Source organism: Pedococcus sp. P5_B7, assembly GCF_054049895.1.
On sequence record NZ_JBFULM010000008.1, the window covers coordinates 57672 to 115342 of the forward strand.

The window sequence follows — 57671 nt, forward strand, 5'->3', positions numbered from 1 at the left end:
GGGATCCACGGCAGGGGGCCAGGTCCGGCGTTGCGTAGACCGGTGTCATCCAGGCGCCAGTCCAGCACGGCGGCGCGGTCTGCAGCGCTGTCCAGCTCGCGACCGGCAGCAGCCGCAGCCAGGGCCTGTGCCGGGTCGGGTCCGGTGGCGGCGAGCAGGATGAGGTGGGCGCGCAGCGTGGGCCACGCGGCCTCGGCGGTCAGGCCAGGGGCGACGGTCTCCGCGGCCCGCTCGAGGCCCTGAAGGACGTCCCGGTCGAGCAGCTCCTCGGCGGCGACGTACAGCGCGTCGGTGTACCTGGTGACGGCCCTCCCGAGCTGCACCGAGGGGTCCGCGGCTTGCCTAGCCATGGTGGTTGCGGACAGGGGGGAGTCGTCCCGGGCCAGGACGCGCTCGAGCAGATCGGTCGCGGTGGGAGGGGCGACGCTGTCCGGGCGGATGGCGTTGTGCGGATCCCCGTCGCTGACGACCTCCAGGTACACATGGTTGGCCAGGCGGCCGCGGGTCAGCATCGTGTACAGCTGCTGCCGGGATTCCTGCCCGGTGGCCAGGCCATGCACGGTGTCGACGGACACGCCTTGGGCGGTATGAACGGTGGTGGCGTAGCCCAGTTCGGTCGACGCGGTCACATAGTCGGCAGGGAGCTCGATCACCCGGCCACTGCGGGTGTGCTGGACGGTCAGTGATCCGGCACCGGTGGGGGAGTCGACGTCGAGAACGGTCCACCTGTCGCCGTTCTTGACCCAGTCGGACGCGCTCACCCGCAGGCGCCGGTCGTTGGCGCGGGTGATGACCAGGTCTCCGGCGGAGGCTTGGTTGCCGTCGGCCATCGGCACGCTTCGGGCCGTTGGTTCGGGAGCGCTGGCCTGTACGAGCCGGTGGACCCGGGCGCGCCTGTTCAGGTCCGAGACCAGGTCGCGGGTGGGTGCCAGCATGATCGCGTCGAGTCCGGCGGCGCGGTCGGTTTCCCACGCGTCGAAGACGCCCTCGGTCATGGTGGCCAGGTCCCCGACGTGGACGCGGTGGTTGTCGAGGTAGAACCCGAGAGCGTCAACCAGGCCTTCGCGCAGCGCCAGTGAGGCGGCTCCCTCTGCCGGGTCGGCGAACCGCATGAGCTCGGTGAGCCGCAGCGCACCGTGGGTGGCATCGAGGTCGCGCAGCACCCCGCCGGCGCCGATCGCGGCGAGCTGTTGGTCGTCGCCGATGAGGCGGACGCTGGCTCCCCGTGCGGTGATCCAGTCGACGGCTGCGTCGAGGGAGAGGGTGTCGGCCATGCCTGCCTCGTCGATGACCACCAGCGTGTCGGGTCCGATCTGGGTGGCCCACTCGGGCAGGTCACCGTTGGCGAGGTGGTGGGTGAGCTTGGCGAGGGTGTCGGTCTCAACGGCCCCGTCCGTGGCGACCTGGTCGCGCAGGGCCGCGGCCGCGGCGGCCGACGGGGCGAGGCCGATGAGGGTCCCGCCGCCGTTCTCCCACGCCCTGGCCAGCGCCCGCATCGCTGTGGTCTTGCCTGCCCCGGCGGGGGCGATCGCCAGCTGCAGCCGGGCTCCGGAGGTGGCCATGCCGCGCACGAGGGCGACCTGTCCGGCGTTGAGGGTGACCCCGTTGGCTGCGGTCTCCAGCAGCGCAAGGTCGACTGCCTCGATGCTGACCGTCCGGCCATCCGTGTGTGCCGCCGCGGCGACCAGGCGTTGCTCGGCGGCGAGCACCCGGGCGGAGGTGTAGTGCTCGGCGCCGTGCACGGTGTACACGCTTTCGTCGTCGCGCCGACGCAGCAGTGCAGGCTCGGCGACCCCGTCGTCATCGGGGGAGAGGCGCACGGAGTGCTGGCTGAGTGCCTGGTCGACTAGGAGATCCACCACCCGGTCGACGTCACTGACCGCCAAGTCGGCGGACCGGGCTTGGCGCAGGGCTTCGGCCCGGACGTGCCACGCCTGCCACGTGCTGCGGCGGGCTTCAAGGGTGGTCACGATCCGCTCGGCGGTGTCCGTTATCCACGCAGCGTCGACCCGGGTCGACGCTGCGGTCGGCGGCGCCGTCGCCGCCCGCACCATGGAGGCGACAGCGGCCTCGTCGCCGAGGACCTCAACGGCCTGCTGGCGCCACGACCGCCGCTGCTCGGCGAGGCTGCGCGGTTCGTGCTTCGCCTCGCGGGTCTCCAACGTCGCCTGCTGCGCCAGCTGGATCGACTCGACCTCGGTGGGCGGGCGCCCGTGGGCGCTCTGGAACTGCTGGGCGAGCACGGCCCGGCGCGCCTGGATGCTGGCCCGTCGGGCCGACCAGCGCTCGTTCAGCCGCGGGTCGACCCCGACGACCTCACGCACCGGACGTTTGCGGGCATCGGGGTTGGGCCGCTCCTCGAAACGCAGGCCGAGTGCGGCGCGTAGGTGCTTCTCCAGGGAGGTGTTGTACTGCTCGGATGCCGACACGTTGGCCTTGAACAGCACCCGGCCGTCGATGCTGAGCCACCGGCCGGCGCCTCCTGGTTCGAGGGTCTGTACCTTGTTCGCCACCGCAACGTGGGTGTGCAGATCCGGGTCGCCGGCGCGGGAGTCACGGTGCGTGAAGGCGGTTGCCACCAGGCCCTGGACGTTGACCTGGCGGACCCCGTTGGTTCCCAACCTGGTGTAGAGGGCGTGCCCTTCCAGAAACGACAGCGCGTCCTTCACCGCCGCCTGATGTGCCCGCTCGATGCGTGCCGCCGTGGCCGGATCGGCGATGGCCCACAGGGCGCTGACGCTCTTGACGGGGGAGAAGGTCAGGTCGTACCCGGCGACCGCCGTGGTGCGGGGGCGGGAGTTCTTGGCAATGGTGGCGGCGACCTCCCGCGCCTCGTCGGGGTCCCGACCGTGCTCCCTGCGGAAGAACTCGACCGCGACCTCGGTGCGGATTCGAGCCCTCTCCTCGACCGAGACGGCCACCTCGCGGGCGGCGCTGCCGTTTACTCCTCGGCTGATGTTCAGCTCGGCGATGCGCTGCGCGACCTCGAGCCGGAACGCGGACACATCGCGCGCGTACACCTTGTACGGAACCCCCAGCCGGGTGGCGGCCTGGTAGTCCCGATCCGTCAGTTCGGGGCCCTGCAGCCGGTCGCGGCGCTGCTGGGCGAGCGGGTGGTGACCGGAACCGAACAGGGCCTGCATCTGCTCGGCGGTGACCACGTCGCCGGCCGACAGGCCGGCGATGCCGGCGATGCCGGAGCCGATCCACTGGCCCGGCGCTTCGCCCTTGGCGGCGTAGTAGCTGGCCAGGCCGGTGTGCCCCTTCTCGGTCACGTCCTGAGCGGCCACCTGGCGAGTCAGGTAGTCATACCCGCTGCCGGCCGTCAGCTTGTGGATCGACATGGTCACACCTGTCGGAAGCCCTGCGCGCCGGCGCTGGTGGACTGTGGTTGTGCGTTCAACGACCGGGAATGCATGAGGTGTGTGGGACATGGCGGTGGGCGGTTTTGCCTGGGGTACAAGGTCGCTGAGTCGGGAAGCGAGGCTCGGAGGCTGACGGTGCCGGGTGATGCGGCTTGGTTGTCCACTGGGGGAGGGGGGCGTGGCATACGTGGGGTGGCAGGTCAGTCACGACGAGAGGACGAGTGACATGGGTGAGTCGACGGGCAAGCCGGTGGGCAAGCAGAGTGCGCGGCAGGTGGCGCGTCGGGCGGCGTTGGACGCACAGGCGAAGATGCGGGCCCAGCGTGTCGAGCGGGAGAGGCGGGTGAGCGCGTTGGGGGTGCAGGTGATGGTGGCGCTGGGGGACCGCGACGAGGTGGTTGCTCGGTGCGAGCGGCGGGCCGGGGAGGCGCTGCGGGCCATGACCGAGGACGAGGGGCTTGGTCTGGCCGAGGCGGTGCAGTGGTGCGGCGAGGGGATGACGCGGCGAGAGGCGACCAGGTTGCGCGCTCTGGTGGACGGTGGGAGCAGGTCTGAGCGGGTGACGGCGAGGGGCTCGTCCGCGACGGACGGCGCGTGGCCGGCCGGTTGAGCCGGTGGGCGCTCGACGGCTTGACGAGCAGGGGCTGGCGGTTCTGCGGGCCGCGCTGGCAGACCAGGCGACTGTGGCTCGTCGACGCGCCAAGATCGTTCACGTGCCGGGCAGTGAGTGCTGGTGGTGGACTGGGGCGGTGAGCGGGCGCGGTCACGGGCGGTTCTGGTTCGCGCCCGGCCGGGTGATCATCGCGCACCGTTTCGGGTTCGCGCAGGTGGAAGGCGTGGAGGCGCTGGACGATGTCGAGGTGCTGGGGCATCGTTGCGACAACCCGCTGTGCCAGCGCATCGACCCCCGGCACGTGGTCGCCTCGTCCTACGTCGAGAACCGGCGCGAGTGGGCGATCCGCAAGGCGCTCAGTGGGTCGCCACTTGCAGACCCACGAGGCGCGCGAAGGCGGGCACGGGAGTTGCGCGACAAGGCCCGGCAGGATCCTGCGCTGGTCGCGGCCGACCTGCGCAGGTTGCGCGAGATGTACGGCGAGCAGCTGCCCCTGTGGTGAACGGGGCAGTGCCCGGAGCGTGGCCGAAGGCTCCGGGCACTGTGCCGTGGTGGGAGTGGTGGTCAGGCTGCGGAGGTGTCGTCCGCAGCCCTGGCCTCTGCGTCCTCGTCGTCGGCCTCGGTCGCGATGACGTCCTGGTCGTGCATCTCGCCGGAGGCGGACGGCGCGCACGTGCTCCCCACCGTCGTGGCTCGCGCTCGGCTCGCGGGCTTGGGCTTGCTCAGGCCCGCGGCGCGCTTCTCGACGTCGGACAGGTCGTAACCGTTGGCGGCGATGAACGCGAGGTAGTCGGCGGTCGCGGGCAGCACCCGCCGCCACGACTGGCGGTCGGTGCCCTTCTCGAGGCTGGCCAGCAGGCGACCCAGGGCGATCACCTGGGCGCGCCCGTCGGTGGCCTTGTCGACCAGCGCGGACCAGCCGTTGCCGTACCCGTAGCCGGTGTGCGTGAGACCGAACCACTCGGCAGCCAACTGTGACCCACCGACGCTGGCGACGACCTCGGGGTGCTCGGTGACGACGCGGGCGATGAACGCGGCCGTCCCCTTGGGCGCGGTCTTTCGGGCAGCGAAGGCGGCGAGCCAGTCGCGGCGCACCGGCTCGGCGGCGTCCCAAGCCCTGTTGGACTCGATCACGTCGCGACGGTCGGCCTTGGCCTGCTCGCGCTGCTCGGGCGACATGTCGGCTGCCTTGGGCTTGGATGCGCCGCCGTGGTTCCACAGGTCGACGTGGCCCGACGCGCGCCAGTCGGTGCACACGTAGTGCGGCTCGGCCTTGCGGACCCGGATCTGCTTGCCCTTCTCGTTCTTCTCCCACTCGATGGTGGCCACGAGGTAGGCCGCGTGACCGGCGCAGGTGGCGTGCGTGGCCTTGGTGTACGCCCGCCCGCCCTCCTTCGCTGCGAGCCGGTCGAGCCGCAGAGCCGTCTTGTCGTCGTGGCTGAGGCGCTCGACGACGCGGACCCCGTTGGCGGTCAGCTCCTCGGTCATGGCGGCGCTCGCGGCGGCGTCCTCGCGCGCGTCGCGCAGGCGCTGGGCGGTGTGGTCGAAACCGTGCCCGTCTTTGGCCGCGACCATCAGCGACTTGACGGCCTCTGGGTCGTCCTCGAACTCGGCGAGCGTGGCGGCCTGGTCGAGGGTGAGGAAGTCCCAACGCTGCGCGGCCTTCTCGGCCAACTCACTGCCCGCGACGGTCAGGGCCGCATCGACCTCGGTCCGGGGGCGGGCGGTGCGACGCTTGATCTGCGCGGCGGTCAGCCCGAACGCGGCGAGCTGCTTGACACCCGCGATGCGGTCGGCGGTGGTCATGGCGCTGCGGTGATCGTTCTCGGCCATCTGGTGCACGATGCGGTCGACGTCCTCGGGCCGGTTCACCACGATGGCGGGGATGGTCGCGCGCTTGGCCTCGGTGGCGGCGAGCGTGCGCCGTTGGCCGCGCAGGATCACGAACTGGCCCTGCTCGTCGTAGTGGCCGATCACTGGTTCCAGCACTCCGAGCTCACGGATGCTGGCGACGAACTCGGGGGTCAGCGCCGCCTCGCTGCGCACGTTGAGGCCGACGAACGCCTTGGCTGGGTCGATCTGCACGAGGGTGATCTCGTTGGTGGCCACAGCGGACCTCGGCCTTGGTGGTGAACATGTCAGGAGTCTCCTTCAGTCGAATAGAACGAACTGACATGCGCTAGTCTTCTCCGGTGAGCACGACTGCCACAGGGCACGCAACAGGTCTGTGGATTAACCCGCGCGAGCGACCACGGGTGTGGACACACTCGAAGCCGGGACGGGGGCGAGAGGCTGCGAGCAGCGGGCCACGGCCCAGCCTCCAGGCAGCCGTGCACGCTGTCCGCACAACGAGGCCAGGCAGCAGCGGAACCCGCCGGGAATGACAGCGGGTGGGTGTTAGGCGACGGGGAGGGATGAGGATGGCGGACGCGGTCGAGGAGAGGGTCGCGACCGGGATCTACTGGGACCCAGGAACGTGGCAGGACGCGCGCGCCGCCTACGTCGCCGACCTGGACAACGACCCGGACGGCCCGGACGCCTTCGTCGGGTGGCTGCATCGCGCGATCGAGGACCACATCTCCCGAGGGCCGGCGGGACGAGCCCAGCTGCAGATCCCGATCCCGCAGGGACGGACCGCCGGCCGCGGACTTAACCGGCATCATCCGCTGCGGGCTTCCACCCGCGCCGCGCTCGACGACGCTGTCGTGGCCGACCGCCTGGCCGGACGGCTGCTCAGCCGGTCGACCTTTGTCCACGAGGCCGTCACCGCCGCCGTAGACCAAGCCAGGACACGCGCCGGACGTTCCCTGACGCCGGTGGCGGGCCGGCTGCCGAACCGTCCACCGCGACGGCCCACCTGATCGCCGCATCCTGGCGGTGCCCGAGGACCTGATGATGCTCGCGCAGATGTCGTCCACGGTGGCCCAGGAAGGCCGCCTCGCTGCCGCGAGCATTCGCCGCCCGGCCGGCTGCGTCGCGTCACTTCCGAGTGTCACGTGCGGCTGGCGCGTCTTGCTCAAACTCCCAGGAGGTGGCCACCCGCACCGCGTCATGGGCCTTTCGGAGGCAGGAGGAAGGAGCCTGCCATGAACGATGGTCCGCTGAATGTCGCGGGCGTCGGTGAGGTCGCCGCCGTGGTGCCGTACGTGCTAGGGATCAACCCCCAAGATTCGCTGGTGGTCTTTCCTACCCGTCCAACCACCGTACCGATCGCGCGCATTGACATGCCTCGAAATCCACGGGAGCAGGAGCTCGCCGCTAGCAGCATGGCCCGAGCCTACGCAGGTCGCGGTGGGCAGGTGGTGCTGCTGGCGTATACCGACCGGCTCGACCTGGCTGAGGGTGCGTGCGAGCAACTGCGCGCTCGGCTGGAGCCTGAAACCGCAGTGGTGGCCGCGGCAGCGGTTCAGGGAGACCAGTGGGTGCGGCTGGACTCCGTCGACAGCGGCGCCATCGAACAAGACACCAGAGACCGGTTCGCTGCCGAGTACGCGTTCCGCGGCCACCGCGCCCCATACGCTACTGAGGAAGAACTCAAACGCTCCTTCCAGCCCGCGGCGCCACTGTCGGTCGAGGCGATGCAGACGGCGACAGAGGCCGCCCGCGAAGCCGTCGCCAGCGAATCCGCTGCCCAGACCGAACGGACCTGGATGACTCTTGCGTTCGAACGCTTCACCGCCATCGGCACGCCGCTCAGCGAGGCCGACGCCGCTCGGATGGTTTGCGATGTGCGGCACATCGGGCTGCGCGATCACGCCTGGGCCTCGATGGACACTCACAATGCGGCCACTCACGCGGCGTTCTGGAAGGACCTGCTCACGCGCAGTCCACAGGGGGCGCAGGCACCAACAGCGTCCCTGACTGCGTTCGCTCACTGGCTCAATGGCGACGGCATCCAGGCCCGTGTCGCGCTCGAGCGGGTCCCCGATGAGCCGATCTACACGATGGCCAGACTGGTGAACACGGCCTTGGAGGTCGGCCTGAACCCCAAGACCTGGTCAGTCCCACCCGAACTGCGACCCGACGCGGTCGAGAGCTCGATTGCCACGACGCAGCCAGTGTCCGGCCGCGAGAGGCGCGACCCACCAAACCTTGCACCAAATCGAGAGACCCCTCGCCCGGTCGATGAAGGACACGCGTTGAGCACCCATCACCCCACCACTGGCACGTCGGCCCTCGAGAAGGGGCTGCACGAGAACCTAGATCATTACGACCAAGCCCACTCCTCTGGCGAGGCGACGCAGGTCGACCTGACCTTCAGGGAAACGCAGCTCGAGCACGAATGAGTCAGCCATGGGACGTGGTCTGTTGGGGCTGCGCGCCGCGGCCTCGTCGTCTGACGCCGGCTTCGTCGAGGGCCCGGCGCACCGCCGTCTGGGTGCGGCCGGTGAGCTCGGCAAGCTCTCGCAGCGATCGACCTGCCTCATATTCTCGAGCGATGTATTCCACTAGGGCGCATCGCTGCTCTCGTGTGGGCCGGGTGCCGTTGGTCCCGGCGAACTGCGGCAGGACCGGAAGGGTCGGACGAGACGGGTAGGCCACTCACCCTCCTCATGAGCAGGTATTTCTGGCCAGCGTATCCAGCATCAGTGGCCGGAGGGTTGGGACGGGTCTCCGCGCTGGCGACCACCAACCGCAATGACCTACTTGTCGTGTTCGCGCCCGGACTCCCGCGGTGGCTGCAAGCTGCGATCCCCCGGACGCGGTGTGGACGTATTGTCGACGGTCGTGGCTGGCGCTGGGAATGAAGCCCCTGTCGCATTGGGGGTCCGGAACCCGCGCCGGGCACTCTGCCTGGTCGGGGACTGGCTCTGCGCGCTCATGCGCTCACCTCATCAGGCGCCACGAGGCTCGGGGCAGGGAACGACCGCCGCCGCGGGCACACGCCAGCACAAGAACGACCAGGTCGTCGCTGGGTGCCGGGCTGCGGGCTTGGGTCACGGGGGCCGGCGAACCGGGTGGCCGCCGCACCTTCAATGACGCGAGAGGACTTGCTGGAGTCCGAACTCGCTCAGGCGCCAATAGTCCCAGCGGATGCACCGGGCGCGTGCCCCGTCGCGCGCGCTGCAACCTTCTCAAGCCCTGTGGAACGGCGCAGACGCTCCGACCCGGTCTGGTCGACCGGCAGCAATCGCTCGCGCTCAGCGGAACTTGGTCGCGTGCGCGGGCGACCCTGCGGGATCCCATGCCGGTGACGAAGTCGCAACACCGTGCGGTTCGAGACACCGATCGCCTCCGCGATCTCGCGGTCGCAGGACCCTGCCGTCAAGAGCCCCCGGATAGCTGCGACCCGCTCATCCTGAGTTAGTTGCAGATCGGTATCGCACCGGGTGCCGGCGGACCCGCTGGTCACCACCCGGTCGACCGCGACTGAGTCCAGGGAGGCTTCTCCCGGCTCGTCACGCTGAGGCGTCGCCCGTGGGTCGTCGATCGTCTCGTCGTCCCACGCCAGTGGTGGGTGGTAGCCACGGGCCGCAGCTCGATCGCGAGCGGCCTGGGACGGGCCGAGGGTCATGCTCAGGCGGTCGTAGACGTCCCGCACCTGCCGCCAGCCCTCGACGCTGATCAGGTCGCGCGATCGCGTGACGAGCTGACCGGTGGGGACACCTTCGGCCTCGAGGTCCGCCTTGCGCCAGCCCAGCGCCATCAACGCCTGCACGCGGCGTACGGCGCCGACGCTCGGGACGTTTCCGCAGGCTCGGGCATACACGTCGTTCAGCATCAACGACGCGATCCGGGTCGCGGTCTGCCGCTGTACCTGTACATGGCTGCCGTCGATGATGTGCGCGACGGCGGTGTCGCTCAGGCCGCTGGCTTGCGCGATCGCCCGGATCGGGACGTGCGCGTCGACGAGCTCTTGGAGCGTGGCTCGTGTGTCGGTTGCGGGGACGTACCGGGTGCGGCCTTGGGCCCGGTCACGGGCGTACCCGACTTCCCATGCCTTGTTGTAACTCATCGGTCGGTCCTGACGCGTGGGCCAGCGGGCTATTCCGGGCTCGGCAACCAAAGCCGTGAGGCGGGTCCGGGTGGACAGCGATGAGGCCCGGCGGGGCTGTCCACCCGGGCGCTGCGCGATGTCTTTGGGCAGTGACAGGGCGCCACCGGGACGGGGCTTTCCCTACCCCTTTGCAGGCTGAGAGTCAGGGGCGTCATTTCCCGGCTGAACGGAGAGGAAGCGCGCGATGGTCGCGTTGACGAGCGAATCGGTGCTGGAGCCGAGGGTTTTGGTGCGACTGCGACACCAGCGGGTAGCCTCGCTGGCTTCGGCCGAGGTGCTCCGACGAACCCGGCACCCCCGGGCGGCGCAGCAGCTGCTGGCCGCCGCCGAGGATCTGGCTGCAGAGATCGACTCCGTTGAGGCGGGCGGCGATCCGCGGCGGCGTGCCTGTCTGATGTGCGGCTGTACGCAGGAGCGTGCCTGCCTCGGCGGGTGTGTCTGGGTGGGCGCTCCGACGGGTGTCGACCTGTGCAGCCGGTGCGCGGCGGTGGTGGATCCCAGGAACCCACCGGCAGGCTGTGYCGGCGCCCTGAGCTCCGTCTTGGACCCGGACGAGGCGGGGCAGCGATGAGTAGGATCCGGCCGCCATGGGGGAGCAGTCCCAAGCCGCCTGGCGCGCCCCAAGCCCGCCCGGCACAGCGATGAACAGCGCAGGAACGGGCCGCGCGGCCTGCCAGCCACCCCACTAGGTGACGGGCCGCGGCTCTGAACGGGCCTACGGCCGGGAGGCCACGACGGCGAGCTGGGGCCGATGCGCGGGGCCGGTCAGCGCATGGACGCGTTCGTGCACCTCCGGTGAGTTCGAGCAGCGCAGCAGGAAACAGGACAGGGCCTCCGCGAGCCCGGCCCGGCGCACCTGCTCGTCGCCGAGCTCGCGAATGGTGGCGCCCCAGGCCCGCTCCCAGACGCTCACGAGGTAGGACAGCGCCCCCACGAGGGCGATCACGGCGGCCACGAGCCACTGTCGCGCCGCTCCCGTCTGCACCGCGCCGATCATTGCCACGATGAACCGTGCCTTCCAGGCCCATCGCACCAGCGGCAACCATCGAAAAGTCCGCGACGCGCCGTCGGCGAGTCCACGGATGGCCTGCCACGGCAGCGTCCAGAACTGCAGCGCCGGATCGGAACGCACGGCGCCGCTGAGCACGACGCCGGCACCGTGGCCCACGACCGCAGCCGCCTGCTCGACGGGCAGTTGCCTGTCCCGGATCGCGGCCACCAAGCCGGCTGAGATCACGACGGTCCTGCGGCCTGCTCCCACGGCCGTGATCGGCGTGACACCCTCGCGCACTCGGAACCGAAGCGCTCCCATGTCGACGCCGTGATGGCACAGCAGCGCCACGGCGGGTGCCAGCGCCGCAGCCTCGGCCGAGCTGAGGTCACGGGCACGAAACAGGATCCGGACCGCCGGTCGCTCGCCGGCGCCAAGTAGCAGCGCCACCGTGGTGGCCAGACCTCCCACGAACAACGCCAGCCCCACCGTGGCGGGCAGCGCCGCGCCCACCACGAAGGTCAGCATCATGCTGACCACGACTGCGGGCCCGTACGCGAGGACCTTCCTTATTGTCGTCATCACCACTGTCAACTCCTCCTCGAGCTGACATGCACTAGTGCGAACACCTCTACTGCGGGCGGTGCTGACCTCCAGAGGGGCACCGGTGGCCATTAGGCCTACAAGAGCAGTGTCGTCCCCACCTACGACACCGCGGTGGCGCCGTGCACAGGCTCCGGAGGAGACCTGACGGGCCCCAGGCGGGATCTGAGTGGATCGGGTTGTACCCCTCTTACGAACCAAAGGAGACAGCGATGATGAGCGCCGACCATCGCCCCACCGACCTGGACGCCGCTGACAGCCTGGGCACGGTTGCGCGACTGCTGGCGCGCGCCTCGGACATGGCCTGGGACCACGCCGCTACCAATCCCGACCCGGTCCTGCGCTTCCTGGGACTGGGGCTGGACCTGGCCACGTCCCAAGCACTCGAGCTGCTGCCCGCGGGCGCCGATGCCGACGACCCCGCACCGGTCGAGATCGACCCGCTGGAACTGCTGCGCGCCGCCGAAGAACTCACCCGGTTGCACCCCATCGAGGCCTTCCCTCCCGGAACGTCGCAGCTGATCGCCGCTATCTGCGACCTGCTCAACGAGCACGCCCCATGACGGGCAGGGACAAACGCAGCGTCGGCGAACTCCTCCTCGAGTCCGACCACACCGCCCGAGCAATCCTGATGGACGTCGACGAGATGGACGCGGCCGCGATGCTGCGCACCTGGGGCGAGGTCGTCCAAGCTGCCGGCGAGCTCTGGCAGGTCCTGCCCCCAGCGACTCCTCCGCAGCCGCTCACTGGTGAACACCTTCCCGACTCCGCAGACCTCGCGATCCAACAACTCGCCGCGATGAGCGAAGCTACGCATCGCACCGGACGCGGGCGGGCGTGGCCCGGAGACGGGCCCGCAGACGAGCGCCTTATGCGCATCGCGGAGAGCTTCGCCCGCGCAGCCGACCTGATCAGCAGTCACGCCACTCCTTCGCCACCACTCAGCGAGCCCGAACAGCGCGACCTGCAGGCCGCCAGGACCAGGATCATTCACACCCTCTACATCGGCTCCCACGGGGTTGGCGTCGCCGTCGGCCGGCGGGCGCGCAAACTGGAGATGAAGATGGCCGCCCGAGGCGCTCTGACCAACGGGGACTCGCTCCGGCAAGCCCGCGCCGCGCAAGCGCGGCTGACCGCGTTCGAGCAGCACGCCGGCGCCGTCGTCAAAGGCACCTACCCCCGCGAACTGGCGGGCGAACACCGCGAGCCACCCGCAGCAAGCCGGCTCGCACAAGCTCTGGCCACCTGGGACGTCCAGGCACACCGCACTCTGACTCGCCGGGTCAACGCCGCCGACCTCATGCTCACCGCCCGCACCCAATCCTTGGTGCTCGCCGCCTGCAACACCCTGACGCGCGTCGCCGCAGACTTCGGACAGCTCGACCGGCAGCAGTACATGACCCGTCTCTCCCCGGCTGTGGAGGCAAGCCAAGAACGGTGGGAGACCATGGCCCGCCTCTGGAAAGACCTCACGCCACCGCACTCACGCCGCGTCGACACCCACCTCGCGCGCGCAGCACTGGAGACCCGGGCCGCGGTGCACGAACTCATCAGCGACGGCACGACCATCGCCCACACCTCAGCCATCGCCCAAAGGACCGACTTGAGCCGGATCGGCCGGCTCACCCAGCAGGTCCTGGCTACCAACGTCGACCTGGCGCACGCCACCCATGACGCCGCCACCAACCCAGAACTGACCGGAGCCGCACGTGCCGTCAACGTGCTGGCGATTGCCACGCGGCGGCACGACCCGCGAGACGCCCAGACCATCGACGACAGCCCCCTTGCGGCCTGGGTCAGGCCCCGCGACCTCCTCACCAACAGAGCCGTCCCCCTTCCCGACCACGTCCGCTCCGGCCTCACGGCGGCCGCCGGCAGCCTCGTCGACGCCAACATGACCGCCCTGAGCGCTGCAGCGTCCCTCGACCCTGTGTCCGCGCAGGACAGCCAGACCAGGCAGAACGGTGAACCAATCGCGCGTCGTGGTCGGGCTCAACAAGACCGAACGCTGCACAGCATGTCGAAGAGCCGTCCCGCCTCGCGCTGCGAGAGATGACAGTAGTAGCGGGTCAAGCTGTTTGGTTCCGGGCGACGCGCCAAGTCGGCTGTTGGAATCGTCCTGCCGTGCGGCAAGCGGGGTGCCGTGCACGCCTTTCCAAGAGCCAGATAGCGGTCGTTCGAGACGTCGGCTGGCAAACGAAGCGATGCGCACTACCTGACTTGCGGTGTTCCCGGGCAGGGTCGAACCGCCGACCTTCCGCTTTTCAGGTCTCGGCGGTCGTGGTCGGATGTCTGAAGGGGACTGTCGCGCAGCGCCGTTGGCCCTCCGAGGTCCACCCTCCGCGCTGGTTGTGTCCCGTCGCGTTGCTGTCAGTGCTGCTGTCCCGGCGTTGCGGCGTTGCGTCAACCAACCCGGACCGGCACAAGACCCTTCTCGTACGCCCTGGGGGTTAGTGTGGACAGTCACCGCAAGGTACCGCGGGTTCTGAACAGCTGACGCGACGAAACCATTCGTCGCGAGGGGGACAGCTCATGAACGAACACCTGCACGCGATCGAAGCAAGGAAGCGCAGCCGCCGTCGGCTGAGCGTGGCCGATCTCGCGGCACATCTTGACCATCGGCTTTACCAGCAACGAGCCTTCCCGGGGGCAACCAAGCAGGGGTGCGCGGACGCTGTCCAAGCCGGATTCGCGGCCGTCATCTGCCGCCCGGAACGCGTTGCCGAAGCCGCACGGGAGCTGGCCGGCACTGCGGTGGCTGTCGCCACCGCAGTGTGCTGGGACACCCCGGACACCACCCACCTGGACACGGACAGCATGCTCAGCCAAGCCCTGACGCTGGCCGGCCACGGCGCCAACGAGGTCGCCCTGGTAGCCACCAAAGAGCGGATGGGCGCCAGCGGCGCCGAGTTCGAGCGGCAGACCACCGCTCTGGTGGCCTCCATGGGTGAGCGAGACGTCCGCGTCCGCGTCATCCTGGACACCAAGCACCTGACACCGCACGCCATCGCCACCGCCTGCCATCAGGCCACCGACGCAGGCGTGTGGATGGCCCAAGCCGGCTCGTGGCGCGGACAGCGGACCGGGTTCACCCAGGTCGAGGCGATGAGGGACTCTCTCGGAGCGGACGTCCTGCTGAAATGGACCCAGCCGGTCCGATCGCTGGAGACCCTGCTGCTGTGCATCGCCGAAGGCATCGAGCGCTTCAACGGTGACGTCGACCAGCTCATGGCTGCAGCACGCCGCAGCGCTGCAGCCGGCCCGCTGACCGTGCCACTGCCCGGCACGGACTACTGACCCGCACGCTTCGCCCGTCACACGGCCGCGCTCATCTGATCGTCGCGAGCGGGCCAGCGGTTCTTGGCGCGGGCGGCGACGGTATACGGCCTGCCCCTGACAACGTTCGATAGCTACACATTCCGCGTCGACAAGCTCGCCCCGAAGCGACGTCCGGCCACGGTACGCCGAGCCAGACCTCGAACGGTGCGTCGTTCATTGGCGGTCATCCACGGTCCGTCGCCGCTCAGTCGCCGGCACCACGACGGATGTCTCGCACCGGCGCTCTGGTGATCACGCGCCCACGGAAGGCGGCGCCGTCGGACACATGTCAAGGCGGTGGCGCCCAGATGGTTGACGTCTTGGTTCAGCTGGTCGAGGCGAGCTCTGGCACGAATGCGGCCAGGGCCGAGGTGACCAAGGGTGCAAGGACCGACAGGGCGGTGATTGGGTGGCGCCGTAGCGGGATGTTGAGGTTGAGCGCACCCTCGAGGCGGTCACGCCGGGCGACCCAGCCAGCGGTGACTGCGGACGGATGACCGTATGGCTGCACGGCGTCGACGAATGCATGGGCGGCGCGGCGCCGCGCCACGCCGCGCCCATGGGGATGATCAAGATTGCGGCGATGACGGCGAACATGGCTCCGTACAGCCGACGTCGGTGCTGGGGAGCTGGGCGGCCAGTTTGCGGCCCGCTCTGGGTCGACCCGACGACGCAGAGAAACAGCCTGTGGGGTCCTCCGCCAGGGTCGCTCGACCGGGCGTAACTGGGCGGTCCTCAAGCGCAAGCACCGCCTCCGCCGCGCCGAAGCGGACGCGGGGTGCTTGACCAACTGCTTGACGGCTCGGGCGCGTGCGGCGGAAGTGAGGGCGGTTGTGCTGAACAGGACCCAGCGGCCGTTGGCGTAAAAGCATGCCGATCACATACATATCCACCTGCGCGGGGCCGGCGATCGTGTCCCGGTACCGCTGTCTGGCGGCGACCTACCTCGGTCGTCGGTGGGGAACTCGCGGTGACGTTCGCCATGGAGCGCCGTCGGCAGAGCTCGGCCCTTGCCCTCCTTCCAGAGTTTCGGCTTGTCCGCGATCATCCGGTCCATGACGGAGCGACACTGCGCGTCGTCCGGGTCCTCAGTCGGCGCGAAGACGCCTTCGAGGTCAGCTGCCCACGTCAGACCCAAAGGGAGATTGCGGCGGTGACGCCGGCCACGACGACGAGCGAGCGCAGCAGGGCCTCGGGGAGGCGGCGGCCTAGATGCGAGCCGAAGTAGCCACCGACCACCGACCCGGCCGCAAGGACGAGCACCGCCTGCCAGTCGACGGGGGCCATGAGCACGAAGACCACGGTGGCCACCAGGTTGGCCACCATCACTGCGAACGTCTTGAGTGCGTTGAGCATCCGGAACTCCAGCGATGTGCCCTGGCCCAGCACTGCGAGCATCATGACGCCCGATCCGGCGCCGAAGTAGCCGCCATAGACGCCCGTGACCGTTGCCATCAGGCGCGTCACCGGGGAAACGACTCCATCGTCGGCGGCAGGCCCGGGGCGCCGGCTTCGGGCCCACGCCTTGAGCCGTGGCTGGACGCCGACGAGCAGGCAGGTGCCGAGGATGAGCCATGGCACGACGACCTCGAAGCTCCTGCTCGGGAGACCGAGCAGGAGGGCTGCCCCTATCGCGGCGCCGGCAGCAGAGGTCACCAGGACGATGCGGGTGACCGCGGGGCGCTCGCGCAGCTCACGGCGGTAGCCGAACGAACCGCTGACCCCTGCCGGCGCCATACCGATGGTGTTAGAGGTGTTGGCCACGACCGGCGGCAGCCCGATCGCCAGCAGCACCGGGAAGCTGACGAGCGACGCCACGCCGACCGTCGAGGTGAGGATGCCGGCAGCCAAGCCTGCCAGCAGCACGGCGAGGCCTTCCGGAAGGTCCACGCGGCGTCAGCCGCCGAGGACGGCGCGCACTGCCGCTGCGACCTCGTCGGTGCGCCCACGCCGGACGGCCTCGGCGAGGGCTCGGACGTCGGCGGGGTGTCCGCCCGCTACGCCGAACTGGCGCATGCGGTCGGCGAGTGCTTGGTCGAGGCGTGCCAGCAGGGACTCGTCGTCGGTGAGGCGTAGGACGCACTCCCAGACCTCGTCGAGCTCACGGTGGTTTCCGTCATCGGCGAGCAGGGCCGACCGCCGAGCGGTGTCCGGGTGGGCGGCTGCCTGGGTGGCCAACTGGGACATCGTCGCCAGGCGCGCCCCCACCAGCTCGCGCAGCGGGGCGTCCTCGAGGGAGGGCAGTGCCACTCGGGCCTGCGGGTCGCGCACGACGGCACCGTCACCATGGCGGACCTCGAGACGGCCGCGGACCTCGAGCGCAACAAGGGCGCGGCTGAGGGTGGCCCGGCTGACACCGAGGTCCTTGGCGAGGCGACGCTCGGGGGGAAGTCGGTCACCAGGGGAGAGACCCTGGGCCTCGATGAAGTCCGCGATGTGGTCGGCGAGCTGCTCGTAGAGCCGCGGGCGCAGCATGCGGCGAGGGGTACCGGCGGCCGGCCCCGGACCCGCGGCGTTGTCATCGGCAGCCCCGGCGAGGTCGGGACTGGTCAACGGTCAACCCTTCGGCGTGGCGCTGTGGTCATGATCCCAATCTATTGACAAATGGCCTGTTGGCCAAGAGGCTAGGCCACTGAACCACGGCGCCACTGCAGCCGCCACGAGCAAGGGAGCTCACATGAACGACATCATCGCCCTGGGGGTACTCGCCCTCGTCTTCCTCATCGCCACCGTGCGGTCGATCAACATGGGCGCCCTGGCGCTAGTGGCCGCTGCCGTCGTCGGCGTTACCGTCTTCGACGTGGGTCCCGACGAGGTCGTCGGTGGATTCCCCGCGAACCTCTTCGTCATCCTCGTCGGAGTCACCTACCTCTTCGCCCTGGCGAAGAACAACGGCACGGTCGACTGGATGGTCCATGCCAGCGTCCGGGCGGTACGGGGTCGGGTCGCCCTCGTGCCGTGGGCGATGTTCGGCATCTGTGCCGTCATCGCCGGCATCGGCGCCGCCACTCCTGCCACGGTCGCCATCGTCGCCCCGGTGGGCATGGGTTTCGCCGCCCGGTACAAGATCAGCCCCGTCCTCATGGGTATGGCCATCACGCTGGGCGCCACCGGCGGCTCGTTCTCGCCGATCGGCATCTTCGGCGCCATCACCAACGGCGTCGTCTCCGACAACAAGCTCCCTGGCAACCCCGCGCTGCTGTTCGCCATGTCACTCGTATCCTGCTTCGTCATCACGGCGCTCGCCTTCGTGCTCTTCGGCGGGCGCGAGCTCCTCAGCCGGGGCCGCGATGCCGGGGCCGGGAGCGAGATCGCCGAGGCGGCCGTGGCTGTCAGCCGCACGGCGACCCGGTCCGCCGTGACGGGGACGCCGGAGTCGGCTGTGGAGCGGGCCCGCACCGGCGGGGTCGCCACCGACGCTGCCCCGGCGGAGGACGACGACAGCCGCCTCAACGTCGAGCGCATCCTCACCCTGGTCGGCCTCGCATTCCTCGCGATCTCAGCCCTGCTGCTGAAGTTCGACGTCGGCTTCACGGCCCTCGGCGTCGCAGTCGTCCTGACCCTGATCTTCCCGAATTCGGCCAAGGGCGCCGTCGACAAGGTCGCCTGGGGGACCGTGCTGCTCGTGGGCGGCATCGTCACCTACGTCAGCCTCCTGCAGGACCAAGGCACGGTCCAATGGCTCGGCGACCAGGTCGCCGGGGTGGGCGCACCTCTCCTTGCGGCGCTGCTCATTTGCCTGATCGGCGCAGTCGTCTCGGCCTTCGCCTCCACGACCGGCATCCTCGGCGCGCTCATCCCGCTCGCCGTGCCGTTCCTCCTCACCGGACAGATCGGTGCCGTCGGCGTCGTCATCGCGCTCGCCATCTCCTCGTCGGTCGTCGACATCAGCCCGTTCTCCACGAACGGCGCCCTGTGTGTCGCCAATGCGGAGCCGCGCGAACGCGACCTCGTGTTCCGTCAGCTGATGCGGTGGGGGATGAGTCTCGTGGTCGCCGCGCCGCTCGTGACCTGGGGCCTGCTCGTGGCCCCGGGATGGCTGTGAGCAGTGGGCCGCTCAGCGGCACCCTCGTCGTCGACCTCAGCCGTGCCCTCGCCGGCCCGCACGCGGGGATGATGCTCGGTGACCTCGGTGCGCGCGTCATCAAGGTCGAGTCGCCCGGCCACGGGGACGACACCCGCGGCTGGGGGCCGCCGTTCGTCACGAGCGAGGGCCGCGCGACCACTCCGGCAGACGGTGTGTCGACGTACTTCCTGTCGTGCAACCGCAACAAGGAGTCGATCGCCCTCGACCTGAAATCCGGTGAGGGTCGCGAGGTGCTCACCGCCCTCGTCCACAGGGCCGACGTCCTCGTCGAGAACTTCCGCACCGGCGTGCTCGACCGGCTCGGCTTCTCCGCCGAGCGCCTCCTCGAGCTCAACCCCCGGCTCGTCGTCCTCAGCATCACTGGCTTCGGCCACGACGGTCCCGAGGGTGGCCGTGCCGGGTACGACCAGATCGCCCAGGGTGAGGCCGGCCTGATGTCGGTGACCGGCCCTGGCCCGGACGACCCGCAACGGGTCGGCGTCCCCATCGCCGACCTCCTGGCCGGGATGTGGGGCGGGTATGGCGTCCTCGCCGCCCTGCTCGAGCGCGAGCGGACCGGGCGCGGACAGGTCGTGCGGACGTCGCTGCTCGCCGGGGTCGTTGGCATCCACGCCTTCCAGGGCACCCGGCAGACAGTCGCCGGTGAGACCGGGCGAGCGCAGGGCAACCACCACCCGTCGATCTCGCCGTACGGCCTGTTCCGCTGCCGCGATGGCTCGGTGCAGATCGCCGTCGGGAGCGAAGGTCTGTGGCGGCGGTTCTGCGACGCCTTTGGCGTCGACCCACAGACCACTGGTATGGGGAGCAACCCTGAACGTGCTGCGAACCCCGAGGCGGTCATCGCGCTGGTCGAGTCGGTCTTTGCGCCCTTCGACAGCGCGGACCTCCTCGAACGGCTCTCGTCCGCGGGCATCCCTGCCGGCCGGGTCCGAACCCTGGATGAGGTGTATGCATGGGACCAGGTGCGTTCGCAGGGCCTGCTGGTCGAGGTCGACCACGCCTCGCTCGGCCCGGTGACGCTTCCTGGTCCACCGTTGCGGTTCTTCGACGAGACAGGCGCCGAGCAGACCAGGACCGCGCACTCCGCCCCGCCAATTCTCGACGCCGACAGGGAGTCCGTCCTCGCCTGGCTGAACCAGCCATGACGCAGCGGCTGTCGGCCCACGAGCTCCTCGCACTGGTCCTCGACACCGGTTCCTACCAGTCGTGGGACGAGGCGCCGGTCGACGTAGGTCCCGACCCCGAGTACGCCGCGGCGCTAGCCGCTGCCCGGAAGAAGTCCGGGGTGGACGAGGCGATCATCACCGGTGAGGGGCGGCTGCGAGGCCGCCGCGTCGCCGTCGTCACCGGCGAGTTCGCCTTCCTGGCCGGCAGCATCGGGGTGGCCACGTCCGACCGGCTGACCCGCGCCGTCGAGCGGGCGACCGAGCAGGGGCTGCCGCTCCTCGCCGCCCCCGTGAGTGGCGGCACCCGAATGCAGGAGGGCACGGTTGCCTTCCTCCAGATGGTGCGCATCACCGCCGCCATCACGGCCCACAAGGCCGCCGGGCTGCCCTACCTGGTTTACCTGCGCAACCCCACGACCGGTGGGGTGCTCGCGTCGTGGGGTTCCCTCGGCCACGTCACCGTCGCCGAGCCGGGCGCCCTCATCGGCTTCCTAGGCCCGCGCGTCTATGAGGCGCTCTACGGGCGACCGTTCCCTGAGGGTGTGCAGCTCGCCGAGAACCTTTTCGCGCACGGCATCATCGATGCGGTGCTCGAGCCTGAGCGCGTCGCTGACGTCCTTGACCGTGCCCTCACCGTTCTCACCGCTTCCCGCACCCCTGCGGTTCCGGCGCTTCCCGCGGGTCTGGAGGACCTTGTCAGGGACGTTCCCGCGTGGGAGTCCGTCACGACCTCACGACGCAAGGAACGCCCAGGGATTCGGCGCCTGTTGCGGTATGCCGCCCGAGACGTTGTGCCCCTCAACGGAACCGGTGCGGGGGAGCACGATCCCGGCCTGCTCCTTGCGCTCGCCCGATTCGGTGAGGTGCCATGCGTCATCCTCGGTCAGGACCGGCGTGGGCAGACCGAGGATCGCCCGATGGGGCCTGCCGCCCTGCGCGAGGCCAGGCGCGGCATGCGCCTGGCGCGTGAGCTGCGTCTGCCACTGGTGACGGTGATCGACACCCCCGGTGCCGCTTTGTCGAAGGAGGCCGAGGAGGGCGGGATGGCCGGTGAGATCGCCCGCTGCCTGGCCGAGCTTGTCGACCTTGGTGCTCCGACGCTGTCCATCCTCCTAGGTCAGGGCACCGGTGGTGGAGCGTTGGCCCTGGTGCCCGCCGACCGCACACTGGCCGCACAGCACGGTTGGCTCTCGCCGCTGCCGCCCGAGGGCGCATCCGCCATCGTGCACCGCGACACCGACCACGCCCCGGAGATGGCGCAATCCCAGGGTGTCCGCTCGACCGATCTCCTCGCGCACGGACTGGTCGACCGCATCGTCCCGGAGTTGCCCGACGCCGCCACCGAGCCCGAGCAGTTCTGCCTGCGGCTCGGCACCGTCCTCCAGCACGAGCTCGCCACGCTGCTGGCCATGGAGCCGGGCGCCCGCCACCAGCAACGCCTCGACCGCTTCGCCCGGCTCGGACAGATGGCGGTGCCGCAGGCCTGACTCACCAGGAGGGGCCCACGACTGCCCTCGAAATTGCACGGTGCTCCACGCCTGCATCGTGAACCGGATGCGGCCGTCTCCAAGCGGATCGAGGGCTGTTATAACCCCGGCCGAATCCACACGAGCCCTGGACTCAACTGTCACTGGTGACGGATCAGCCGGTACGACCACGAGCACCCCGGGGACCTGATCCACATCGATGTCAAGAATCTCGGCAGGGTCCCGATGGCGGCGGATGACGCTACGTCGGGTGCACCGAAGGATGCAAGAACCGAGCCGTCATCGCGGCCCGGACCGGCGCACCCAGAGCGAGTATAGCAAGCCACTAATCGGCACCTGACCGCCGCCAGGTAGTGAAGGTGGCCCTTGCCGGTGCGCTGCTGCCGGTCCCGGCAGGCGGCGGTGAACTCGGCCAGGTCGGCCACGGTCAGCTGCTCCAGCCGCCAACCTGTTTGGATGAGCAGCCGGACCTGGAGGATGTCGGCATTGACGGGTGCCTCGACAGTCATATGCGGCAGTCTGGCGCAGCGGCGGATGAACCGCGATTGGTCCCACACCCCGAACGCAGCCACACAACAGTCAGCCAATGAATGTGGTTGCTGATTGATGACTTGTGGCGCCGGGGAACTTGTCGGTGGGTCCGCGATGCTCTGACTCAGTCCGCGGGGTCCGCGATGATCACGCGGGCCGGGGGGGCAACGGGGGCTGTCGAAGGAGGTGATGCGCGACCAGGGCAGTGATGTGGGCGCTCCGGAATGGCTTCGTGACGTAATGGTTGGCTCCAGCCAGCATGCCCGCATCGATCTCGAACTGTGAAGCGCGTTCACTGAGGAGGATGACTAGAACGTTCGCAAGGTGGCGCTGCCGACGCATCCACCAGCATACTTCGATCCCACTTAGACTCGGGATGTTCACGTCAAGGATGACTACGCTCGGGTGGAGGTCGGCCAGCATTTTGATGGCCTGTCGTCCGTCCTCAACGGGTACTGATGCTAGACCGACTAGCCTCACGGCCGCGGACAGTGTGGCCCGAACGATTGCGTCGTGGTCGGCGACCAGCGCGTAGGAGTGGTCTGGAGGGCGTTGCTTCCCGGGCACGCCCGTTCGGACGTCATGAGCGCGGCTCATGGGCCATCAAGGACAGCGTCGTTGTTCAGCTCTGTTGCCGTCTGCCGGCGTAAAGACGGCCCCAGTGCATTCACCATTGATGGTCCCAACGGACGTTCACGGCAATTCTGCTTGCCGGTGGGTGTGGACGAAGCCAAAGACGCGAGCATGGTACCATGTCACATGGCCTACGAGTTGGTGGGCTCCGAATAGTTCGGAAGTGGGCCCCGAATAGTAGGGAGAGCACGTGCCAATCGGATCCGCGGATAACACCACGACCACAATTGGTCGCTCCCCGCTGCTTCCCGGCGCATATATCGATCCCGCCCTTCTCGCACAAGCGCGGATGGAGATGGCCCTCGATGCTGTGCCGGGGGTCGGCATCGGCGTCTATCACCAGGGGCGAGTCGCAACTGCAGGGCTGGGAGTCTCAAGCGTTCTAGATCCCCATCCAGTCACTGGCGAGACGATGTTCCAGATCGCCTCGATCACCAAGACCTTCACTGCGACCGCGCTACTGCAGTTGGTCGAACAAGGTCTCCTGAGTTTGGATGACCCAATCCGAAAGCATCTTCCCGCCTTTGCTGTCGTCGACGCTTCGGTTTCCGCGGCGGTCACCATCCGTGACTGCCTAACGCATAGCTGCGGATGGGAGGGAGATCTATACGAGGATCCGGGCTGGGGCGACGACGCGCTAGCCACCATCGTCGGTCGGATGAAACAACTGCGCCAGGTCACTCCCCTTGGCGAGCTGTGGTCGTACAACAACGCTGCCTTCTACGTACTAGGGCGCGTCCTAGAGGTCGTTCAGAAACGGCCCTTCGAGGCGATCATGAAGGATAACCTCCTTCGCCCTCTCGGAATGAACGACGCATGCTTTTTCGCTCACGAAATGGTGTACCACCCCTTCGTGGTAGGGCATGCGCAGTACGGCGGCAGAACTGTGCTTGCTCGACCCTGGGAGATGCCCCGCTGCGGTGGCCCGATTGGTGGGCTAATCGCGAGCCCCGAGCACATGATGCGTTACGCCGACTTTCAACTGGCCGGCGGGGAAGCGCTCGGCGACGAGACGCGGCTGGCAGCCTTTGAGCCGAGCGGACCTCCGGGCGATCGCCCAGAGGTGGGACTCGGATGGTGGCTCGACGACAGTAGCGGCGAACGAGTCGTCAGCCACGGTGGCGGAGCCAACGGCCAGCCGTGCCTCTTTGCAATGATTCCGTCTCGTCAGTTCGCTCTAGCGATCTTCACCAACGGTGAACTTGGCTCGAGAACGGCCGACCGGCTGCTGAAGTGGGCAATGCGGACGTACTTCGGTCTTGTGCCGCCTGAGATGATGCGGGAAGCGCCAGCTGACGTCTCTGACGCGCTGGGGGTCTATGAGAGCCGACTCGAGCGACAGACCCTGCGCCAAGAAGGCGACCGTCTGTTGCTGGATAGGCAGTATCGGCCGTGGCTCGCTGAGATGTATCCGCCGCCGGGCGTGGATTGGGGAGTGGAGGTTGATGCCATCGGCGCGGACAAGTTGCTGATCGCACCAGGGCATCGGGCTCAACAGGTGGGCACGATCCTACGCGCGGGGGATCAGGCGCGATGGCTTCGGATTGGCAGGCGTGCGGCACTACGTGAGGGTTCATGAGCCGCCAACATTCTTCGCTGCCGGCTGCGAGCTTTCTCGAGATCTCGGGCTGAGCTCGTGAGGAAACCCAGCGCCTTCATGCTGGCGGAATCGAGTCTCCCAGCCACCCTTCCAATACCTGACGCGCTCGCTAGCGGCTGAACTAGGAACGACGATGCTACGACAGGGGAGACGCCCCAGGGTGCGCTGACGGCGCCGCATCCGCAGAGCCGGGCTTCGACCACCGGGAGTTTCGGGCCCGCGCGGTCAGGTCTGGCGCGGATCGATCCCCAAGCAGGCACGTGAAGGCGCCCCACGCCCAGCCCTCGCCCTTGACCGGCAGCCTCCCGCACAGAGAGCGCTGCCGCCAAGGACCCCAGACATCGCCCCTTGTGCCGGTGTAATGTCACATGTTAGTGTCGCGTTCACGTCGCAGTAAGGGATGCTCTGCCGGGCACAACTGCGCCGCCTACTGTTAGTCACCAGAGGACGGGAACCGCAATGAATAAGCGTCTGCTCGCATTCGCCTGTGTGCTGTCCGTTAGTGCGATGGCACTAGTTGGCTGTTCGGATAAGGCCTCCTCGAGCAAGTCTGAGGGCGGGCGCATCAGCGTCCTGCGTGTGGGCTCGGGCTCCGTCTCATCACTGAACTACGCCAAGAACTACAGCGCCATCGAGCAAAGAATGGGTTACCTCGTATTCGAGACCTTGGTCGTCCTGGACGACGAAAACAAGGTGAAGCCCTGGCTCGCTGAGTCGTGGTCGCAGACCGATCCCACAACGTATGTCTACAAGCTGCGACACGGGGTCAAGTTCTCCGACGGCTCGAAGATGACCGCACAGGACGTCGTCTTCTCGTATGATCTGTATCGCCAGCCCGGTTCGCCACAGGCCTTCCGCTTTCCGGCGTCGCTGAAGAGCATCACGGCCGTCGACGACTACACCGTCCAGGTGAAGCTCAGTGAGCCGAACGCCGCCTGGGCTGTCATTGCGGCCGACGGTGGTTTGGGAGTTCTGTCGAAGGCCTTCTACGAAGCCAACAAGGCAACCTACGGTCAGCCCGGGACCGGCGCCATCGGCACCGGACCTTGGCAACTTACTAGCCTTGATCCCACGACTGGCGCAGAATTTGCGACCAACCCAAACTATTGGGGCAGTGATGTGCCCATTGACAAGATCTCCTGGCGGTTCTTCTCGAATGAGTCGAGTGAGGCGGTCGCGTTCCGAGCCGGCCAGATCGATGTTGCCTTCCCTTCGGACACCCGTGCCTGGTCAGCAACGGCCGGCGCAGACCCGCAAGCGGGGGAAGGCGGATCGCAGGCCGACGTCCATCTGAACACTCTGGTCAAACCGTGGAACGACGTTCACGTCAGACGCGCAGTGGCATATGCCCTCAACAAAGATGCCCTGATGAATGCCTACGGCGCGCAAGCAGAGCCATTGGAGTCGATTATCCCGCCGCACCTCCTGCTGACGCTGGGTAGCCAGAAGGAAGTCAACGATGTCCTCGCTTCGATGATGAAGTATCCGTACGACGTCAATAAGGCGAAAGAGGAGATGGCTCAGTCCGCCTACCCCAACGGCGTGGACGTTGAGTTCACCGCGAGCGACGTTCCTGCGGAGAGCAATACGGCTCAAGCCATTGTCCAGATGCTGGCCAAGGTGGGGATCCGTGCGAAGTTGAATGTCGAACAGCTCAACCCTTGGCTCGACCATCTCACCGATGCTGATCGGAAGGCTGTGCCGTCCGGTTTTTGGGTCAATGGCGGCGTTGGGCCGGATCCAGGCGTGGCCTACGACTCAATGATCGGTAGCCGCAACGCCACCGGGGGCAACTGGAACGTGACGAACTGGAGTACTCCTGCGGTTGATGGACTCATTGCAAATGGCTTCTCCGCAACAGATCCGGCGCAGAGGCTCAAGGTGTACGAGCAGCTGGTCCAGCAGTTCGCCGATAACCTGCCCTACGTACCGTTGTTCCTTGTGCAGCCGACCGTCGCCCTGTCGAAGTCGATCAGCTGGCCGTCCTTTAGCGACAACTACGAGAGCCGTGGCCCGTGGCCGCTCAAGATCAGCGCGAAGTAGTCACGCACGGCGGGGACCGAACCGGCTCGTCGCCGGTGCCAGCTGGGACCGGCGACGCCCCCGGCGCGACTGGACGAACCGTTCCTGTCGCAGTACAGGATCTGGGCGCAGGGCGTTGTGCACTTTGATTTCGGGACATCGGTCCAGACGTCGTTGCCGGTAACCGACGAGGTAGGAGCTCGACTGCCGGTGACATTGACTCTGGGCGGCTATGCCTTCGCGCTAACGATGGTCATGGGCATCGGGCTCGGCGTCGTGGCAGCGACGCGTCCAGGTTCCGTGCTCGATCGGCTGGCGGTCGGGCTCGGTGTCGTTGGTTTGTCAGCCCCTGCCTTCGTGGTCGGCGTAGTCCTTCTTTACCTCTTCTCGATTCAGCTGGAGTGGTTTCCTGCCTTCGGTAGAGGGAGCGGGGTCGTCGACGAGTTATGGCACCTGACACTTCCAGCTTTTGCGTTGGCATTGACCAGCTTGGGGTATGTGCTTAACCACACGCGGTCTGCAATGTTAGGTGTGTTGGATCAGGACTACATTGTCTTTGCAAGGGCCCGCGGACTCTCGGCTGCCCGGGTCCTGATCAAGTATTCACTGCGAAACGCCTTGATACCGATCGTGACGATCAGCGGAATTGTTCTTTCGTCTCTGATCACCGGCGCGGTGCTCGTGGAGGCCACCTTTTCGGTGCAAGGACTTGGTGAACTGCTGGTGCAATCGGCCAATGCTAAAGACTTGCCGGTGCTCCAGAGCGTGGCTCTGCTCGTCGCTGTGAGCGTCATGGCGTGCAACCTCCTGGCCGACATCGTTTACCTTCTCGTCGACCCGCGAATCAGAGCGAGGCGAGTTTGAGAATGAAGATTGGTGTAAATTCACCGAGTTTCCGATCTCGACGACCCGAGTGGTTGTCCCTGACGGGCGTCGCGTTCCTGGTCGTGGTCGGCGTGATCGTGCTCGCCAGTTTCGGTTCCCTCCTGGCGCCGCAGGATCCCCACGCGCAGAACTTGACTGAGGTGGTGGCACCCGCTTCCGGGGGTCACTGGTTGGGAACTGACAGCTTGGGACGCGACATCCTTTCTCGTGTCATCGTTGGTGCCCGGACCGCGTTCGTGGGGCCACTGGTGATCACCGTCGGATCCTTCGTGCTGGGGAATCTTCTCGGTCTCTGGGCCGGCTATCGAGGTGGGAAAGTAGATGCATTGATCATGCGATGGGTCGATGTCATGTGGTCTATTCCCTCGCTCCTCATTCTCATCGTCGTAGCTGGGGCCGTCGGCGCCCAGTACTGGGGAGCCGTGGTGATCTTGCTTGCCCTGACCGTGCCATTCGATACGCGAGTCATTCGAGGCGCCACGATGGAGCAGGTGCCGCGGCCCTACGTGGAAGCCGCCAAGACGGTTGGCGTATCCGATCGCAGGGTCGTGCTTCAACATATTTGGCCGAACGTCTTGCCGGTTGCAATCGCGAACTCATTCCTTGTATTCGCGAGTTCACTGGTCACGTTGGCAGGGCTGTCATTCTTGGGGCTGGGTGTCCCCCCTGGTACGCCGGACTGGGGGCTGATGCTGGCCGAGAATCAGCCGCTCTTGTTCGTTCATCCGATGACTACACTCGCGCCCGGGGTCATGATCGTGGCAATGGCTACCGCGATGGTCCTACTCGGGGACTGGCTCCGCGCGCGCCTTGCTAAGGGGGGTGCTATCCAGTGATCGACAATGCTACGAACCGTTCAGGTGGCTCGGACAAGCCTGTATTGAGTGTTCGAGGGCTCTATGTCTCGAGGCAAGTCGGCGACGCTGTGCAGACGGTTGTCGATGGCATTGACTTGGTCGTTCGGTCAGGCGAGACAGTGGGTATCGTCGGGGAGTCTGGAAGCGGCAAGTCCATAACGGCCAAGGCGATCATCGGACTGCTGCCGCCCGGACTCGTCGCGTCCGGTGAAATCGAATACGCGGGCCAGAACTTGCTGAAGTTGCGAGAGCGGCAGTGGCGCGGTTTCCGAGGCGCCGAGCTCGGCATGATCTTGCAGGATCCGTTCACGATGTTGAACCCGATCATGCCGTGTGGGCAGATCATCACGGAATCCCTACAGGGTGGCCAGCGATTGAGCAAGAAGTCGCGGCGCGCGGAGGCGATTCGACGGCTGGCCGAAGTAGGAATCGGTGACCCAACGGTAGTTGACCGGTACCCGTTCCAGCTGTCCGGCGGGATGCGACAGCGCGTGGCCATCGCCGCGGCGCTTGCCCGCGACCCCCAGCTCCTGATTGCGGATGAACCGTCGACCGCGCTCGACGTGACTACTCAGCGGGAAATTCTAGCGCTGATCAAGCGTATTCAGGCGGCACGCGGAATGAGTCTCGTCCTTATTACACATGATCTCCGGGTGGCATTCTCAATGTGCGACCGGGTGTACGTGCTCTACGCCGGATCAGTGGTCGAGGTTGCCTCCTCCGAGCGACTCGACGCAGAGCCGCTGCATCCCTACAGCCAGGCGTTGCTGCTCTCCGAGCCTCCAGTCGACAGACGCGTTGCCGAACTCACTGCAATTCCTGGTTCGGTTCCCTCGCCAGGAGAGGTGGTAGATGAGTGCGTGTTCGCAGCGCGCTGCCGATGGGCGGCCTCGGCTTGTCGTACGCATTCTCCTCCATTGCGAGAGGTAGTTCCGGAACGGTTCACTGCCTGCATTCGGCTCGAGGAGATCCGATCCGGGATGCTGAGTCTGCGAACGCACGTGACCGAACAAGCCGTGCCGAGTGCACTGCGGGTGAGTGGTCCGGCCGTTCTCGAGGCTCATTCTGTGCGCAAGGTGTTCGCGGGACGGGTCCATGATGTGATCGCCCTCGACGACGTTTCCGTCGCGGTTGGCGAGGGCGAGAGTGTTGGACTCGTTGGCGAATCTGGCTCAGGCAAGACCACGCTGGGTCGTATGTTCGTAGGGTTGGAGCAGGCAACGAGCGGACGGGTAACCATAGGCGGGGTTCCTGTGGCCGACTGGACCAAGCTGAGCCGAGACGATGCCAAGCGGGTCAGGGGTACGGTTCAAATGGTCTTCCAGGACCCCTACTCAACGCTCAACCCGATGCGGAGCATCGGCTGGACGTTGGCCGAGGCGATCACGACGCATGCCCCCAACTCAAAGGGCATCCAGGCGGCTGTCGAAGATCTCCTCACGACTGTGGGACTGCCGCCTACGTACGCGCAGCGGCGTCCAGTAGCTCTGTCTGGCGGAATGAGGCAGCGCGTTGCCATCGCTCGCGCTTTGGCTGCCCAACCGAAGGTGCTTGTCTGCGATGAAGCGGTCTCCGCCCTCGACGTATCGGTGCAGGCTCAAATCCTGAACTTGTTGAACCGTCTTCGCGTGGAACGTGGCATTGCCAACCTTTTCATCACGCACGATCTCTCCATCGTCCGACAAGTAACCGAGCGCATATATGTCATGTATCGCGGCCAGATTGTTGAGGAAGGGGCGACTGACGAAGTCCTAGACCGTCCGACACATTCGTATACGCGAAAGCTGCTGGCTGCGGCGCCTAGGGCGGATCACAGTTGGCTGGAGCTGGCCGAGTGAGTCATAGCAATCCCACTAGTGGCGACACATGCCGCACGCAATGTCACATAATATCAGTCGTATAATTCGAGGAGCCTCACAATGACCAACATGCCGTGGCGGGGCATCTTTGTCGCAACCGCGATCCCATTCAATTCCGATTTGTCAGTGGACTTTGACGGGTTTGGAGAGCACGTCCGTTGGCTGGCTCAGAATGGCATGGACGGCGTGACGCCCAACGGTTCATTGGGGGAGTATCAGACCCTGACCGACGCGGAAAGGGCACGGATGGTCGAGGTCGCCGTGAATGCGGCACCCGACGGGTTTGGGGTCATGCCGGGGGTTGCCGCCTACGGCTCTGATGAGGCATGCAGGTGGATTGAGCAAGCGGCGCTGGCAGGCGCACAATCCGTGCTCCTGCTGCCACCAAACGCCTACAGGGCGGACCGCCGTTCAGTGCTGGAGCATTACCGTGACGCCGCAGACGTCGGCCTGCCGATCGTCGCCTACAACAACCCATACGACACGAAGGTCGATCTCTCCCCGGATCTCCTGGCCGAGTTGCACGGCGAGGGCCTAATCGTCGCCGTCAAGGAGTTCAGTGGCGACGTTCGCCGGGCATACGAGATTCGAGAGCTTGCTCCCAACCTGGACGTGCTTATCGGAACCGACGACGTAGTTCTTGAGTTGGGTCTTGCCGGCGCGGTTGGATGGGTCGCCGGGTACCCGAATGCTCTGCCGGACGCCAGCCGGAGGCTCTACGACCTGGCAACGTCCGGGTCCGCCGAGGACATCGATGCCGCTCTCTCCATCTATCGGGACCTGCACTCGCTGCTGCGTTGGGACTCTAAGGCTGAGTTTGTCCAAGCCATTAAGCTGTCGATGGATGTTGTGGGCCGAAAGGGCGGGGCCTGCCGACCCCCTCGTACCGCGCTGTCTCCCGACGTTGCTGAGCTGGTCGTGTCCCACACAAAGGCAGCCGTGGCCAAGGGCTACAGCTAGCGTGACCCAGCCAGAACGGCGGCCGCTCCAAACAGTGCGGTGGCCGGCCATGCAAAGAGGCCAAGGATGCGACGTCCAGTGAGTCGATCGACGTTCTGCTCGCAGCGTGGTAGGCGCCGTCCATGAATCTCCGGGGACTGGCCAACGACGCACGGCCAATTGCGTCGAACACAGGCTAGGTCGGGGAACTGTCGGGCCTCGTTCCACCTCGGATCGACCCAATTCAGTTCAGCAAAGAAGACACCTGAAGAGCGCCGGACGACCTTGGCTGGACCGGCGATCGTGAGACTTCCCAGGAGGGAATTGGAAATGCGACCCGACCACCCACGAAAGTCGGTCTCCGAGCTGGTCGCGAACGCAGTTAGCTCCGGTCAGACGTGGGCACAAACCCAGCTGAGCGAGCGCACAACCATACTGAACGCGGTCGCTGACGCCTTGGACGATGCTTCAGAAGGCCTCGTGCGCCTCGGTCAGCGGGAAACTCACCTCGCAGAACCGCGGCTACGCGGAGAGCTCAAGCGGACGACATTCCAACTCCGGTTCCTCGCCGAGTCGGCACGGACTGGATCGCCACTCGATCTTCGCGTGGATCACGCCGACTCAGACTGGCCGATGGGGGTACCGCGGCCCGACTTGCGTCGTAGCGCCGTGCCCCTCGGGCCGGTTCTGGTGTTTGGCGCATCCAACTTTCCATTCGCCTTCAGCGTCGCTGGGGGAGATACGGCCGCAGCCCTAAGCGCCGGGTGTGCGGTGATCTTTAAGGTGCATGAAGGCCATCCCGAACTTTCGCGGGCCACCGCTGAAATAGTCATCTCTGCGTTGGCTGCGGCCGGCGCCCCGTCGGGACTGTTCGCGACGGTTCATGACCCCACTGACGCCCGAGCGGTGCTCACACACCCGGACGTCAAGGCCGCCGCATTTACTGGGTCAATACCAGCTGGCCGGGCCCTATACGACTTGGCCCAAGCCCGGCCGGAACCGATCCCGTTTTATGGCGAGTTGGGCAGTGTGAATCCCGTTTTCGTAACCGCGGAAGCGGCAGCGAACAGGCCCGATGAGATAGTTGACGGATTTGTTCAGTCCTTCACGATGGGCGCTGGGCAGTTCTGCACCAAGCCAGGCGTTCTGATTGTCCCGGAAGCCTCAGACCTTGTTGACCTGCTGGCCAGGGCTCATCTGCCAGGACCGGTCCCACTTCTCAATGGGCGCATTGCCAGGGGATACCGTCGGGCGGTCGACGAACTAGGGGGCCGTCCACACGTCAAATTGCTTGCTAGCGACGCTGCGTCGAGTTCTGAACCGCCCCACCCCACCCTGCTTCTCAGTACCGTGGCCGATGTGCTATGTGACCTCGACGCCAGTTTGACTGAGTGCTTTGGCCCTGCCGCGCTGGTCGTCACGTATCGCCGGGAGAGCGAAATGCAGCAGTTCGCTGAGGCGATGGATGGACAGTTGACCGCGACTGTAATCGCCGAGCCGACCGATGCGGTGATACCGGAACTGATCCAGACCCTCGCTCGGAAGGCGGGCCGCCTCGTTTGGAACCAATGGCCGACAGGCGTTTCGGTAACACATGCGCAGCAGCACGGGGGCCCCTACCCCGCCAGCACCGCGCCAAGCACTACGTCTGTGGGCACAGCATCGATATCGCGATTCTTGCGACCCGTTGCTTGGCAAGGTTTCCCGGACCAATTGCTGCCGATCGAGCTTCGTGAAGCATCCACTCTCGACGTGCCGCGTCAAGTCGACGGCACGGTGGTCGCTGGAGGCGACAAGGCGTATTCAGAAGGCGACCGTTCTCGACCGGCTCGATGAGCCTACGGAGGCGCGCACCCGACGTCGTAGTGATCGGTGCTGGAGCCCTGGGTGCGGCCGTGGCGTGGCTGGCTTCGCGCGCCGGACTCGTCGTCGACGTGGTCGAGAGGGGGCCGATCGTCAGTGGAACCACGAGCGCATGTGAGGGCAACCTTCTCGTGTCCGACAAGGAGGCTGGTCCGGAGCTCGACCTAGCGCTCTACTCCTGGCAACTTTGGCGAGATGAACTGGCGGAGTTCGCCGACCTTTGGGAGTTTGAAGAAAAGGGCGGGCTCGTTGTCGCGACCAGCGAAGAGAGCGCTCGAGCCCTTCTTGCACGGAGCCAGCGGCAGCGTGCGGCAGGTATCGATGTACGCACTATCGGTGCGGACGACGTTCATACCTATGAACCCCACCTGACGCGCGAAGTCCACGGCGCGGCCCTGTACCCGCAGGATTGTCAGGTCCAGCCCATCCTGATGGCTGCACACTTCCTGCGGATGGCCAGAGAGCTTGGCGCGCGAGTGCGGACCGGGACAACGGTGACTGGGATGCTATGGAAAGGCGGCCGGGTCATCGGTGTCCGAACCGACAGGGGGCAGATCTTCGCTGCCAATGTCGTCAACGCCGCCGGCCCGTGGGCAGGCGAGATCGCAGCGCTGGCGGGCGTTCTACTTCCAGTCCTACCCCGGCGAGGATTCGTCCTAGTTACCGAGCCTTTACCGCCGACCATCTTTCATAAGGTCTACGCCGCAGACTACATCGCGAGTACTCAGAATTCGGATACCGCGTTGCATTCATCGACAGTTATCGAGGCCACACATTCGGGCACGGTGCTGATTGGATCCACGCGCGAGCGCGTCGGGTTCGATCAGACAGTTTCCCTGCCCGCGCTCAAGGAGCTTAGTCGGAAGGCGCTAGGGCTCTTTCCTGCGATGCAGTCTGTGTGCGTAATACGTTGCTACCTAGGGTTCCGACCCTATTGCCCAGACCACCTGCCGGCGCTCGGCATCGACGAACAGGCCCCAGGTCTCCTCCATGCCACTGGTCACGAAGGTGCGGGAATTGGACTGTCTGTGGGCAGCGCGAAACTATTGGTCCAGACGTTGCTTGGTGAGCGTCCAGATCTGGACCTGCGACCATTCGCACCCAATAGGTTTAGTTGAGAGGAACCTAATGAAGTCCATGGTCACCTTGTCGTTCAACGGCCGTCCCATCAGCGCCCAAGCCGGACAGAGTGTAGGCGCTGCCTTAATGGACGCGGGAATTAGGTCATGGCGGACTACCAGGCGCAATCAGCGGCCGCGGGGTCTCTTCTGCGGCATTGGGATCTGTTTCGATTGCTTGCTGACAATTGACTCTCAACTCAACCAGCGTGCGTGCTTGGTCACTGTTCGCGATGGCATGACTCTGGAAGCCGACGCAACAACTCAGGAGACCGACTCGTGATCCACTACGACGTTGCAATCGTCGGCGCTGGTCCCGCTGGACTTGCTGCCGCGGTGACCGCAGGCGAGCGTGGACTGCGCATAGCGCTCATCGACTCAGCACAGCAACTCGGAGGCCAGTATTGGCGACACTCTGCGGTCGAAATGGCCGAGGTCGAAAAGCCGTCAGGTCAACACATGTGGCAGCAATTCGTCGACCTTCGTACGAGACTTCGAGGTCTTGAAGACACCGCCACGGCGGGTGGGAGGGTGGACCGGTTCTCTGCCCACACGGTCTGGTTCGTGAACGCCAATCCCGGAAGATCGTTCGAGTTGCACCTCACCCCAACAGCAAGCTCGGACCGGGCAGCCATCCCGTCGATTAGGACAACTTCACTCGTCCTAAGCCCAGGCGGATATGACCGGCAGCTGCCGATTCCTGGTTGGGACCTCCCAGGAGTGATGGCCGCCGGTGGGGTGCAGGCGATGCTGAAAGGTCATGGAAGCCTCGCCGGGAAGCGAGCGCTGATTGCTGGAACCGGGCCATTCCTCCTTCCCGTGGCGGTTGGACTTGCCGAAGCGGGCGCCGAAGTGGTGGCTGTGTGCGAAGCGGGATCACCATCCGGCTGGGCGCGGACGCCGCTCGGCGCGGTCTCCGCACCGTCAAAGGGCCTTGAAGCTGCCAAGTATGCGCTCGCGCTCGTTCGGCATCGGATCCCGTTTCGAACCCGAACTGTCGTAACCGCCATTCGGGGGGAGGACCAAGTTTCTTCAGCTGTGTTGGGGAAGCTCGACGGTGATGGGCACCTGAAAAGAGATGCCGAGGTTAGGTCCGTCGATGTTGACCTGGTGGCTCTCGGCTGGGGCTTCACGCCGTCGCTCGAGCTCGTCACCGCACTTGGGGCAACCACCCGTCTTGATGTGGACGACTCGCAAGTGGCCGTAGTCGATGATTGGCAACGCTCCGACATCCCAGGTCTCTACGTCGCTGGAGAGGCCACCGGGGTTGGTGGCGCTGTGCTGGCTCTGCTCGAGGGCGAACTGGCTGCGATCGCTGCCAGTTGTGACGCGGGAGGGCCAGTGCCTCAGCGTCGAGTCCGCCAACTGCAACGGCGCATCGCGCGCATGCGTCGGTTCGCCAGATCCATGCACCGAGCGCATCCAATCCCGGCAGGCTGGAGGGAGTGGCTTGAGCCGAGCACGATTATCTGCCGTTGCGAGGAAGTCGCGTACGAGGAGGTATGCGCTGCTCGAGACTTGCTGGGCGCCGACGACATGCGAACTGTAAAACTCTTGGCGCGCCCTGGAATGGGGTGGTGTCAGGCGCGTGTTTGTGGGTTCGCTACCGCAAGTTTGGCGAAGCAGCCAAGCGATCGCGTTTCCGCCTCGGACCTGGCAAGCGTGTCCAAACGAACGTTTGCTGCCCCGATCTCCCTAGGCGAACTGGCGGGTCCAGACTAGGCATAGTCGACGTGGGCCGCGTTCGCTGTGGCGTCGCCGCGGTTGTTGAGGCTTTCGCACGCTTCGCGCGCACCGCACCCCCCATGAAGAACGCGCCTGCGGTACAAACAGCTAATCCGTGAGCGGTCCCACGCAACATCCAGCGAACCTCTACTTTGGCGACGTCACGGCTTCGCGATCGGCTAGTGCACGACATCCCGTGGACGTTCGGCGTCTCCGCGCAGGGTCAACAAGGTCAAGGCACGCTTGGCGCGCGGCTCGTGCTGACGGAGCTTTGGAAAGCTGATCCTCCTCGATCCTCGACGTTCTACAGACAGTCGTCGGAGCGGATGGGATCACAGGTGAAGCATCGGACCTGACGGCAGCCGGCGCAGATCTCCAACAACTGGCCACAATGGCAAGATCCGAGGTCGGCAGAGCTGTCCGGTTGGGACTTCCCTGGGTTTCCTGCACGGGCTCCATTCGCATCTTCCGGGCGCTGGCCCCAGTGCAGGCAGGCAAATGCGGCACGCTGTGCTTCCCTTCGCCGGATCGCATCGTCGAATCTTCGTCGTTCGATGTCGGTTCGAGGGATGAGCGGTGGAAGTGTCGGGGCTCCGCTAGGGTCACCAACAGCGACCATCGTGAAGTAGGAGCTGTTCACGTGCCGTCGAGCCCGTGTCTGAATATCATCTGCCTCTACACGGATGCCCACCTCCATAGAGGTACGGCCAACGTAGTTCACCGACGCTGAAAAGAGGACCAGCTCTCCGACGAGGATCGCTTCGTGGAACAGAACTCGGTCCACGCTTAGGGTCACAACATAGGAGCCGGCATACCGGCTGGCGCACGCGTAGGCGACCTGATCCAGAAGTTTCAGAAGGCTGCCGCCATGCACCTTGCCGGCGAAGTTCGCCGTATCAGGAGTCATGAGGACAGTCATAGCCAGTTGCGTCGGGGGTCGGCTCGCGTCCCCGGCAGATGGTTGGGAAGTCATTGGACCGTGCTCGACGTCGAGTTCGCTTTGGATCCTTCGAGGTCTGTATCCGCGCCTCGTGACCGGCTTCCTCGCTCGGCTCCGGGCCAGACGGTTCTGGCGCAAGAGCACGCTGCGTCGCAGGGCAAGTAGGTGTGCGCTGCGTGGTTGCATGCAGGGCACGGCATGTCGCGTGAAAGGGGGAGCTGCATGGCGCTCCACATACGAGCCTCCTCGCGGACCGAGAGACGAACTACGGGCAGAGTAACATGTACAATGTCACATGACAATGGTTCTGACCGAATTGCACTCGGTGCCCAGATCGGAACGCGGCCAGTCAGCGCAGTTTTCTAGACGTCGTGACCCCCAGCGTGGCCGGTGCGACACGCTGGGGGCGGGCCCAGAGAGTTGGCGTATAGCGCCGCATGCGTAGTTCCGACTACTCGGGATGTGCCCAACGGCCCCTTGTCTGCTGAATATGCGTCCGCATTAGATCCTCGACCTGGCGAGGATCGCGCGACTCGATCGCATCAAGAATGGTGTGGTGCTCGCGCGCAATGATCTCCAGCTCGCCCCGCTTGAGCAGCGAGGAGAGGCCGTACAGTCGGGTGTGATCGCGCAGGTCCGAAACGAGGCTATTCGCCCTGCGGTTGCCGGCATATCCCAGCAATCGAAGGTGGAAGGCATTGTCGGCCTCGGTGTAGGCAACCAAGTCCCGCGCAGCCGCATGGTCGACGATGGCTTGCGCCATGTCTCTCAGGGCCGGGAAATCGTCTGCTGGGATCTCAGGGGAAACCCGTGCCACGAGCGGGGGTTCGATCAGCATGCGTAGCCCGGTAATGTCGTTGAGGTCTGCTTCATCAACGACGGTTACCCGGTATCCCTTGTTAGGCACCGTTGCGACCAGGTTTTCACGGACTAGATCAAGCATCGCCTCACGAACAGGTGTCGCCGAGACGCCGAACCGCTCTCCCAACGCAGGTGCGGAGTACACCTGGCCAGGCTCCATCTCGCCAGACACGATGGCTGCGCGCAGCGCGCGCGACACTCGATCACGCAGGCTGACCTTCTCGAAGTGACGAATGTTCGTGATGCTGTCCATCCTCCCAACCTCTCCCATTCCCGGGGTGCTCTCACCGCTGGGGAGCATGCTACCGGCTCGACTGCTATATGACGTTGTACCCGTTCTGACCTGCATCTTGACTCGGTGAACGACCTGGACCCCACCGTTGAGCATCGAAACGCCGGTGACAACGCGATGCAATGTCACATGCTAGTCTGGATCCTTCTCCGATCGTCTCAGGCACATGCTCGGTTGACGCCTGCCGCCTGCCAAAGAAGGGACAACCCGTGTACACCAATGCTCCCGCTTACCAATCACTGCCGGGTGGACCGTTGACGGTCGATCGCGCCTTCTACGATCGAGTTGCGCAGTCTCCAGCGCGCACCAGCGTGAGCCGGTTCGCCGTTCCTGTCCGAGAGGGCCGCGCTTGGGTGGCGCCGGCAGGGAGCGTCATTCGGATATCAATCGCGGACGGTCCCCAGGTTGGGGACCTGAATGTATGGAACCTCCATGACCCCCGTGAGCGGTTCTGGGCCTCGCGGACCCGACAACTCCAAAGGGGGAGCGTCACGACATATGACCGCTTGTGGTCGACATTGCCCTTTCTTCGGCCAATGATGACCGTCGTCCACGACACTTTGGCGGGCCACCCAGATTCCGCTGTCATCCACGACCTTTTGGGTACTCGTTGCGACCCATATGTAAACAGGATGCTGGCCGGTCAAGATTTCGACTATCACTGTCACTCGAATCTCGTTCGAGCCGTCCAACCGTTTGGGCTAACCGAGTACGACGTCCACGACGTGCTGAATGTCTTCCAACTTGCCGGGCTCAATGATCGCACCCAATACTTCATGACCGACTGCCCCGCCGTTCCCGGTGACTACCTCGAATTCTTTGCCGAGATAGACGTGCTGTGTGCGTTGTCGACCTGCCCCGGCGGTGATCTATCCGTGGCAATGTGGGGACCAGATGCAGCCTCCACCGAAGAACAGCTTGAACACTGCCATCCCCTTAACGTGGAGGTCTTCGAGTTGGAGAAGAGCCTCCTTGACGGATGGATGAGTCCGTCGACCAATGCCTACGTCGGCCGCAACGGTCGTCACGCCCTGAGGCCGGTCCCGTTCGCGCCGGGACGCCCCATGTCGGAAACTCCTCGGGGCTGACTTCGCCATGTCTGAGGGAAGTGTGAATCCATCGCGAATGGGTGCTTGCGGCGCCCAGCGCTACTTCGCCCGGCTGCGCGTGGCCGCCGTCCCGGTACGGATGAACCTGTTGGGAGCATCCGTTGGTCACACTGACGTGTGCAGGACAGACTTGTGAACCCGCCGGCTCCTGCCGTCGATATCAATAGCGATCTCGGCGAAGGCTTCGGGTCCTGGCGCCGAGGCGATGACCTCGCGATGCTTGACATCGTCAGCAGCGCCAATGTCGCCTGCGGATTTCACGCGGGCGACCCGATGACAATGGTGCAGACATGTAGAGCGGCAGTCAGGCGCACGGTAACCGTGGGCGCGCATGTGGGATACCGCGACTTGGTTGGGTTCGGTCGCCGGTTTATCGACATGACCTATGACCAGCTCGTCCCCGAATTGCTATACCAGCTTGGGGCGTTGGACGCCGTCGTCCGTTCGGTTGGAGGCCGGGTCGCGTACGTGAAGCCGCACGGCGCCCTGTACCACGCCCTCGAACGCCACCCGAGCCAAGCGGCGGCGCTCATTGCGACGGTTGGACTCTTTGACGCGTCCCTACCGGTCGTCGGATTGGCGGGTTCGGGTTGGCTAGAGGCCGCCAAGGACGCTGGCCTCAACACCGTTAGTGAGGCCTTCGCTGACCGTGCGTACGCACCGGATGGCTCCCTTGTGCCGCGCGGAGTTCCCGGCGCCGTTCTGACGGACCCTGACGAGATTGCTAATCGTTGCGTCGACATGGTCCAACTGGGAAGGGTCCAGACCACTGCCGGCAATGTCATAGAGCTCGATGTCGATTCGATATGCGTCCACGGCGATACGCCTGGGGCTGTGAAGATCGCCGCTACGGTGGCCAAGGTGCTCAGCGACCAGGGTGTTACTGTCCGCGCTTTCTCGCGGGCTTGAGCGTTGTGAAGTTCCTCCCATGCGGTTCCCGCGCCTTGCTGATCGAGTTGAGTACTCTCGACGACGTGCTTCGGCTTGCCGCGGCCATCGATGCAGCTCGATGCTCGGGAGCGCTACCGGAGGTAGTCGATGTGACCCCTGGAGCGCGCACGGTGCTGGTTGTTTGCAGAGACGAACCAGGCAGCATTCAGCGCGCAGCCCACCGCATCGGTCGGCTTCCTACAGACGACGTTCCCGTGCAAACCCGGGCCCAGGTAGAACTGCCTGTTGTGTATGACGGCCCCGATCTCGAGGGCGTGGCGCGAGAGCTGGGCGTTGGCCCCCGAGATGTGATCGAGCGCCATACCGCCCGTCCCTGGATCGTTGCGTTCACGGGCTTCTCGCCGGGTTTCGGGTACTTGGCAGGAGGACATCCCGGGCTGCAGGTGTCCCGTAGAGCCGAACCACGTACTCGGGTCGCACCGGGCTCGGTGGGCTTGGCCGGAGAGTTCAGCTGTGTCTATCCACGGGAGTCGCCAGGCGGATGGCGACTCATTGGTAGGACGTCTGTGTCGATGTTTGATGTCCACCTTGATGGCGGTGCGCTTCTAAAGGTAGGGACCGCGGTGAACTTCGTGGAGGTGCCTCAATGAACTCGAAGGTTGAGGTGCTCACCCCCGGCCCGCTCAGCACCGTTCAAGACCTAGGCAGGCCAGGGCACTTTTCGTCAGGTGTGCCAGAGTCCGGCGCTCTGGACTCAGGCTCGATGCGGCTTGCAAACCGACTTGTCGGCAACGAGGTCGATCGGCCGGGCCTCGAGACGACCTACGGAGGGCTGCACCTCAGGTTTCATGGACCTGCCGTGGTTGCTGTGACTGGAGCGGTCGTGGATGTCCACAGGGGAGGGCGAGCGGTGTGCTCACATCAGTCCCTCTATGTGCCGCCAGGTTGCACCCTTCGCCTGGGAACACCGCTGAATGGACTCCGGAATTATGTAGCCTTCAGAGGCGGCCTCCAGGGAGCCTTGATGTTCGGATCGCTCAGTACGGACCTCCTCTCGGGGCTAGGTGCTCCACTTTCTCGCGGCCAGATGCTTACCATCGGAGCTCCCTCCTCTCGGCCTGTTCCCGCGGTCGACTTCGTCCCATTCTCGGCGAACAGCGCCGAGGCCGAGGTGCGTTTGCGCATCATCTATGGGCCTCGCCATGACTGGTTCACCCAGTCCGCGTTGACGAAGCTCACGTCTACCGCCTGGGCTGTTGATGCTCGGAGCAACAGAATTGGCATCCGTTTGGCCGGCCCAGCACTGCGTCGAAGGATCGGTACCGAACTTCCAAGCGAAGGCGTGGTGAAGGGCGCCGTGCAGGTCCCAGCAGACGGCCAACCCATCATCTTTTTGAATGACCACCCGGTGACGGGTGGATATCCAGTGATCGCGGTGGTCGTCGAGAATGAGCTCGACGTGTTGGCGCAGTGCAGACCTGGGCAGGTCGTTCGCTTTGAGTCCTCGGCGCCGTCACCCACCTTTGATGAGCGCCACGCCTAAGGAGGCCCTGACATGGAAACGGTGCTGCCGCTCGGCGAAGTCAAGCAGGTCAGCTCCAAATCCGTGGACGCCGCGAGTGGCCGACATTTTCGGCGCGACGCCGCGGGAAGCCCTCCCAAGAGATGAGCCTCACAACACAGGTCGCGCCAGGGACAACTCTGGGGGTGGCCCGCGTCCTGGGCCACGCAATCTCCGCCTGGCCCGTGTGGCGCCCTAGCCCTCTGCTGGAGTTGAAACCAAACCCGGCCTCTTGGTCTCGCCCGTGCGCCAGTGGCGCTGTTAGGCACCCCAAACTGCTTCGTAGACCCTGAGCCAATTCCCGCCCATGACCATGTCGATCTCAGCCTGGGACCACCCGCGCTGCGTCAGCCCAGTCGCCAAATTTGGTAACTGAGCGATGCTCTCAAAGCCCTTCACGTATAGGTCTCGACCTTGGCTGTAAGCTTCCGCGTCTCTTGTGGTTACGCTGCCGTTAGCTTGAAGAGGAGTCGCGGACCACTCCTCTTCCCAGCCCGCCATGAAATCAGGTGAGACTCCTATATGTGCGACGCCGACAAGCCCCTTTAAGTGATCGAAGTGGTCCAAATGCGCTTCTAGGTCGACCTGCGGGCTGCCGAGAGGGTCTCTGCCCGTCCGGACATGGAAATCATTAAAAGCGGTGATTCCAACTACGCCTCCGGTTTTAGCTATCGCCTCGATCACCCGATCACTTGTGTTCCTCTTGTTATCTACCAGGCTTCTGCAGTTCGTGTGGCTACATATCACCGGGATGCCCGATGTAATCTTTATTGCGTCGATGGAACTCTGCTCGCCCGTGTGCCCGCCGACGTCTAGCACGATCCTCTGCTCATGAATGCGTCGGACCAGTTCGCGGCCATTACGTGTCAGCCCGATTTCGGGATCGAAGCAGCCCCCACCGAAGACGTTGGCATTGTTGTATGCAATTCCGCAAATACGAAGGCCAAGTCCATGGTAGTAGGCGAGATCATTAATGGCAGGCCCGTCAATCGAGCCCCTGATCTGGAGTTGTGTCGCGTGCTGCCAGTGGAATACATACGCCATCTTTCCCTGCCGGTGTGCTCGACGAATGTCGGCGACGTTCAACGCGGGAACGATATGCTCACTGTGCTGCGAGATGAATGCATAGGACTCTTCGAACTCCGTACTCCAGCTGCCGACCCAGACAGTGACTCCAGCGGCCTTCTGGGCCTCCACGACCTCCATCGTCAGCATCGAGGGATCAGTTCCGTTGACAACGATCGATCCGAGCCGTGCATCACCCACCGAAGCCGTCTGAGCGGCTGTGCCCTGGGAAGGTGACCGCCGCCGGTGAGAGTCGCCGCTAGTTTGCTCTCGGTTTGCTGGCGTCATCCGGTTCGTCGCCTCACTCATATCCAGTGCAATGTACCATGATATAGTGTTCCGCGTCCAAGCGCCGGCAGCGGAACATGCGAAGGAGTGCGCTGGCCCGAAGCACGCACGGACCTGCGGCTTGCTGCTGGATGAGGCTTCCGGAGGTCCGGGGAAGCCCGGAATAGGGCCTTGCTGACGTTCTAGTCGAGGGGATGCGCGCACTTTCTGGAAGAGCACATAGAAGTGCTTGGCCGTCTCGTTTGTGGCCGAGGCAGTTTGCGATCTCGACAGTTCATCGGCAGCGGCGGGCAAGGGCTGGAGCCGCGGAATTGCCACACGTGGCTCGCAAGACGAGGGAGACGTCGTGACGGCCAGTCCGCCTTGTTGCGGTGCAGAACAACGCGCCACGCGGCCAGCTGGCCCTGCTGGCCAGCATCGACCCCGAACTACTCATTCCCAGATTCTAGATAAACGCCGCCAACTAAGGAGATCATTCAATGAACCGTCTCAGCAACTACATAAACGGTGGGAGCCTGCCTCCAATTGCTGGGCACTATGCGAGCGTCGTGGACCCGTCAACCGGTGAGGCGTACCTCGAGGCGCCCCTGTCTGACGCCGATGACGTCGAAATAGCGATCAGCTCGGCGGCCGCAGCCTTCCCTCACTGGCGAGCAACCACGCCGGGTGAGAGAAGCTTGGCGTTGTTCYGGATCGCCGACGCCTTGGAGGCAAAGCGGGAGGAGATCGTCCAAGCTGAGTGCCGGAATACCGGCAAGCCCTATCGAGTCATGCATGACGACGAATTCCCGGCCATCATTGACCACATCCGCTTCTTCGCGGCTGCTGCACGCGACCTGCGCGGAGTCGCGGCTGGCACCTACATGGTTGGTCACGACTCCAGCATGCGACGGGAGCCGATCGGGGTTTGCGTCGGCGTGGCGCCGTGGAACTATCCGCTCCACATGGGCGTCTGGAAGTTTGCGCCTGCCATCGCGGCCGGCAACACGGTCGTGCTGAAGCCTTCGGACACCACACCCGTATCCACTGTGCTGGCTGCCACCATTATCGGCGATCTGCTCCCACCGGGTGTCCTCAACATCGTGGTGGGCGACCGCGACACAGGACGAGCCCTAGTGGACCATCCGACGCCGCAGGTCGTCTCGGTGACCGGGAGCACGCGGGCTGGCAAGGAAGTGTCGGCAGCTGCAGCCAGCGATCTCAAGAAGGTCAGCCTCGAACTTGGAGGCAAGGCACCAATTCTGGTCTTCGAGGACGTTGACATCGAGGAGACCGCACGCGAAGTGGCGGCTGGGGCGTTCTTCAATGCTGGACAGGACTGCGAGGCTGCCACACGGGTCCTGGTAGCGGCTTCCATACATGACGCATTCGTTGACGCCCTGGTGCGCTGCGCAGCTGCCACTACCTACGGTCCGCCTGACGCGCCCGTCAACTACGGACCCCTCAACAGCGAGAGCCACCTGAAGAAGGTGCAAGGCTTCATCGACCGATTGCCGGAATACGCCAGCCTTCGCACCGGTGGCAAGGCTGACCGTCGTAGCGGAGGCTTCTACTTCCCTCCCACGGTTGTCTGCAATGTCCGCCAACAAGACGAGATCGTTCAGGAAGAGGTCTTCGGACCTGTGATCACTGTGCAGCCCTTCATTGACGAGATTGACGCCCTCAGCATGGCGAACGACGTCAGCTACGGCCTGGCGGCCGGGATTTGGACCAAGGATCACGCTCGAGTGCTCCGGGTCAGTGATGCGCTCGACTTCGGCAAGGTTTGGGTGAACTGCCACCTCCTCCTTGTGCCGGAGATGCCGAACAACGGATATAAGCATTCGGGTCACGGGAACGACACGTCCGTCTTTGCGATTGAGGAGTACACACGTGTCAAGCACGTCATGAGCTTCCGCGGGGGCAACTGATGCGGCCAGCACGTCCCGATCAGTGTCCCGAAGGCAGTGCCCCGACATGCTCGGCTTAGCGTGATCGACGTGTGCGCACTCGACTGGGGCGGCCAACGGCTCTCCGCGACTGGCCACTCGAACGCGGGTTTCGCCACCGTCTGCAAGCTCCGCACCGGAGTGCCCGGGCGGTCATACTGAAACGACTTGTCGCGCCGCTTCAACCGCATGCATGAGTCCAAGCGTCGCGGAGTCGTGTGATGGCCTTTCTCAGCCTTGGACCTCGACCACTTAGGATCGGCCCGCTGTTCGGGCCGGCGCACGCCGCAACTTGTTCGCCGATGCTCGCCGCGTGGGGCCGGGGCGCAGCGCGTGCCGAGGCGCCGGCGCGGCGCGGCGCGAGGCAGCTGCTTCCTTACCGCTGCCCGATTGCAGCCAGGATCGAGCACCGCTGCGCACCTAGCGACGCGCGCACTCCCTCCAGGGCATATCAGCCACCAAGACGGTGGTTGAAGTGGACGTGTGACATGTGACATGCTACTTCTGCCCTGCGGAAAGCTGTCCTGGGCTGAGGGCGTGCCCGCTGGCTCGTCCCTACCGAAACGTCGGCGGCACAACATCAGGAGACACGGATGTACGAGGCATTGGCCGGGATCTACACCGCACTTGTTACCCCCTTTGCCTCCGACGAGTCTTTGGACCATGACGCGATGCGACGCCTGGTCGACGACCAGATTGAGGCGGGAGTTGCTGGCCTGGTCGTTGGGGGCTCTACAGGGGAATTCGCAACCCAGACGGAGGACGAAAGAAAGGCAGCGGTTGAGACCGTAGTAGATGCGGTATCTGGGCGGGCGAACGTAATTGTGGGAATCGGCTCTGTGCGAACGCGTGATTCGGTGGCCATGGCCGAGCACGCTCTGGCTCAAGGAGCTGTATGCGGACTGCTCGTGATGCCCTACTACGAGCCACTTTCTGAGACTGAACTCTTCACATTTGTCGGCGACATTGCCTCGGTAGGCCTACCGCTGATGATCTACAACAACCCTTCGGCAACCGGCGTCTCGTTGAACCCCCAGTTCATCGCCCAGCTCAGCCGGATCCACGGAGTTGTCGCTCTCAAAGACACCACCCCAGAACCGGCGAGGCTTTTCGAGATCGAGAGACTGGCGGATCCCGGTCTCGACATTTTGAGCGGTTACGACCTTACGACGATTTTTTCCTTGCTCGCCGGTCGTCGGGCGGTCGTGTGGGGGGCGGCAAATGCGCACCCGGAGGGCTGTGTCGCGCTTTGGCAGCTTGCCGTAGGAGATCGAAACAGTGCCGCAGCCCTGCGACTATGGAAGGTCCTACACCCTCTTCAGAATTTCTTGGCGACACACGACTATCAAGCGTCCAACAAGGCCGGCGCCAACATTCGAGGCCTGAATATTGGCGTTCCCCGCCGTCCCATCCTTCCACTTGGCCCAAGCGAGACTGACGAGTTGAGGCATGTTCTGCGTGCCATCGACGCTGTGTTGCAAGCACTTCGAGCCGAAGGAGAGCTGACGCAGCGCAAGCCGCTCGGGTTGGCGGTGACCTAGTCGGCGCCCATGACGGGAAATCGGTCGACTCGTCGGAAAGGGGACACGGCGGCGGGCCAAGGTAACCGGTTGCCCCAGCACATGGCTGAACCTCTGCCCCCGCCCCGAGCCAGGCGGACCCGTCGCGCATCTGGCGACATCTGATTGAGATCAGAGTTGGAAGACATTGTCGACGTGGTTCGAAGCGGTCGGCGCGCTCGCGTCGGTGGAAGTACGTGCGGCTGCCTCTCCGTCTTTTTGGATCGCTGCCGCCAGACCGCCGCTCCGACAGCGAACCTCGTGCAATGCACTGCGGTGGCCACGGCAGCGTGAAGCCTGCGGCTCTGCCGGGGAGCGCGGGACCGGGGACGCCACGCATCACGCCGACACTCGGGCGTTCGTCTGCCGACTGGGGTGTCTGGTTATCGACGGTTCCGGCGCACGCAACCGCAGGGGCCGATGTCGCCAGGGCCCCGAGGTCACGGCCCGGCATCTGCTAAGCGGGCATAGACGGCATCACAGAGCCAGCCCGGGTCTGGTTCTCACACATCACCGACACACACATCGCCGACTTCGTCAGCAGATACGCCTCGGATCTGAATTCATACCCCTCATCCAGTCCAGGAGTCCAGGAGCATGACCACGCGACAGTCTCATGCGGTTCTGACCTGGATGTCCGAAGCCTCCTGCGTTGACCGCCTCGAGCTGCCGTGGCTGCGCGACCGCCACGATGTGCGCGACGACGACCGCGAGACCATGATGCGAATCTGTAAGGTGTGTCCCGTGCTCGCCAGCTGTGCCCGACACGCACGCGCCATCAACGCATCCGGGGGGTTCTGGGCTGGCGTGCACCGCGGGACGCGGGAGACCGTGCGGCTCCGATGGCGGGCATGAGCGTCAACCGGTGGAGGGCGGCGGCGATCAGTTGGGATGTGGTTTCGTCCCCCGCGACAAGCAAGAAGTACGCAGCGGCGCAGGCTCTCGCATCGATGGGCCGGAGGCGGCAAACTGCCCGAACAGGTCCGGGCCGCCAAACTATCTGGCTCGAGCGTCCTCGGCGCGGAGCCACGAGTGGAACTCCGCGGCACTTTCAGCAAGCTCCTCCTGTCGGTCCGGAGTGGGCCAACCCCAGAACAACTCGAGGTAGTCACGACTCCATCGCTTAAGAGCCCTCAGGTCCAGCCCGCGCTCGTGCAGACCTAGCATCTCAAGAAGCACCGTAGCTGGGACGACGTCGGCCAACACCGCTACCAGGTCGGCATACCCGCCACGGTCCAGCCGCTTCGCGACGACAGCCAAGCGTTCCACGGCAAGGGCCTTGACCCTCGGCTCGGCGGCTGCGACCCGAGCAGGGCTGAAGAAGCTCGCCACGAGGCGGCGGATCTGCCGATGGCTGGGCCCAGCGTTGTTGGCCAGCGCCGGAGGCAGACTGAAGCCCACCCCCGCAAGCAGCCGCATCGCCGCCGGACTGATCGGCGTGACAGCGAGGACATCCGTGGTGTCCTCACTCGAATGGTGGAGCGTCGCGGCCACACAGCTCATACCGCCTGCGACGGTGTCGAGGCAGTGGAGTTGCTTATGGTCGAGACCTACGACTACATGCTGCTGGACCTCACGATGCCCCGTATGAGCGGGGAAGACGTAGTGCGGTGGCTTCTGCAGCACCCCGGCCGCGCCCAAGGTCTGCGTGTAGTGATCGTGAGCGCCTGGGCCGGCGAACGGCGGGCCCACTTGCAGGAACTGGGGGGTCCACGCAGTTCTTCCGAAACCTCTCCGATCTCAGCAACTACAAGCACTGCTGGACGAGCCTCGCACCGACTGCTCGCAATAGCGGCGCGTGTTCTTCCTTGTCTCGAGCCTCACCAAGGGGTTCAGCGCCGGCCTGAGGTGAGCACGGCGAGGGCCGGTTTTATCTCACGCTGCCTCCAGTGCGCTGCTGGCGCGTTTCGTGCGTCGCACACCGAATCGTGCGGCGTGCACTTCAGAGCCTGGGCTGGTGGCGGCGGCGCGTCTTGACTGTCCAGCCTTCACGTCCAGGTCCTGTGTCTCGGCATCGTCGGCAGGCATGCCGAGATTCCGGAACGCGGCGTCGGGCCACGGCCTTGCCCCACCGCCGATCCGCCTCAAGCAAGGGAGCCCTTCCAGCGGCCACACGAAATTGCATACGTTGGTCGGGGTTACCGCGCAGGGCACGGCGGTTACTTATGACAGTGTAATGTCACATGCTATCGTACGCGAGCTCGCCTTCCCGAGCTGGCGGCATCCCCCGCGGCCTCTTCTCAACTGGACAGGATTCCGGCTCATGATCAAGCGACTTCGGACGATTGGCTTGTTCGCCGCTGCTAGTGCACTCGCGTTGGCCGGCTGTACCAACCAAGACGATGGCGAGAAGGGCGATGGAGCCATTCCGCTGTTACGCGTGGGTTCGAAGTCGGTTTCAAACCTGGACTACTCCAAGAACAACCTTGGTCACGAGATCTATCTGGGCAACCTCATTTTGGAGCCCCTCGTCGCCCTGAACCACGAAGGACGGCTCACGCCATGGCTTGCGGAATCATGGACCCAGCCCAATCCGACGACCTACATCTATCAACTCCGCCACGACGTCGAGTTTTCCAGTGGCAACGAGATGACAGCAACGGACGTGGCGTTTTCGTTGAACTACTACCGGAGGCCTGGCTCGGTGGCCGCCTACAACTTTCCCGCAACCCTGGCGAGCATCACGGCCGTAGACCGTTATACCGTCGAGGTAAAGCTCAGCAAGCCGAACGCCGTTTGGTCGATCGTCCCCACGGGATCAAACGTCGGCATCTTCGAAAAGGCCTTTTTTGACGATCATAAATCGACGTTCGGCCGCCCGGGCACCGGCGTAGTTGGTACCGGACCTTGGACCCTCACTAGCTTCGACCCGACTACGGGCGCGGAGTTGGACGCGAACACTCACTATTGGGGTGGTCGCGTTCCGATCCAAAAGATCTCGTGGAGGTTTTTCTCCAATGAGAACGGTTCTGCCATCGCAATGCGCGCAGGCCGACTGGACGTCGCCTTTCCCTCCGACAATCGGGCGTGGGCGGCGACGTCAGGGGTCGAGCCGAAGACTGCAGAAGGGGGAACGCGCCAAGGCGACTTCACCATGAACACACTCGCCGAGCCGTGGAACGATGTCCACGTTCGCCGTGCGGTCGCCTACGCACTGGACAAAGAGGCCCTGATCAACGCGGCCGGCGGATACGCGCAGCAACTGAACTCGCTCATTCCGGAGGCGTTCCTTCGCCTGCTAGGCGACCAGGAAGAAGTAGAGGGTGTGCTGGCTTCCCTCCCGCAGTACCCGTACAGCGTCGAAAAGGCCAAGCAAGAAATGGCCCTATCTGCCTATCCACGAGGCGTCGACGTAACGCTGACCACGGAAAATTCGCCGTATCAGGTCAACTTGCACCAAGCGATCGTGCCGATGCTAGAAGCCGTGGGCATTCATGCTCAGCTCAAGGTAGAGATGGCGCAGAACTTGTACGACCAGGAAACCAGCGCGGACCGCGAGTCTGTCCCGTCTGGGTTCTGGCTCAACGGTGCCGTGAACCCTGATCCCGGCGGCGCGTGGGACTCCATGATCGGAAGCAGGAATGCAACCGCCGGCAACTGGAATGTGACGAACTGGAGTTCCCCAAGGGTCGACGAACTCCTCGCGCTGGGATTCGCCGAGACGGACCCGAAGCAGCGGCTTCGCATTTACCAGGAGTTGCTTACCGAGTTCGCCGACAACGTGCCCTATGTGCCCCTTTTCCTCACTGATGCCACGGTCGCGCTCTCCGAGAATTTCACATGGCCATCGTTCCAACCCTTCCACAGCAACGCGGGGCCATGGGCGCTCGGCATCAAGGTCAAAGACTAAGGTGGATCGCCTTCCCCTTGGCGGAGGCACAGAGGGCGTGGAATGAGTGCACTTGGGGGGTGACACCCGCGCTGGGAGTGTGCGTTCCAGCGCGAAAAACTCCCGGAATGAACACCTCTCGCGGGCGATCATCGCGCAATATGCTCGCAATCGACTCCCTGCCGCCGCGATCACAGGCCGTGAGCCAGCCGTGCTACCAACTCTCGGTGCGGCCGGTGGCGCCCCGACCGGCATCGGCAAGGCCGTCGGCGCCTCAGCCGCCGGAGTACCAGGCGAAGTGGATGTCCTCGCGCCTGAGTTGACGCCAGACCTTGCGCCCGCACACCCGTAGTTCTCGTGGTGTGCCGATCGGCGCGACTCCAATTCGTGGTCGTCGATGACGCGCGGACCGTTCAGTTGGATGAACTCCAGCAGCGCCACGGAACTTGTTGTAGCGCCCGAGTGTCCTTGCTGGGTTAGCCGAGCCGGTCGCTATTCGCTCGTTCGCCGGCCGCAGCTCCTTTTGTGCTGGTCTCCGTGAGCCGACGATGCTGATTGCTGGACAACTCAGGCCGCTGTCCCGACGTCGATCTTTGGACTGTCTTGGAGCCCGGAAAGGTCGGACCGGTTCACGGTTGACGGCTCGGCCCGCACCGGTTCACCGAACGGACTGTACTAGCCCTGTCCGGACCCTTCTCATTGCTGGGCATGAAGCCGCCCAGGCCCGTGGTGGCAGCACTTCCACGGACCTGGGCGGTCTTGTTCATCTCGAGCCAAGCCCGATGTGGAGCATGGACGACACCAACGAACTTGGCCTCGACGAGCCGTGTGAGATGAGGATCGAACTCTCGACGCTACATCGACCGGCTCGCCAACGTCACATGCTGGCCGCGGTATCTCGAGCTGGTGACCTCGCGTCACGGGCTTAGCGGGTTCGGATCGCCGACTTTCTCGGGCATCTTGAGGTGGTGGCTGGCGCTGGAGGTGTCATCGCGAGTTCATTGGCGCAGCGCCGCCCGGTGACCGACGCGGAGCCAGCGGATCTCACCGTCGGCGTCTCGTAACACGGTCGCCACCTGCTCCCCGCGTTCGCCCGGAGCGATAAGTATGGTGTCTGGACCGATGGGCCTAACCTCGATACCCAGCTCCTCAGCAGGGGAGGGGTCCATATTGTCGAGCCATTCCTGCAAAGTCGTCCGGTCGAATACAAGCCGTTGTCCCTCGCGACGCAACGACCAACGTTCCAAGCGGGTTTCATAGGCTCCAAGCCAACCATCGAAATCGCCGCCCCTTTGGGCCTCCTTGCTGGGCGCATCGAGGCTGAAGTAGTTGTGCATTGCCCACTTCAGCAGCCGGTCGGCTGTCCTCGAGCCGTTTTCGCCATTGGTAAACACCACCAACGCAAATCGGCGCGATGGGATCATTGCAAACAGGCAGGGTTGGCCATTGGCTCCGCCACTGTGGCTGACAACTCGCTCGCCCGCGCTGTCGTCGAGCCACCAGCCGAGTCCGATGCTGGGGTCGTCGCCCGGGGGGCCGCTCGGCTCGAAAGCGGCAGTCCGCATCGTGTCGCTGAGCAGCAATCCTCCGTCCACTTGGAACCTCGCGTATCGCATCATCTCCTCTGCGCTGGCGATCAGTCCGCCGATCGGATTGCCGCAGCGGGGCATTGCCCACGGATGGGCGATCGAGGTCTCCCCCTCGCGCTCGACGTGCCCAATGGCATACTTGCGATGAAGCAGGTCGTGGGCGAAGAAGCATGCCTCGTCCATGCCGAGAGGTTCAAGCAGCTCCGTCCCGAGCAAGTCCTCGTACGGACGGCCGTGCAGCACCTCCAGAATGCGCCCGAGGACGTAGAAGGCTGCGTTGTTGTAGGACCACATGCGACGATGCGGGGTGACCTGGACCAACTTGGTCATTCGGGCGACCATGAGGGCGAGCGCGTCATCGCCCCAACCAGGGTCCTCATAGAAGTCTCCCTCCCAGCCAGGACTGTGCGTCAAGCAATCCCTGATCGTGACAACAGTTGAGACTTCTGGATCGGCGACGGCGAAATCAGGTAGGTAAGCACGAACGGGGTCATCCAGGCTGAGCCTGCCCTGTTCGGCCAACCGCAGGATGGCGGTAGCCGTAAAGGTCTTGGTGATGGAGGCTATTTGGAACAGTGTGTTGCCGTCCACAGGCTGAGGATGCACCACGTTCGTGACGCCGAGTCCGGCCGTCGCTGAGTGGCCCTCGTGATAGACGCCGAGGGCGACCCCCGGCACTCCGTCGCACCGCATTTCCGCATGGGCTTGCTCGATAAACTCGGGATCGATCTGGTGCGATGTTATGAGCGGGGCTCGCCCAACGACCGTCTCCGTCGTCGCCTTTCGCACTGCGGTCACATCAGCTCCTTCATTTGCGCTAATCCTACGTTGTATCATGTGATATTGTACACTCAGCGCACCTCGAAGTGGGCAGTGCAAAGGCGCCGCACGACCGTGCCCATCGCCGCCCTCACCGCCTCAACCATCGGCATCCCGCAGGCCCTCGGCACCTCACACCGAAGATTCTGCTCAGCTGCCGGGCTCGCACTCCTGGACACCCCAGCCAGCCAACGGCCCCTGCGCCACGCACACACCGCGGGAGCGCCCCGATGCGAGAGCGGACTCGGGAGTAAGGTCGGAGATCGATCGAGCCCATGAAAGCGAACACTCATGAAGAAGCGGGTCGCCACACGTCTGGTGGAGATGGCGAGCGTGATGTTCCCGGAGACCCCAATACTCCCGTCGGCCGCTGACGTGTTGGCTGATGAGCGGCTCGTGCAGGAAGCCCTGGAGGCCCTGCCTCAGCTGTCTCACACGATTGAGAATGTCCTTGCTTCGCTGCCACTCGACCCAAATCAGGCGGTCGTGGCCCTGGGAAAAATGGACGCCAAGAGCGTCTACGCGGTCACTACCGTGATTACCGGTTCGTACTTCCTGGCACCCGAAGTTCAAGCAGGTTTAGCGCGGTTGGGCTAACCCAACATCGGTCCCATTGTCCCGCTCGGCGCTTCTAGCCATACGTCTGCCCGCCTTGGAGTACATCTACTTCGGAGCCGAACTGCTGCACGCCGGGGGCTCCATCGAAGATCGACGCCCATCGAACTGTGCGCGACGCTGGTCTCCGAGAGCGGGGCCACCGGCACCCTCAGCCATGGCGGCACACATGATTGGGACCAGAGCATCCGCCAGACTCATGCGGTGCCGCGGGGACGCGCGATCCACTCGACGTCCTTGAAGTTGCAGACGTGGTGGAACCATGTGGTGCGGTAACGCGGTGGCACCACATTGGCTGTCAGACAGGCCGGGACCGCTCGTCGAAAGCATCACCTCGGCGGGCCCCAGCAGGTGTTGCGCCGAGCGCTCAGTTGTGAGGAGCACCGGTTGTGATCGCTCGGGGAGCGAACATGTGGCGGCCGCCCGGTGAGGGGCAGGAGAACTGTTGCGTTCGCGCATCACCAGTCGGGCTCGTCGTTCGATGTAACCGGGGAGGCGTTGACTTCTCAGAAGTCGCACCTACGGTGAGCTTCAATGATGTACGTCGCGAAACCGCAGCCAGCGCGAGAAGCCGACCCGGCCTCCCTCCGGCCAATGCTCCCGATCTCTGATTTCGGGGCGAGGTGAGAGGTTTGGTTTCAGGCGCGGAAGTTGGCGGCGTCGAGGAGCCTTGCGACCGCCAACCCAACGACCAGGCCCCAGAACGACGAGCCGATGTTCAGCGCGGTGACGTTGGCGACGGTTACCAGGAAGCACACCAGCGCGCCGGTGGAGAACGGCCCGGAGAAGGCGGTCGCGAAGGCACCCTGCAGTGCCCGCAGCATTGCCAGGCCACCGAGCACCGCGATGAACGCGGCCGGCGTGGCCAGCATCAATCGGACCATGCCCGGCGCCAGCACGCCGAGGGCGATCGCCAGCAGGCCGCACCACGCGGCTGCCGCGTAATGCCGTGACCGCTCCCCCGACGCGGTGAGCAACGCGTTGGTGGGGCCGGTCAGGCAGGTCGACACCCCACCGAGGAGCGCCGACGGCAGCGACATCGCGCCGCACGCGAGTGTGACCTGGTTCATCGGTGGCCGGTGGCCGGCGGCGTGCAGTACGGCCATGCCCTGGCCGTTCTGTACAACGAGGACGGTAATTGCCAAAGGCACCACCAGTTCCGCCGCCGCCGACCATGTGAAGACCGGCTCCTGCCACGCCGGCGAGGCCAACCACCGGCCGTCCACTGCACCCTCGGCCACCCGTCCGGACAGTAGCGTCACCGCGACACCGGTGAGCAGCGCGGCGAGGATCGGTGGCACCCACCGGTCCAGCCCGGGCACAGCGCTGCACGCCAGGAAGGCAAGCACCATCGGCGCGGCGATCGCGACGTCGCGGTCGACCGCAAGCACGAGCTCGAGCCCGAACTTCAAGAACACCCCCGCGACCATTGCCATCACCACCGGCATCGGCAGGAGCCCCATGATGCGGTCCACTTGTCCGGTGAGGCCGACGACCAGTATGAGCAGGGCGGCCAGCACGTACACCCCCACCACCTCCGGCCACGTCATGCCGCCGACCAGTGCCTGGCCGACCACCACCGCGCCTGGCATCGTCCAGAAGAAGCACAGCGGCTGCCGGTGGAAAAGCGAGGCGGCGATGGTCAACGTGCCATTGAGCGCAAACACCGCGAAGACCCACGAGGCAACCACCGATTCCGGCAGGTGGCCAGTCCGACCGACGGCCAGAATCACCGCGAGCCCGCCGGTGACCGAAAACAGCACCCCAACAAGGCCGTTAACGAGTTGGTCTCGGCCGACATCGCGCAGCCGGGGAGCGGTCGAGCGCCGCACGATCATGAAGAGCATGACAGGCATGCCTGCCCGGGTTCCGACGTTTTCCCCCGGCGAGCAACAACACCCGCGCGCCGCCGGAGAGCCAGCTTCGCGCAAATGCCAGCAATGTGGACGTGGGTGGGACCGCGAGCCGAGGACCAAGTCGGTGCCTTCTCACGGTTGCACAGACCATCCGACACGATTTCGGCGACGACATGCTCCTGCAGGCACACCACCCCGCGTATGATGCCGCGGGCGTCGTGCAGGCACCCAGCTGCCGCTACGGACGGCGAAGACGGAATCGCCCGTCTACGCGCACCCAACCCCATCGATCCGTCACCCCTCGCCAACCAGTCCTGGTACCGTCCATCCGCATTCTATTGTACTGTGACATAGCACCCGATCGCTCGGCCAACCCAAGATGTACGAGCTTGCCGGGTGTCGTGCCGTTGCGAATGGTTCTGCAGTGCGTCGAAGAGAGCCAGCCTCGCAACCTGCCGCAGAAACCCGGACTATGAAGGTGGCGTCGCCGAACGAGCGCCAGCGCATCCAATCGGTAGACCGGGCTGTTGCCTTGCTGCGCGCGGTGTCGATGATGGCCCCCGCAGAGGCAACACTCAGCGCACTGGCGGAGCGCTGTGATCTCAACCGAAGCACTGCTTGTCGGCTGCTCGCGACGCTCCGGCACCACCACTTCGTCGAGTACAACCAGACCACCAACAGCTATGGGATCGGCTATCGCTGCACGTGCAATATGACATGGTCAATTCACCAGGGGCTGGAGGCGCGGGTTTGCACGCCGCGTCTGCCTCGCGGGAGAGGGGAACGAATATGCCGCAGCCTCTGAGGGGGCTCTATCGAGCCGGCAGGTGCGCCTGGTCTGCGCGGTGCTTTTGGTGCTTGTGTCCAGCGCCCTGGTATCGGGGTGGCGCCCGCGCCGCCGCCCGCGTCGGCGGCAACGCCCCCCGGGCGGCGAGGTCTCGAACGAGGCGATGTGCTCCTGTGAGCACGGCAGGGCGCGGAGGGCTCTGTGCACCACCCGACACTCGTCAGTTGAGGTCTGTCTACGAGCTCTGAGTCATCCTGCCTCCTAAGTGGGAAGCCTGCTATGTGACGCGTGAAGCCTGCTATGTGACATAGCGCCCTCCCTCCACCAGAGAAATTGTCTACCTTTCGGGCGCAGGCGCCAGTGGCGAAGCACAGTCGAGTTGCTCCGACAAAGCGGACTAACTATCCCATCCCCTCCACCGGCCCCTCCGTGTGGGGCGCCGCCAGGGCCGCACACCCCGGGCCTCGGTGCGGGAACGGCGACCGACCTCGACGTGACGCGAAAACACCCATTCCGCAAATTGCCCGGGCTGAAGCCCTTGCCAGAACGGGCGTGCACGCCTAGTGTGCGTGTGCAATATCACATACCACTGGGCCGCGCGATCTTAGAACGGAAGTGAGGAACGGCATGGCAGAGGCGGGTGTGCGACACCGTCTGGCGGTCGATGTGGGAGGCACGTTCATCGACTACGTGCTCCTCGATGAGGCCACCGGAGAGGTGGTCGTGGAGAAGCAGCCGGCAACCGCGGATGCGCTGGTCAACGAGTTCATGACCGGTGTTGGCCGTCTGCCAGTGCCGCTGTCGCAGATCGAGTTGCTGATTCATGGCACGACGGTCGCGCTGAACACACTGGTGCAGCTCCGAGGGGCGAGAACCGGCCTCCTCACTACCAAAGGCTTTCGAGATGTGCTCGAGCTCGGTCGCGGCGGGCGCCCCGAGATGTTCAATCTCCAGATCACCGCTGCCGAGCCGCTCGTCGAACGGAAGCTACGTCGCGAGATCGACGAGCGGCTCGCGGCCGACGGCAGCGTGCTGCGCCCCCTGGATCTCGAGGACGTCCGGGGTGAGGTCGACTTCCTGGTCGACCAGGGGGTCGAGGCGGTGGCCATCACCTTCCTGCACAGCTACCGCAACCCTCTGCACGAGCAGACTGTCGCCGACTTCGTGAGAACGACCTACCCGCAGCTGTCCGTGAGTGTCTCGAGCGAACTGGTGCGCGAGTGGCGAGAGTACGAGCGCACCTCCACCACGGTGATCAACGCGTTCACCCAGCCCAACTTCGCCGAGTACGCCCGCGCCGTCGACGTCGCAACGCGCGAGGCAGGCCTAAGGAACCCCATCGCCTTCCTACGTTCCAACGGCGGGGTGACCCCTATCAACACCGCTGAGAAGCGACCCGTCGACACCCTGGGATCCGGCCCCGCGGGTGGCGTCGTGGGGGCCAGGGCGCTTCTGGCGGCAACGCGGTACCGCAACGGCATCTGCGCCGACGTCGGAGGCACAACGTACGACGTCGCCCTGATCCGCGACGGCGACGTGGTCGAGCGCTCGGAGACCATCGTCGAGAAGAGACCGATCATGGGCTCGGTCATCGACATCGTCTCGGTCGGTGCCGGCGGCGGCTCGATCGCCTCCATCAACCCACTGTCCGGAACCCTCAAGGTTGGCCCCGAAAGCGCCGGTGCACACCCCGGCCCAGCATGCTTCGGAAAGGGCGGGACCCGCCCGACAGTGACCGACGCACAGGTCGTGCTGAACCTGCTCGACCCGGACCGATTCCTCGGCAAGCGCATGACACTCGACCGGGAACGTGCCGAGAACGCGATCCGAGCGGAACTGGGCGAGGGCTCCAGCATCATCGAGCACGCGGCAGGCATCCTCGCCGTCGCACAGGCGAACATGGCCAACGCAATCCGTCAGATGACCACTCAGCGCGGCCTCGACCCCCGCGACTTCGTCATGATCTCCTTCGGCGGAGGCGGCGGCCTGTTCGCCGCTGGAGTGAGCGAGGAACTCGGCGTC

The 57671-nt window shown here is 65.4% G+C and carries 48 protein-coding genes and 1 pseudogene (2 of these 49 cut by a window edge); 33 read left to right on the plus strand and 16 right to left on the minus strand.

The features are described 5' to 3' along the window. Nucleotides 1–3344 carry the 5' portion of a MobF family relaxase gene (mobF, locus tag ACXJKD_RS17375; RefSeq protein ID WP_457255964.1) on the minus strand. It extends 2500 nt beyond the left edge of the window, so only the first 3344 of its 5844 coding nucleotides appear in the window; its start codon is at nucleotides 3342–3344; the stop codon falls past the left edge of the window. A 247-nt stretch (nucleotides 3345–3591) separates the two neighbouring features. Here mobF and ACXJKD_RS17380 point away from each other — a divergent pair, with 247 nt between their 5' ends. Further along, nucleotides 3592–3975, plus strand: coding sequence for a hypothetical protein (locus tag ACXJKD_RS17380; RefSeq protein WP_457255966.1), 384 nt, complete (start codon nucleotides 3592–3594; stop codon nucleotides 3973–3975). 139 nt (nucleotides 3976–4114) lie between these two features. Beyond that, nucleotides 4115–4480, plus strand: a complete 366-nt coding sequence (locus tag ACXJKD_RS17385; protein ID WP_457255968.1) for a hypothetical protein — start codon at nucleotides 4115–4117, stop codon at nucleotides 4478–4480. Between the two features lie 62 nt (nucleotides 4481–4542). On the opposite strand, the gene ACXJKD_RS17390 is transcribed toward ACXJKD_RS17385, so the two are convergent. Continuing rightward, nucleotides 4543–6087 (minus strand): ParB/RepB/Spo0J family partition protein, encoded by a 1545-nt coding sequence (locus ACXJKD_RS17390; RefSeq protein ID WP_457255970.1) that lies wholly within the window; start codon nucleotides 6085–6087, stop codon nucleotides 4543–4545. Between the two features lie 305 nt (nucleotides 6088–6392). Here ACXJKD_RS17390 and ACXJKD_RS17395 point away from each other — a divergent pair, with 305 nt between their 5' ends. Continuing rightward, on the plus strand, nucleotides 6393–6839 hold the full coding sequence (locus ACXJKD_RS17395) for a hypothetical protein (RefSeq protein WP_457255972.1): 447 nt from the start codon (nucleotides 6393–6395) through the stop codon (nucleotides 6837–6839). A gap of 225 nt (nucleotides 6840–7064) precedes the next feature. Further along, complete coding sequence (locus tag ACXJKD_RS17400; RefSeq protein WP_457255974.1) at nucleotides 7065–8264, plus strand: DUF4192 domain-containing protein; 1200 nt, start codon at nucleotides 7065–7067, stop codon at nucleotides 8262–8264. 1 nt (nucleotide 8265) lies between these two features. Here ACXJKD_RS17400 and ACXJKD_RS17405 read toward each other — a convergent pair whose 3' ends face one another. The 3 genes from ACXJKD_RS17405 to ACXJKD_RS17415 all read right to left on the minus strand — a co-directional run bounded on the left by ACXJKD_RS17405 (nucleotide 8266) and on the right by ACXJKD_RS17415 (nucleotide 11549). Then, complete coding sequence (locus ACXJKD_RS17405; RefSeq protein WP_457255975.1) at nucleotides 8266–8520, minus strand: helix-turn-helix domain-containing protein; 255 nt, start codon at nucleotides 8518–8520, stop codon at nucleotides 8266–8268. 469 nt (nucleotides 8521–8989) lie between these two features. Next, a complete protein-coding gene (locus ACXJKD_RS17410; RefSeq protein WP_457255977.1) occupies nucleotides 8990–9985 on the minus strand; it encodes a hypothetical protein in 996 nt (331 codons plus the stop codon). A gap of 706 nt (nucleotides 9986–10691) precedes the next feature. Then, the gene (locus ACXJKD_RS17415) at nucleotides 10692–11549 is read right to left on the minus strand and encodes a hypothetical protein (protein ID WP_457255979.1); all 858 of its coding nucleotides are present in this window, start codon (nucleotides 11547–11549) and stop codon (nucleotides 10692–10694) included. Between the two features lie 233 nt (nucleotides 11550–11782). On the opposite strand from ACXJKD_RS17415, the gene ACXJKD_RS17420 reads away from it, so the two are divergent. The 3 genes from ACXJKD_RS17420 (at nucleotide 11783) to ACXJKD_RS17430 (ending at nucleotide 14867) form a co-directional block, all read left to right on the plus strand. Beyond that, entirely contained in the window at nucleotides 11783–12133 is a 351-nt protein-coding gene (locus ACXJKD_RS17420) for a hypothetical protein (RefSeq protein ID WP_457255980.1), read from the plus strand. Nucleotides 12134–12201: 68 nt separating this feature from the next. Next, on the plus strand, nucleotides 12202–13626 hold the full coding sequence (locus ACXJKD_RS17425; RefSeq protein WP_457255982.1) for a hypothetical protein: 1425 nt from the start codon (nucleotides 12202–12204) through the stop codon (nucleotides 13624–13626). A 476-nt stretch (nucleotides 13627–14102) separates the two neighbouring features. Then, the gene (locus ACXJKD_RS17430; protein WP_457255983.1) at nucleotides 14103–14867 is read left to right on the plus strand and encodes a hypothetical protein; all 765 of its coding nucleotides are present in this window, start codon (nucleotides 14103–14105) and stop codon (nucleotides 14865–14867) included. Between the two features lie 346 nt (nucleotides 14868–15213). Here ACXJKD_RS17430 and ACXJKD_RS17435 read toward each other — a convergent pair whose 3' ends face one another. The 3 genes from ACXJKD_RS17435 to ACXJKD_RS17445 all read right to left on the minus strand — a co-directional run bounded on the left by ACXJKD_RS17435 (nucleotide 15214) and on the right by ACXJKD_RS17445 (nucleotide 17441). Continuing rightward, the gene (locus ACXJKD_RS17435) at nucleotides 15214–15438 is read right to left on the minus strand and encodes a hypothetical protein (protein WP_457255985.1); all 225 of its coding nucleotides are present in this window, start codon (nucleotides 15436–15438) and stop codon (nucleotides 15214–15216) included. A gap of 578 nt (nucleotides 15439–16016) precedes the next feature. Beyond that, nucleotides 16017–16778 carry a sulfite exporter TauE/SafE family protein gene (locus ACXJKD_RS17440; protein ID WP_457255986.1) on the minus strand — a complete coding sequence of 254 codons (762 nt, stop codon included), beginning with the start codon at nucleotides 16776–16778 and terminating at the stop codon, nucleotides 16017–16019. 6 nt (nucleotides 16779–16784) lie between these two features. Then, nucleotides 16785–17441, minus strand: a complete 657-nt coding sequence (locus ACXJKD_RS17445) for a FadR/GntR family transcriptional regulator (RefSeq protein ID WP_457255988.1) — start codon at nucleotides 17439–17441, stop codon at nucleotides 16785–16787. Between the two features lie 124 nt (nucleotides 17442–17565). Here ACXJKD_RS17445 and ACXJKD_RS17450 point away from each other — a divergent pair, with 124 nt between their 5' ends. Genes ACXJKD_RS17450 through ACXJKD_RS17460 form a run of 3 tightly spaced genes read left to right on the plus strand, consistent with a single transcriptional unit; the run spans nucleotide 17566 to nucleotide 21628 of the window. Next, the gene (locus ACXJKD_RS17450; RefSeq protein ID WP_457255989.1) at nucleotides 17566–18933 is read left to right on the plus strand and encodes an SLC13 family permease; all 1368 of its coding nucleotides are present in this window, start codon (nucleotides 17566–17568) and stop codon (nucleotides 18931–18933) included. Further along, the gene (locus ACXJKD_RS17455; RefSeq protein WP_457255991.1) at nucleotides 18924–20120 is read left to right on the plus strand and encodes a CaiB/BaiF CoA transferase family protein; all 1197 of its coding nucleotides are present in this window, start codon (nucleotides 18924–18926) and stop codon (nucleotides 20118–20120) included. The genes ACXJKD_RS17450 and ACXJKD_RS17455 overlap by 10 nt, the downstream gene beginning before the upstream one ends. After that, nucleotides 20117–21628, plus strand: a complete 1512-nt coding sequence (locus ACXJKD_RS17460) for a carboxyl transferase domain-containing protein (protein WP_457255993.1) — start codon at nucleotides 20117–20119, stop codon at nucleotides 21626–21628. The genes ACXJKD_RS17455 and ACXJKD_RS17460 overlap by 4 nt, the downstream gene beginning before the upstream one ends. Nucleotides 21629–21768: 140 nt before the next feature. Here ACXJKD_RS17460 and ACXJKD_RS17465 read toward each other — a convergent pair whose 3' ends face one another. Both ACXJKD_RS17465 and ACXJKD_RS17470 read right to left on the minus strand, forming a co-directional pair. Continuing rightward, nucleotides 21769–22137: a hypothetical protein gene (locus ACXJKD_RS17465; RefSeq protein WP_457255995.1), complete on the minus strand. Its 369-nt coding sequence runs from the start codon at nucleotides 22135–22137 to the stop codon at nucleotides 21769–21771. Nucleotides 22138–22306: 169 nt separating this feature from the next. Continuing rightward, entirely contained in the window at nucleotides 22307–22756 is a 450-nt protein-coding gene (locus ACXJKD_RS17470; RefSeq protein ID WP_457255997.1) for a response regulator, read from the minus strand. 226 nt (nucleotides 22757–22982) lie between these two features. Here ACXJKD_RS17470 and ACXJKD_RS17475 point away from each other — a divergent pair, with 226 nt between their 5' ends. The 11 genes and pseudogenes from ACXJKD_RS17475 (at nucleotide 22983) to ACXJKD_RS17525 (ending at nucleotide 35657) form a co-directional block, all read left to right on the plus strand. Next, nucleotides 22983–24371 carry a serine hydrolase domain-containing protein gene (locus tag ACXJKD_RS17475; RefSeq protein WP_457255999.1) on the plus strand — a complete coding sequence of 463 codons (1389 nt, stop codon included), beginning with the start codon at nucleotides 22983–22985 and terminating at the stop codon, nucleotides 24369–24371. Nucleotides 24372–24851: 480 nt separating this feature from the next. Then, nucleotides 24852–26435, plus strand: coding sequence for an ABC transporter substrate-binding protein (locus tag ACXJKD_RS17480; RefSeq protein WP_457256001.1), 1584 nt, complete (start codon nucleotides 24852–24854; stop codon nucleotides 26433–26435). Between the two features lie 189 nt (nucleotides 26436–26624). Further along, nucleotides 26625–27278, plus strand: coding sequence for an ABC transporter permease (locus ACXJKD_RS17485; RefSeq protein ID WP_457256003.1), 654 nt, complete (start codon nucleotides 26625–26627; stop codon nucleotides 27276–27278). Between the two features lie 53 nt (nucleotides 27279–27331). Beyond that, nucleotides 27332–28135 carry an ABC transporter permease gene (locus tag ACXJKD_RS17490; RefSeq protein WP_457256004.1) on the plus strand — a complete coding sequence of 268 codons (804 nt, stop codon included), beginning with the start codon at nucleotides 27332–27334 and terminating at the stop codon, nucleotides 28133–28135. Beyond that, nucleotides 28132–29994: a dipeptide ABC transporter ATP-binding protein gene (locus ACXJKD_RS17495; protein ID WP_457256006.1), complete on the plus strand. Its 1863-nt coding sequence runs from the start codon at nucleotides 28132–28134 to the stop codon at nucleotides 29992–29994. Before ACXJKD_RS17490 ends, ACXJKD_RS17495 begins: the two co-directional genes overlap by 4 nt. Before the next feature lie 81 nt (nucleotides 29995–30075). Beyond that, nucleotides 30076–30975: a dihydrodipicolinate synthase family protein gene (locus ACXJKD_RS17500; protein WP_457256008.1), complete on the plus strand. Its 900-nt coding sequence runs from the start codon at nucleotides 30076–30078 to the stop codon at nucleotides 30973–30975. A 309-nt stretch (nucleotides 30976–31284) separates the two neighbouring features. Continuing rightward, nucleotides 31285–32106, plus strand: a pseudogene (locus ACXJKD_RS17505) (aldehyde dehydrogenase family protein); the annotation flags it as partial. Between the two features lie 198 nt (nucleotides 32107–32304). Beyond that, on the plus strand, nucleotides 32305–32790 hold the full coding sequence (locus tag ACXJKD_RS17510; RefSeq protein WP_457256430.1) for a hypothetical protein: 486 nt from the start codon (nucleotides 32305–32307) through the stop codon (nucleotides 32788–32790). After that, nucleotides 32787–33935 (plus strand): NAD(P)/FAD-dependent oxidoreductase, encoded by a 1149-nt coding sequence (locus ACXJKD_RS17515; RefSeq protein ID WP_457256010.1) that lies wholly within the window; start codon nucleotides 32787–32789, stop codon nucleotides 33933–33935. The genes ACXJKD_RS17510 and ACXJKD_RS17515 overlap by 4 nt, the downstream gene beginning before the upstream one ends. A 19-nt stretch (nucleotides 33936–33954) precedes the next feature. Beyond that, nucleotides 33955–34218 carry a (2Fe-2S)-binding protein gene (locus ACXJKD_RS17520; protein WP_457256408.1) on the plus strand — a complete coding sequence of 88 codons (264 nt, stop codon included), beginning with the start codon at nucleotides 33955–33957 and terminating at the stop codon, nucleotides 34216–34218. Continuing rightward, nucleotides 34215–35657 carry an FAD-dependent oxidoreductase gene (locus ACXJKD_RS17525; protein WP_457256011.1) on the plus strand — a complete coding sequence of 481 codons (1443 nt, stop codon included), beginning with the start codon at nucleotides 34215–34217 and terminating at the stop codon, nucleotides 35655–35657. The genes ACXJKD_RS17520 and ACXJKD_RS17525 overlap by 4 nt, the downstream gene beginning before the upstream one ends. A gap of 307 nt (nucleotides 35658–35964) precedes the next feature. On the opposite strand, the gene ACXJKD_RS17530 is transcribed toward ACXJKD_RS17525, so the two are convergent. Then, nucleotides 35965–36579 carry an acyl-CoA thioesterase gene (locus tag ACXJKD_RS17530; protein ID WP_457256013.1) on the minus strand — a complete coding sequence of 205 codons (615 nt, stop codon included), beginning with the start codon at nucleotides 36577–36579 and terminating at the stop codon, nucleotides 35965–35967. 472 nt (nucleotides 36580–37051) lie between these two features. Beyond that, nucleotides 37052–37714, minus strand: coding sequence for a GntR family transcriptional regulator (locus ACXJKD_RS17535; protein ID WP_457256015.1), 663 nt, complete (start codon nucleotides 37712–37714; stop codon nucleotides 37052–37054). Nucleotides 37715–37875: 161 nt separating this feature from the next. On the opposite strand from ACXJKD_RS17535, the gene ACXJKD_RS17540 reads away from it, so the two are divergent. The 4 genes from ACXJKD_RS17540 to ACXJKD_RS17555 all read left to right on the plus strand — a co-directional run bounded on the left by ACXJKD_RS17540 (nucleotide 37876) and on the right by ACXJKD_RS17555 (nucleotide 41296). Then, entirely contained in the window at nucleotides 37876–38841 is a 966-nt protein-coding gene (locus ACXJKD_RS17540; RefSeq protein WP_457256016.1) for an urea carboxylase-associated family protein, read from the plus strand. A gap of 153 nt (nucleotides 38842–38994) precedes the next feature. Continuing rightward, nucleotides 38995–39771: a LamB/YcsF family protein gene (locus ACXJKD_RS17545; RefSeq protein ID WP_457256018.1), complete on the plus strand. Its 777-nt coding sequence runs from the start codon at nucleotides 38995–38997 to the stop codon at nucleotides 39769–39771. Then, nucleotides 39669–40403: a 5-oxoprolinase subunit B family protein gene (locus tag ACXJKD_RS17550; protein ID WP_457256020.1), complete on the plus strand. Its 735-nt coding sequence runs from the start codon at nucleotides 39669–39671 to the stop codon at nucleotides 40401–40403. Before ACXJKD_RS17545 ends, ACXJKD_RS17550 begins: the two co-directional genes overlap by 103 nt. Continuing rightward, the gene (locus ACXJKD_RS17555; RefSeq protein WP_457256022.1) at nucleotides 40400–41296 is read left to right on the plus strand and encodes a 5-oxoprolinase subunit C family protein; all 897 of its coding nucleotides are present in this window, start codon (nucleotides 40400–40402) and stop codon (nucleotides 41294–41296) included. The genes ACXJKD_RS17550 and ACXJKD_RS17555 overlap by 4 nt, the downstream gene beginning before the upstream one ends. Before the next feature lie 279 nt (nucleotides 41297–41575). Here the strand turns inward: ACXJKD_RS17555 and ACXJKD_RS17560 are convergent, their stop codons facing one another. Then, nucleotides 41576–42580, minus strand: a complete 1005-nt coding sequence (locus tag ACXJKD_RS17560) for a dipeptidase (protein ID WP_457256023.1) — start codon at nucleotides 42578–42580, stop codon at nucleotides 41576–41578. 566 nt (nucleotides 42581–43146) lie between these two features. On the opposite strand from ACXJKD_RS17560, the gene ACXJKD_RS17565 reads away from it, so the two are divergent. The 3 genes from ACXJKD_RS17565 to ACXJKD_RS17575 all read left to right on the plus strand — a co-directional run bounded on the left by ACXJKD_RS17565 (nucleotide 43147) and on the right by ACXJKD_RS17575 (nucleotide 47009). Beyond that, on the plus strand, nucleotides 43147–44577 hold the full coding sequence (locus ACXJKD_RS17565) for an aldehyde dehydrogenase family protein (RefSeq protein WP_457256024.1): 1431 nt from the start codon (nucleotides 43147–43149) through the stop codon (nucleotides 44575–44577). A 611-nt stretch (nucleotides 44578–45188) separates the two neighbouring features. Beyond that, nucleotides 45189–46136 (plus strand): dihydrodipicolinate synthase family protein, encoded by a 948-nt coding sequence (locus tag ACXJKD_RS17570; RefSeq protein WP_457256026.1) that lies wholly within the window; start codon nucleotides 45189–45191, stop codon nucleotides 46134–46136. A 651-nt stretch (nucleotides 46137–46787) separates the two neighbouring features. Continuing rightward, nucleotides 46788–47009, plus strand: coding sequence for a WhiB family transcriptional regulator (locus ACXJKD_RS17575; protein WP_457256409.1), 222 nt, complete (start codon nucleotides 46788–46790; stop codon nucleotides 47007–47009). 141 nt (nucleotides 47010–47150) lie between these two features. Here ACXJKD_RS17575 and ACXJKD_RS17580 read toward each other — a convergent pair whose 3' ends face one another. Then, the gene (locus ACXJKD_RS17580) at nucleotides 47151–47648 is read right to left on the minus strand and encodes a hypothetical protein (protein WP_457256027.1); all 498 of its coding nucleotides are present in this window, start codon (nucleotides 47646–47648) and stop codon (nucleotides 47151–47153) included. Between ACXJKD_RS17580 and ACXJKD_RS17585 the strand changes: the two genes are divergently transcribed. Together ACXJKD_RS17585 and ACXJKD_RS17590 are read left to right on the plus strand one after the other, a co-directional pair. After that, nucleotides 47628–48131: a response regulator gene (locus ACXJKD_RS17585; RefSeq protein WP_457256029.1), complete on the plus strand. Its 504-nt coding sequence runs from the start codon at nucleotides 47628–47630 to the stop codon at nucleotides 48129–48131. The genes ACXJKD_RS17580 and ACXJKD_RS17585 overlap by 21 nt on opposite strands. Nucleotides 48132–48417: 286 nt before the next feature. Then, entirely contained in the window at nucleotides 48418–50004 is a 1587-nt protein-coding gene (locus tag ACXJKD_RS17590; RefSeq protein WP_457256031.1) for an ABC transporter substrate-binding protein, read from the plus strand. A gap of 977 nt (nucleotides 50005–50981) precedes the next feature. Here ACXJKD_RS17590 and ACXJKD_RS17595 read toward each other — a convergent pair. Continuing rightward, nucleotides 50982–52370, minus strand: a complete 1389-nt coding sequence (locus ACXJKD_RS17595; protein ID WP_457256033.1) for a serine hydrolase — start codon at nucleotides 52368–52370, stop codon at nucleotides 50982–50984. A gap of 312 nt (nucleotides 52371–52682) precedes the next feature. Between ACXJKD_RS17595 and ACXJKD_RS17600 the strand changes: the two genes are divergently transcribed. Next, on the plus strand, nucleotides 52683–52988 hold the full coding sequence (locus ACXJKD_RS17600) for a hypothetical protein (RefSeq protein ID WP_457256034.1): 306 nt from the start codon (nucleotides 52683–52685) through the stop codon (nucleotides 52986–52988). Nucleotides 52989–53644: 656 nt separating this feature from the next. On the opposite strand, the gene ACXJKD_RS17605 is transcribed toward ACXJKD_RS17600, so the two are convergent. After that, the gene (locus ACXJKD_RS17605; protein WP_457256036.1) at nucleotides 53645–54853 is read right to left on the minus strand and encodes a benzoate/H(+) symporter BenE family transporter; all 1209 of its coding nucleotides are present in this window, start codon (nucleotides 54851–54853) and stop codon (nucleotides 53645–53647) included. A 481-nt stretch (nucleotides 54854–55334) separates the two neighbouring features. Here ACXJKD_RS17605 and ACXJKD_RS17610 point away from each other — a divergent pair, with 481 nt between their 5' ends. Together ACXJKD_RS17610 and ACXJKD_RS17615 are read left to right on the plus strand one after the other, a co-directional pair. Then, entirely contained in the window at nucleotides 55335–55667 is a 333-nt protein-coding gene (locus tag ACXJKD_RS17610) for a helix-turn-helix domain-containing protein (protein ID WP_457256038.1), read from the plus strand. Between the two features lie 609 nt (nucleotides 55668–56276). Beyond that, a protein-coding gene (locus ACXJKD_RS17615; protein WP_457256039.1) for a hydantoinase/oxoprolinase family protein crosses the window boundary here: on the plus strand, nucleotides 56277–57671 show its 5' portion. It continues 678 nt past the right edge of the window; the window shows 1395 of its 2073 coding nt (coding positions 1–1395); its start codon is at nucleotides 56277–56279; the stop codon falls past the right edge of the window.

Excerpts from the sequence above, each read along its gene's own strand:
- ACXJKD_RS17600 (WP_457256034.1), top strand. The coding sequence starts at position 52,683 with ATGAAGAAGCGGGTCGCCACACGTCTGGTGGAGATGGCGAGCGTGATG.
- ACXJKD_RS17570 (WP_457256026.1), top strand. The coding sequence starts at position 45,189 with ATGTACGAGGCATTGGCCGGGATCTACACCGCACTTGTTACCCCCTTT.
- ACXJKD_RS17465 (WP_457255995.1), bottom strand. The coding sequence starts at position 22,137 with ATGACTGTCGAGGCACCCGTCAATGCCGACATCCTCCAGGTCCGGCTG.
- ACXJKD_RS17575 (WP_457256409.1), top strand. The coding sequence starts at position 46,788 with ATGTCCGAAGCCTCCTGCGTTGACCGCCTCGAGCTGCCGTGGCTGCGC.
- ACXJKD_RS17430 (WP_457255983.1), top strand. The coding sequence starts at position 14,103 with ATGAACGAACACCTGCACGCGATCGAAGCAAGGAAGCGCAGCCGCCGT.
- ACXJKD_RS17540 (WP_457256016.1), top strand. The coding sequence starts at position 37,876 with ATGTCACATGCTAGTCTGGATCCTTCTCCGATCGTCTCAGGCACATGC.
- ACXJKD_RS17535 (WP_457256015.1), bottom strand. The coding sequence starts at position 37,714 with ATGGACAGCATCACGAACATTCGTCACTTCGAGAAGGTCAGCCTGCGT.
- ACXJKD_RS17470 (WP_457255997.1), bottom strand. The coding sequence starts at position 22,756 with ATGAGCCGCGCTCATGACGTCCGAACGGGCGTGCCCGGGAAGCAACGC.
- ACXJKD_RS17605 (WP_457256036.1), bottom strand. The coding sequence starts at position 54,853 with ATGCTCTTCATGATCGTGCGGCGCTCGACCGCTCCCCGGCTGCGCGAT.
- ACXJKD_RS17530 (WP_457256013.1), bottom strand. The coding sequence starts at position 36,579 with ATGACTGTCCTCATGACTCCTGATACGGCGAACTTCGCCGGCAAGGTG.
- ACXJKD_RS17415 (WP_457255979.1), bottom strand. The coding sequence starts at position 11,549 with ATGACGACAATAAGGAAGGTCCTCGCGTACGGGCCCGCAGTCGTGGTC.
- ACXJKD_RS17460 (WP_457255993.1), top strand. The coding sequence starts at position 20,117 with ATGACGCAGCGGCTGTCGGCCCACGAGCTCCTCGCACTGGTCCTCGAC.
- ACXJKD_RS17515 (WP_457256010.1), top strand. The coding sequence starts at position 32,787 with ATGAGCCTACGGAGGCGCGCACCCGACGTCGTAGTGATCGGTGCTGGA.
- ACXJKD_RS17500 (WP_457256008.1), top strand. The coding sequence starts at position 30,076 with ATGACCAACATGCCGTGGCGGGGCATCTTTGTCGCAACCGCGATCCCA.
- ACXJKD_RS17555 (WP_457256022.1), top strand. The coding sequence starts at position 40,400 with ATGAACTCGAAGGTTGAGGTGCTCACCCCCGGCCCGCTCAGCACCGTT.
- ACXJKD_RS17450 (WP_457255989.1), top strand. The coding sequence starts at position 17,566 with ATGAACGACATCATCGCCCTGGGGGTACTCGCCCTCGTCTTCCTCATC.
- ACXJKD_RS17550 (WP_457256020.1), top strand. The coding sequence starts at position 39,669 with ATGCGTCCACGGCGATACGCCTGGGGCTGTGAAGATCGCCGCTACGGT.
- ACXJKD_RS17455 (WP_457255991.1), top strand. The coding sequence starts at position 18,924 with ATGGCTGTGAGCAGTGGGCCGCTCAGCGGCACCCTCGTCGTCGACCTC.
- ACXJKD_RS17590 (WP_457256031.1), top strand. The coding sequence starts at position 48,418 with ATGATCAAGCGACTTCGGACGATTGGCTTGTTCGCCGCTGCTAGTGCA.
- ACXJKD_RS17425 (WP_457255982.1), top strand. The coding sequence starts at position 12,202 with ATGGACGTCGACGAGATGGACGCGGCCGCGATGCTGCGCACCTGGGGC.
- ACXJKD_RS17395 (WP_457255972.1), top strand. The coding sequence starts at position 6,393 with ATGAGGATGGCGGACGCGGTCGAGGAGAGGGTCGCGACCGGGATCTAC.
- ACXJKD_RS17420 (WP_457255980.1), top strand. The coding sequence starts at position 11,783 with ATGATGAGCGCCGACCATCGCCCCACCGACCTGGACGCCGCTGACAGC.
- ACXJKD_RS17610 (WP_457256038.1), top strand. The coding sequence starts at position 55,335 with ATGAAGGTGGCGTCGCCGAACGAGCGCCAGCGCATCCAATCGGTAGAC.
- ACXJKD_RS17380 (WP_457255966.1), top strand. The coding sequence starts at position 3,592 with ATGGGTGAGTCGACGGGCAAGCCGGTGGGCAAGCAGAGTGCGCGGCAG.
- ACXJKD_RS17520 (WP_457256408.1), top strand. The coding sequence starts at position 33,955 with ATGGTCACCTTGTCGTTCAACGGCCGTCCCATCAGCGCCCAAGCCGGA.
- ACXJKD_RS17480 (WP_457256001.1), top strand. The coding sequence starts at position 24,852 with ATGAATAAGCGTCTGCTCGCATTCGCCTGTGTGCTGTCCGTTAGTGCG.
- ACXJKD_RS17585 (WP_457256029.1), top strand. The coding sequence starts at position 47,628 with ATGGTGGAGCGTCGCGGCCACACAGCTCATACCGCCTGCGACGGTGTC.
- ACXJKD_RS17400 (WP_457255974.1), top strand. The coding sequence starts at position 7,065 with ATGAACGATGGTCCGCTGAATGTCGCGGGCGTCGGTGAGGTCGCCGCC.